The sequence below is a fragment of the Kitasatospora albolonga genome (genome assembly GCF_039535905.1).
GTDB lineage: Bacteria > Actinomycetota > Actinomycetes > Streptomycetales > Streptomycetaceae > Kitasatospora > Kitasatospora albolonga.
In genome coordinates this window covers 1-57,671 of record NZ_BAAAYB010000085.1, presented here as the reverse complement: position 1 = coordinate 57,671, position 57,671 = coordinate 1, and the positions used below count along the sequence as shown (strand labels likewise).

General features: G+C 72.5%; 38 protein-coding genes, 3 tRNA genes and 7 pseudogenes (1 of these 48 running past the window's edge). 30 read left to right on the top strand and 18 right to left on the bottom strand.

Translation table 11 applies throughout. The features are described from left to right. Window positions 1-502, bottom strand: the 5' portion of a protein-coding gene (locus ABD946_RS21070; protein ID WP_345285820.1) for a GNAT family N-acetyltransferase. It extends 326 nt beyond the left edge of the window; 502 of the gene's 828 nt are visible here — the first part of the coding sequence; it begins with the start codon at window positions 500-502; its stop codon lies beyond the left edge, outside the window. A gap of 1,003 nt (window positions 503-1,505) precedes the next feature. Between ABD946_RS21070 and ABD946_RS21065 the strand changes: the two are divergent. The 4 genes and pseudogenes from ABD946_RS21065 to ABD946_RS21050 form a co-directional block, all read left to right on the top strand. Beyond that, a pseudogene (locus ABD946_RS21065) lies at window positions 1,506-2,510 on the top strand (helix-turn-helix domain-containing protein); the annotation flags it as partial. Between the two features lie 560 nt (window positions 2,511-3,070). Continuing rightward, complete coding sequence (orn, locus tag ABD946_RS21060; RefSeq protein ID WP_345285818.1) at window positions 3,071-3,673, top strand: oligoribonuclease; 603 nt, start codon at window positions 3,071-3,073, stop codon at window positions 3,671-3,673. A gap of 162 nt (window positions 3,674-3,835) precedes the next feature. Further along, window positions 3,836-3,911: transfer RNA gene (locus ABD946_RS21055), tRNA-His, on the top strand. A 114-nt stretch (window positions 3,912-4,025) separates the two neighbouring features. Beyond that, complete coding sequence (locus ABD946_RS21050; RefSeq protein WP_380149304.1) at window positions 4,026-4,472, top strand: DUF4442 domain-containing protein; 447 nt, start codon at window positions 4,026-4,028, stop codon at window positions 4,470-4,472. A 196-nt stretch (window positions 4,473-4,668) separates the two neighbouring features. Here the strand turns inward: ABD946_RS21050 and ABD946_RS21045 are convergent, their stop codons facing one another. Next, window positions 4,669-5,739, bottom strand: coding sequence for a LacI family DNA-binding transcriptional regulator (locus ABD946_RS21045; protein WP_345285816.1), 1,071 nt, complete (start codon window positions 5,737-5,739; stop codon window positions 4,669-4,671). A 284-nt stretch (window positions 5,740-6,023) separates the two neighbouring features. Between ABD946_RS21045 and ABD946_RS21040 the strand changes: the two genes are divergently transcribed. The 5 genes from ABD946_RS21040 (at window position 6,024) to ABD946_RS21020 (ending at window position 11,776) form a co-directional block, all read left to right on the top strand. After that, window positions 6,024-7,328, top strand: coding sequence for an ABC transporter substrate-binding protein (locus ABD946_RS21040; RefSeq protein ID WP_345285814.1), 1,305 nt, complete (start codon window positions 6,024-6,026; stop codon window positions 7,326-7,328). Window positions 7,329-7,425: 97 nt separating this feature from the next. After that, complete coding sequence (locus ABD946_RS21035; protein ID WP_380149306.1) at window positions 7,426-8,421, top strand: carbohydrate ABC transporter permease; 996 nt, start codon at window positions 7,426-7,428, stop codon at window positions 8,419-8,421. A 3-nt stretch (window positions 8,422-8,424) separates the two neighbouring features. After that, the gene (locus tag ABD946_RS21030; RefSeq protein WP_345285812.1) at window positions 8,425-9,360 is read left to right on the top strand and encodes a carbohydrate ABC transporter permease; all 936 of its coding nucleotides are present in this window, start codon (window positions 8,425-8,427) and stop codon (window positions 9,358-9,360) included. A 38-nt stretch (window positions 9,361-9,398) separates the two neighbouring features. Further along, window positions 9,399-10,871, top strand: coding sequence for a GH1 family beta-glucosidase (locus ABD946_RS21025; RefSeq protein WP_345285810.1), 1,473 nt, complete (start codon window positions 9,399-9,401; stop codon window positions 10,869-10,871). A gap of 47 nt (window positions 10,872-10,918) precedes the next feature. Beyond that, a complete protein-coding gene (locus ABD946_RS21020; protein ID WP_345285808.1) occupies window positions 10,919-11,776 on the top strand; it encodes a hypothetical protein in 858 nt (285 codons plus the stop codon). Between the two features lie 74 nt (window positions 11,777-11,850). Here ABD946_RS21020 and ABD946_RS21015 read toward each other — a convergent pair whose 3' ends face one another. Beyond that, window positions 11,851-12,792, bottom strand: a complete 942-nt coding sequence (locus ABD946_RS21015; protein ID WP_380149309.1) for a spermidine synthase — start codon at window positions 12,790-12,792, stop codon at window positions 11,851-11,853. A gap of 244 nt (window positions 12,793-13,036) precedes the next feature. Continuing rightward, window positions 13,037-13,477, bottom strand: coding sequence for a hypothetical protein (locus ABD946_RS21010; RefSeq protein ID WP_345285804.1), 441 nt, complete (start codon window positions 13,475-13,477; stop codon window positions 13,037-13,039). 285 nt (window positions 13,478-13,762) lie between these two features. On the opposite strand from ABD946_RS21010, the gene ABD946_RS21005 reads away from it, so the two are divergent. Next, window positions 13,763-15,160 carry an NsdA family TPR-like regulatory protein gene (locus tag ABD946_RS21005; protein WP_345285802.1) on the top strand — a complete coding sequence of 466 codons (1,398 nt, stop codon included), beginning with the start codon at window positions 13,763-13,765 and terminating at the stop codon, window positions 15,158-15,160. Window positions 15,161-15,184: 24 nt separating this feature from the next. On the opposite strand, the gene ABD946_RS21000 is transcribed toward ABD946_RS21005, so the two are convergent. Both ABD946_RS21000 and ABD946_RS20995 read right to left on the bottom strand, forming a co-directional pair. Beyond that, the gene (locus ABD946_RS21000; RefSeq protein ID WP_345285800.1) at window positions 15,185-15,826 is read right to left on the bottom strand and encodes a histidine phosphatase family protein; all 642 of its coding nucleotides are present in this window, start codon (window positions 15,824-15,826) and stop codon (window positions 15,185-15,187) included. A gap of 137 nt (window positions 15,827-15,963) precedes the next feature. Further along, window positions 15,964-16,953 (bottom strand): SDR family NAD(P)-dependent oxidoreductase, encoded by a 990-nt coding sequence (locus ABD946_RS20995; protein ID WP_345285798.1) that lies wholly within the window; start codon window positions 16,951-16,953, stop codon window positions 15,964-15,966. Between the two features lie 132 nt (window positions 16,954-17,085). Here ABD946_RS20995 and ABD946_RS20990 point away from each other — a divergent pair, with 132 nt between their 5' ends. From ABD946_RS20990 to ABD946_RS20955, 8 genes are all read left to right on the top strand, one after another. After that, window positions 17,086-18,318 carry a sensor histidine kinase gene (locus ABD946_RS20990; protein WP_345285796.1) on the top strand — a complete coding sequence of 411 codons (1,233 nt, stop codon included), beginning with the start codon at window positions 17,086-17,088 and terminating at the stop codon, window positions 18,316-18,318. After that, window positions 18,315-19,043 carry a response regulator transcription factor gene (locus ABD946_RS20985; protein WP_345285794.1) on the top strand — a complete coding sequence of 243 codons (729 nt, stop codon included), beginning with the start codon at window positions 18,315-18,317 and terminating at the stop codon, window positions 19,041-19,043. The genes ABD946_RS20990 and ABD946_RS20985 overlap by 4 nt, the downstream gene beginning before the upstream one ends. Before the next feature lie 39 nt (window positions 19,044-19,082). After that, window positions 19,083-20,312, top strand: coding sequence for a hypothetical protein (locus ABD946_RS20980; protein WP_345285792.1), 1,230 nt, complete (start codon window positions 19,083-19,085; stop codon window positions 20,310-20,312). Further along, complete coding sequence (locus ABD946_RS20975; protein WP_345285790.1) at window positions 20,309-21,880, top strand: hypothetical protein; 1,572 nt, start codon at window positions 20,309-20,311, stop codon at window positions 21,878-21,880. The genes ABD946_RS20980 and ABD946_RS20975 overlap by 4 nt, the downstream gene beginning before the upstream one ends. An 8-nt stretch (window positions 21,881-21,888) precedes the next feature. Continuing rightward, a complete protein-coding gene (locus ABD946_RS20970) occupies window positions 21,889-23,286 on the top strand; it encodes an AAA domain-containing protein (protein ID WP_345285824.1) in 1,398 nt (465 codons plus the stop codon). A 152-nt stretch (window positions 23,287-23,438) separates the two neighbouring features. Further along, complete coding sequence (locus tag ABD946_RS20965) at window positions 23,439-23,843, top strand: hypothetical protein (RefSeq protein ID WP_345285788.1); 405 nt, start codon at window positions 23,439-23,441, stop codon at window positions 23,841-23,843. Between the two features lie 144 nt (window positions 23,844-23,987). Further along, on the top strand, window positions 23,988-24,500 hold the full coding sequence (locus ABD946_RS20960) for a bifunctional DNA primase/polymerase (protein ID WP_345285786.1): 513 nt from the start codon (window positions 23,988-23,990) through the stop codon (window positions 24,498-24,500). 52 nt (window positions 24,501-24,552) lie between these two features. Beyond that, window positions 24,553-24,626: transfer RNA gene (locus tag ABD946_RS20955), tRNA-Lys, on the top strand. Window positions 24,627-24,841: 215 nt separating this feature from the next. Here ABD946_RS20955 and pgi read toward each other — a convergent pair. Both pgi and ABD946_RS20945 read right to left on the bottom strand, forming a co-directional pair. Beyond that, window positions 24,842-26,494 (bottom strand): glucose-6-phosphate isomerase, encoded by a 1,653-nt coding sequence (gene pgi / locus ABD946_RS20950; RefSeq protein ID WP_345285783.1) that lies wholly within the window; start codon window positions 26,492-26,494, stop codon window positions 24,842-24,844. 193 nt (window positions 26,495-26,687) lie between these two features. Further along, window positions 26,688-28,250, bottom strand: a complete 1,563-nt coding sequence (locus tag ABD946_RS20945; RefSeq protein ID WP_345285782.1) for a Na+/H+ antiporter — start codon at window positions 28,248-28,250, stop codon at window positions 26,688-26,690. 158 nt (window positions 28,251-28,408) lie between these two features. On the opposite strand from ABD946_RS20945, the gene ABD946_RS20940 reads away from it, so the two are divergent. Both ABD946_RS20940 and ABD946_RS20935 read left to right on the top strand, forming a co-directional pair. Continuing rightward, window positions 28,409-29,323: an NADP-dependent oxidoreductase gene (locus ABD946_RS20940; RefSeq protein WP_345285780.1), complete on the top strand. Its 915-nt coding sequence runs from the start codon at window positions 28,409-28,411 to the stop codon at window positions 29,321-29,323. 47 nt (window positions 29,324-29,370) lie between these two features. After that, window positions 29,371-29,444, top strand: a tRNA-Lys gene (locus tag ABD946_RS20935). A 47-nt stretch (window positions 29,445-29,491) separates the two neighbouring features. Here ABD946_RS20935 and ABD946_RS20930 read toward each other — a convergent pair. Then, entirely contained in the window at window positions 29,492-31,168 is a 1,677-nt protein-coding gene (locus tag ABD946_RS20930; RefSeq protein WP_345285778.1) for a chitinase, read from the bottom strand. Between the two features lie 297 nt (window positions 31,169-31,465). On the opposite strand from ABD946_RS20930, the pseudogene ABD946_RS20925 reads away from it, so the two are divergent. Then, window positions 31,466-34,689: pseudogene (locus ABD946_RS20925) on the top strand (S41 family peptidase). 170 nt (window positions 34,690-34,859) lie between these two features. Here ABD946_RS20925 and ABD946_RS20920 read toward each other — a convergent pair. Next, a complete protein-coding gene (locus ABD946_RS20920; RefSeq protein ID WP_345285776.1) occupies window positions 34,860-35,057 on the bottom strand; it encodes a hypothetical protein in 198 nt (65 codons plus the stop codon). 466 nt (window positions 35,058-35,523) lie between these two features. On the opposite strand from ABD946_RS20920, the gene ABD946_RS20915 reads away from it, so the two are divergent. From ABD946_RS20915 to ABD946_RS20895, 6 genes and pseudogenes are all read left to right on the top strand, one after another. Continuing rightward, complete coding sequence (locus ABD946_RS20915; RefSeq protein WP_345285774.1) at window positions 35,524-35,694, top strand: hypothetical protein; 171 nt, start codon at window positions 35,524-35,526, stop codon at window positions 35,692-35,694. Continuing rightward, entirely contained in the window at window positions 35,685-36,620 is a 936-nt protein-coding gene (locus ABD946_RS20910; protein ID WP_345285772.1) for an aldehyde dehydrogenase family protein, read from the top strand. The genes ABD946_RS20915 and ABD946_RS20910 overlap by 10 nt, the downstream gene beginning before the upstream one ends. Continuing rightward, a complete protein-coding gene (locus ABD946_RS42835) occupies window positions 36,617-37,255 on the top strand; it encodes an iron-containing alcohol dehydrogenase (RefSeq protein WP_425558669.1) in 639 nt (212 codons plus the stop codon). Before ABD946_RS20910 ends, ABD946_RS42835 begins: the two co-directional genes overlap by 4 nt. A 24-nt stretch (window positions 37,256-37,279) precedes the next feature. Then, window positions 37,280-37,915: pseudogene (locus ABD946_RS42830) on the top strand (hypothetical protein). A gap of 2,913 nt (window positions 37,916-40,828) precedes the next feature. Continuing rightward, entirely contained in the window at window positions 40,829-41,605 is a 777-nt protein-coding gene (gene pflA / locus ABD946_RS20900; protein WP_425558667.1) for a pyruvate formate-lyase-activating protein, read from the top strand. Between the two features lie 479 nt (window positions 41,606-42,084). Further along, entirely contained in the window at window positions 42,085-42,444 is a 360-nt protein-coding gene (locus tag ABD946_RS20895) for a phosphoribosyl-dephospho-CoA transferase MdcG domain-containing protein (protein WP_425558671.1), read from the top strand. Between the two features lie 11 nt (window positions 42,445-42,455). Here the strand turns inward: ABD946_RS20895 and ABD946_RS20890 are convergent. The 4 genes and pseudogenes from ABD946_RS20890 to ABD946_RS20875 form a co-directional block, all read right to left on the bottom strand. Continuing rightward, window positions 42,456-44,461, bottom strand: a pseudogene (locus ABD946_RS20890) (dipeptide ABC transporter ATP-binding protein). Continuing rightward, window positions 44,458-45,351: an ABC transporter permease gene (locus tag ABD946_RS20885; RefSeq protein WP_345285753.1), complete on the bottom strand. Its 894-nt coding sequence runs from the start codon at window positions 45,349-45,351 to the stop codon at window positions 44,458-44,460. Before ABD946_RS20885 ends, ABD946_RS20890 begins: the two are co-directional and overlap by 4 nt. Further along, window positions 45,351-45,578 (bottom strand): ABC transporter permease subunit, encoded by a 228-nt coding sequence (locus tag ABD946_RS20880; RefSeq protein WP_345285770.1) that lies wholly within the window; start codon window positions 45,576-45,578, stop codon window positions 45,351-45,353. The genes ABD946_RS20885 and ABD946_RS20880 overlap by 1 nt, the downstream gene beginning before the upstream one ends. Window positions 45,579-45,874: 296 nt before the next feature. Then, window positions 45,875-46,336, bottom strand: a complete 462-nt coding sequence (locus ABD946_RS20875; RefSeq protein WP_345285768.1) for an ABC transporter permease family protein — start codon at window positions 46,334-46,336, stop codon at window positions 45,875-45,877. A gap of 821 nt (window positions 46,337-47,157) precedes the next feature. Between ABD946_RS20875 and ABD946_RS20870 the strand changes: the two are divergent. The 3 genes and pseudogenes from ABD946_RS20870 (at window position 47,158) to ABD946_RS20855 (ending at window position 51,030) form a co-directional block, all read left to right on the top strand. Next, window positions 47,158-48,137 (top strand): annotated as a pseudogene (locus ABD946_RS20870) (ABC transporter permease). Beyond that, on the top strand, window positions 48,137-49,030 hold the full coding sequence (locus tag ABD946_RS20860) for an ABC transporter permease (protein WP_345285753.1): 894 nt from the start codon (window positions 48,137-48,139) through the stop codon (window positions 49,028-49,030). Before ABD946_RS20870 ends, ABD946_RS20860 begins: the two are co-directional and overlap by 1 nt. Continuing rightward, the gene (locus ABD946_RS20855) at window positions 49,027-51,030 is read left to right on the top strand and encodes a dipeptide ABC transporter ATP-binding protein (protein ID WP_345285763.1); all 2,004 of its coding nucleotides are present in this window, start codon (window positions 49,027-49,029) and stop codon (window positions 51,028-51,030) included. The genes ABD946_RS20860 and ABD946_RS20855 overlap by 4 nt, the downstream gene beginning before the upstream one ends. An 11-nt stretch (window positions 51,031-51,041) precedes the next feature. Here the strand turns inward: ABD946_RS20855 and ABD946_RS20850 are convergent, their stop codons facing one another. The 4 genes and pseudogenes from ABD946_RS20850 to adhE all read right to left on the bottom strand — a co-directional run. Continuing rightward, on the bottom strand, window positions 51,042-51,851 hold the full coding sequence (locus tag ABD946_RS20850; RefSeq protein ID WP_345285761.1) for a phosphoribosyl-dephospho-CoA transferase MdcG domain-containing protein: 810 nt from the start codon (window positions 51,849-51,851) through the stop codon (window positions 51,042-51,044). 30 nt (window positions 51,852-51,881) lie between these two features. Then, entirely contained in the window at window positions 51,882-52,661 is a 780-nt protein-coding gene (gene pflA / locus ABD946_RS20845) for a pyruvate formate-lyase-activating protein (RefSeq protein WP_345285759.1), read from the bottom strand. A 15-nt stretch (window positions 52,662-52,676) separates the two neighbouring features. Next, window positions 52,677-54,945, bottom strand: a pseudogene (gene pflB / locus ABD946_RS20840) (formate C-acetyltransferase). Window positions 54,946-55,060: 115 nt separating this feature from the next. After that, a pseudogene (adhE, locus tag ABD946_RS20835) lies at window positions 55,061-57,671 on the bottom strand (bifunctional acetaldehyde-CoA/alcohol dehydrogenase); the annotation flags it as partial.

Here is a 57,671-nt window from a genome sequence, read left to right as displayed (position 1 = left end):
GGAAGCCGTCCACCACCACCCGCTCCAGTTCGGCGAGTTCGGCCACCGAGCCGATCTCCTCCACCGTCACTCCCGGACGCAGCCCTGCCGCGACGGCCGCCTCGGAGGCCTCCGTGGCGGCCGGGGCCTCGGAGGCCTCCGGCTCACGGACCATGACGTTCATCGGTCGGGTCGGCGTGCAGCCACCCGCAGCGAAGTCGAGCCCGCCGTACGGGTCCTCCACCACCATCCGCGTGGTGCCCCACTTCTCGAACAGCTCGGCCAGCTCCGCCTGCAGGGCCGCCGCCCCGGCGGACTGCCCGCCTGACTGCCCGTCAGCCGCCGTGTCCGCCCCGTACGGGCGGGTGACCACCACGCGGTGGGTGTCGGTCGCGTTCCTGGTGCACCGCACGGCGGCGAAGCCCTCCCGCCGCTCGGACTCCCAACCCTGGGCACGGGCCTGGGCCAGCCAGAAGCCGGCGGCGTTGTCGTTGGCCTGTTCGAGTCGACCGATCTTCGTCATGTTCCGACCATACGATCCCGGCCCGTCGCGCCGCGGCCCAAACGGAAACCCAGGTCACACCCCGCTCGGGGCCGGCTCGGGCGCCCTCCACCCCACCGACACGTCCGAGCCACCCAGCGCCCACCGGCGCACGATTCCCCGACGCGCGCCCCCTTCACGTACCGGCGGTTTTCAGTCAATCTCGTTACCGGCGCGCACCGTTCGGCAAAGCCGCAGACCAGGCCGCTCGACGCGGCACGTTCTCCGGCCTCACTGGGCGGTCGGTCGTGCGGCAACCAGCCATCGAACTCCCCGCCCTCTTCACAGGGGGGTCGACGCCTGCCACGCTTCGTGATCGAATGCATCACGCCAAATTGCCATGTCGACATAGCGTCGGATGGTGAACTTGTCACAACGGCGACGGTCCACCCAGTAGATTCGATCTTGGCGAGCAGGGCCAGCAGGGCGAGTAGTTGGGCACCACGGCACCACCACACCACACCACCGAGGGGGCTGGAGCGCCTTGAGCAGGGTGAGCAGGAGCGATACGGGTCCTGGCGGCGGCCAGCCGTCGGCCGGCTTCACGATCCGCTCGTCGAGAGAGACCGCGCCGCACCAGCCCAGCCCACCGCCCCCGGGTTCGCACCTCGGCCCGCACCCGCAGCACGCCCCGCAGCACGGCTCCCCGCTCGGAGCGCAGTTCGGGCATCCGCACGGACCGCAGTACGGCGCCCACCAGGGCCACTCCCCGGTCCCCCTCGCCGCCCCGAGCCAGTCGGCCCCGCCGTCGCAGCACACCAACTCCGCTGCCCGGCGCTCGCCTTCGCCCCTCGCGTCCCTGCCGGCCGGTCAGTCCCCGCAGGCAGCAGCACAACTGACGCACAACCAGTTCTTGCAGGCCGCCGCCTCCGGGAGTCACGGGGGCCGCGGCAGTCACTCCGGCCACGTCGGCCACAACACCCCGACCGGCGCCGCCGGAACCGCGGTCGCCGTCGAACCGCCCGTCACCGCGTCCGGCAACGGACTGCTCGGCCACAGCAGCGCCGCGCGCAAGCTCTCCGGCCGCCGACGGCGCGAGACGGTCGCCGTCCTGATCTTCGGCGGGGCCCCGATCTTCGAGAGCTCGATCCCGCTCTCGGTCTTCGGCGTGGACCGCCAGGACGCCGGAGTCCCCCGGTACCGCCTGCTGGTCTGCGCCGGTGAGGACGGACCGCTCGCCACCACCGGCGGGCTCACCCTCACCGCCCCGTACGGCCTGGAGGCGCTCGCCCGGGCCGGCACCATCGTCGTCCCGGCCTGGCGCTCGATCTCGCAGCCGCCCCCGCAGGAGGCGATCGCCGCCCTGCGCAAGGCCCACCACGAGGGTGCCCGGATCATCGGCCTCTGCACCGGCGCCTTCGTGCTGGCCGCCGCCGGTCTCCTGGACGGCCGCCCGGCCACCACCCACTGGATGTACGCGCCGACGCTGGCCAAGCGCTACCCGAAGGTCCACGTCGATCCGCGCGAGCTCTTCGTCGACGACGGCGACGTGCTCACCTCCGCCGGGACCGCCGCCGGGATAGACCTCTGCCTGCACGTGGTGCGCAGCGACCACGGCGCCGAGGCGGCCAACGCCCTGGCCCGCCGCCTGGTGGTGCCCAACCGCCGCAGCGGCGGAGGACAGGCCCAGTACATCGATCAGTCTTTACCTGAGGAGATCGGCAACGACCCGCTCGCCGAGGTCGTGACCTGGGCCCTGGAAAACCTCAACCAGCAGTTCGACGTCGAGGTCCTGGCCGCCCGCGCCTACATGAGCCGCCGCACCTTCGACCGGCGGTTCCGCACGCTCACCGGCAGCGCCCCGCTGCAGTGGCTGATCACCCAACGGGTGCTCCAGGCACAGCGGTTGCTGGAGGCGTCCGAGCTCTCGGTGGACGACGTCGCGCGCCGCTGCGGCTTCCGTTCCCCGGTCGCGCTGCGCGGGCACTTCCGTCGGCAGCTCGGGGTCTCCCCCGCCGCGTACCGGACCAGCTACCGGGCCAGGCGTCCGCTCCCGGCCGGGAGCTCCGTGAACGGGGCCTCCCTGGCCGGCGGGGCCGCACCCGGTTCCGCCGGCACCGCACCGGGTCAGACCGCCGTCGCGACGGTCCCCCCGCAGGCCCACCCGGCGGACCGTCCGGCCATGGCACCGCACGGCGCACCGCACCTGACGAACGGTCCGACGCGTCCGCTGGTCCCGTCCCAGGGCGGCCAGGCCCCCCAGCACGGCCACCAGCGCCCGGGCGGCGGTGCCGGCGCCCGGCAGCACGCACCGGCCGTCCCCGTCGGCGGTTCCGCACCGGGCGTCGAGCACGCCCACGCGGCCGCCACCGAGGAGGGCTACGGCCCCGGCCACGGTCAGGGCCCCGGCCAGCCGACGGCCCGTGACCTGGCGCAGGGTCACCGTCCGGACGGCGCACCGCCGTCCGCGCCGCGCTCCGACCGGACGTACCAGGAGCACCCCGAGCAGCACGGCCAACACGCCGAACGCCCCGCCACGGGCAACGGCACCGAACCCGCACCGGGGCGACAACTGTCCGGCTCGAGGGATCGCGCCGTAGGCTGAGGGGCGTGAATGACCGCCTGGTATGGATCGACTGTGAAATGACGGGGCTCGACCTCGACCGGGACGCCCTGGTCGAGGTCGCCGCGTTGGTGACCGACTCCGAACTCAACATCCTCGGCGAGGGCGTGGACGTCATCATCCGTCCGCCCGCCGCCGCGCTCGAGAACATGCCGGACGTGGTGCGCACCATGCACACCTCCTCCGGCCTGCTCGACGAGCTGGAGAACGGCGTGACCCTGGCCGAGGCCGAGGCCATGGTGCTCGCCTACGTCCGCGAGCACGCGCCCGAGGCCGGCAAGACCCCGCTCTGCGGCAACTCCGTGGCCACCGACCGGGGTTTCCTCTCCCGGGACATGCCCGCCCTGGAGGGCCACCTCCACTACCGGATCGTCGACGTGTCCTCGATCAAGGAGCTGGCACGCCGCTGGTTCCCGCGGGCCTACTACAACAGCCCGCAGAAGGGCGGCAACCACCGCGCCCTGGCGGACATCCGGGAGAGCATCGCCGAACTCCGCTACTACCGCGAGGCGGTGTTCGTCCCCCAGCCCGGTCCGGACACCGACGCCGCCCGGACCATCGCCGCCAAGTACCAGCTGCCGACGACCTGACGGACCGCCGGACACCGGCCGGCACCGCCACCGGGGCCCGGCCCGCCCCTCCGACGGGCTGACCAGCGGCCCTCGACCGCCCGTCACCGAAACCCTGGCGCGAGCACCCTCTCCGATCCTGTAGAGTTCTTCCTGTCGGAGCGGGAACGCCCCGGACAGATGGTGGGTGTAGCTCAGTTGGTAGAGCACCTGGTTGTGGTCCAGGTGGCCGCGGGTTCGAGTCCCGTCACTCACCCCATCGCCTTCAGGGCCTGGTCTCAACGGACCAGGCCCTGAAGGCTTTTCGCGCTCCCGCAGACGATCCTCGGGCAGGCACTACCCCCACTTCCTACCGGCTAGTAACATCGCGCCCATGACCATGACCCAGATCGGCCAGCTGCTCGACTCCACCGTCCCCATGGCCCACACCCTCGGCCTGGAGTACCTGGAGACCACCCCCGAGCGCGCCGTGCTCCGCTTCCCGGACCGGCCCGAGTACCGCAACCACGTCGGCGGCCCGCACGCCGGTGCGATGTTCACGCTGGCCGAGACCGCCAGCGGCTGCATCGTCCTGGCCGCCTTCGGCGACCAGCTGGGCCGGGCCGTGCCGCTGGTCGTGAAGACCGAGACCGCCTACCTCAAGCTGGCCAAGGGCCCGCTCACCGCCACCGCGACCCTCGGCCGCCCGGTCGCCGACGTGGTCGCCGAGCTGGACAAGGGCGAGCGCCCGGAGTTCGAGGTCACCGTGGACGTCACGCGCGAGGACGGCGACGTCACCAGCACCATGAAGATCTCCTGGACCCTGCGCCCGAACGCCTGACCGGAGCCTGACCCGACGTCAGCCCCGCCCTCGGCCCCGGCCCGGGTGAGCCGCATCACACTCACCCGGGCCTGACCCGAGAGCAAGGCACGGAGCCCGGGCCGGAGCACGGAGCCGAGGCCGGAGCAGGGAGCCAAGCCCCAGGCCGGGTCGAGCGCCCGGACCGGAACCGCCGCCGGAGCACCCCAGCGCCCCGTCAGGCCGAGTCCCGCACCACCAGCTCGGTCGCCAGCACCACCTGCCGCCGCGCCCGCCCCCGCTCCGCGATCTCGTCGAGCAGCAGCCGCGCCATCGTCCGCCCCATCTCCTCGATCGGCTGCCGCACGCTGGTCATGGCCGGCTCCGTGTGCCGGGCCACGATCGAGTCGTCGAAGCCGATCACCGCCACGTCGTCCGGCACCCGCCGCCCCGCGGCCCGGAGCACCTGCATCGCCCCCGCCGCCATCACGTCCGAGGCGCAGAACACCCCGTCCACCTCCGGACGGCGCGTCAGCAGCTCGCGCATCGCCAGCCGCCCGCCCTCCTCGGTGAAGTCGCCGAGCACCACCAGCTCCTCCCGGTACGGGCGCCCGGCCTCCTCCAGCGCCCCCCGGTACCCGGCCAGCCGGGCCCTGGCCACCTCCATGTCCATCGGACCGGTGATGGTGGCGACCTGCTCGCAGCCGCGCCGCAACAGGTGCCGGACGGCCATCCTGGCCCCGCCCGCGTTGTCGGCGTGGACGTAGCTGAGCGGCTCCAGGTCGCCCCGGCGCCCGGCGAGCACCGAGGGGATCTCCAGGCTCTCCAGCAGGGCCGGCAGCGGGTCGTCCTGATGCACCGACACCACCAGTACGCCGTCCACCCGTTGCGCGGTCAGATAGGCCGAAAGTCGTTCCCGCTCGCGCTGGTTGCGGACCAGGATCAGCAGCAGCTGCATGTCGGTCTCGGCGAGCTCCGCCGAGACCCCGCTGATGATGTCGGAGAAGTACGGCTCCGAGAACAGTCTGGTCTCCGCCTCCGGCACCACCAGGGCGATCGAGTCGGTGCGCGAGGTGACCAGGGTGCGGGCGGCCCGGTTGGGGACGTAACCGAGCTCGGCGATGGCGGCGTTGACGGCCTCGCGGGCCTTGTCGCTCACCCGCGGGGAGCCGTTGACCACCCGGGAGACGGTGCCCCGGCCGACGCCGGCGAGGGCCGCGACCTCCTCCAGGGTGGGGCGGGCCGTGGTCCGGCCGGCCCCCGGTTCCCCCCGGGGCCCCGTCGGGCGCTGTGCGGCGGTCTGGCTCATCGCTCACCTCGTGGGACGCGTACGTGATCGGGCACGTGATCGGGCTGTTCGCTGCTCATTGTGGCCGGTGCGAGCGCCGGCGCACCGACCCCGGACCCGACGGGCGGACACCGACCCACTCTCCGATCCACCGGCCGGTCGCCGGACCGGCCCGACGGTCGAACCGGAAACGATCCGGCAACTGCTCTTGACACCCACCCCCGCCAGCCAGCAACCTTCCGGCAGGCACCCATGGGAGCGCTCCCACACTCTCATACCTTCCCACCCGGACCAAGGAGAACGCCATGCGCCGCAGCACCGCCCTCCCCCACAGAGCCGCCGCCCTCGCCACCGCCGCCCTCGTACTGACGGGCTGCTCCAGCGCCGCCGGAGGCTCCGCGGGCGACTCCGCGGGCGGCAAGATCACCCTCACCGTCGGCGACTTCGGCACCTTCGGCTACCAGGAAGCAGGGCTCTACCAGGAGTACATGGCGGCCCACCCGAACATCACCGTCAAGTACGAGACCGCCCAGGACGGCCAGAAGTACTGGGACGCGCTCACCACCCGCCTCGCGGCCGGCAGCGGCCTGGCCGACGTGCAGGCCGTCGAGGTGGGCTACATCGCCCAGGCCACCGGCAAGTTGGCGGACAAGTTCGTCGACCTCGGCAAGACCGAGGGCGTCAGCGCCGGGGCCTGGCTGCCCTGGAAGTCGCAGCAGGCGACCACCGCGCAGGGCGCGCTGATCGGCCTCGGCACCGACATCGGCCCGATGGCGATCTGCTACCGCAAGGACCTGTTCCAGCAGGCCGGGCTGCCCACCGACCGGGAGGCGGTCGGCGCGCTCTGGGCCGGGGACTGGTCGAAGTTCGTCGACAAGGGCAAGGAGTACCAGGCCAAGGCCCCGGCCGGGACCTTCTTCACCGACTCGGCCAGCGGCCTGTTCAACGCGGTGATCTCCAGCGACGCCCAGCAGTACTCGGACGCCTCCGGGAAGCTGGACGTCAAGGGCAGCGCCAGCGTGCAGAAGGCCTGGTCCCTCTCGGTGGCCGCCTCGCAGGCGAAGATCAGCGCCGGGCTGCGGCAGTTCCAGAAGCCCTGGGAGTCCGCGTTCGCCAACGCCAAGTTCGCCACCGTGGTCTGCCCGTCCTGGATGACCGGCATCGTCAGCAAGCAGTCCGGCGAGGCCGGCAAGGGCAAGTGGGACATCGCTGCGGCACCGGTCGCCGCCAACTGGGGCGGGGCCTTCCTGACCGTGCCGAAGGCCGGCAAGCACACCAAGGAGGCCGCCGAGCTGGCCGCCTGGCTGACCGCGCCGGAGCAGCAGGCCAAGGTCTTCACCAAGGTCGGCAACCTGCCCTCGACCGCCGCCGGACTCAAGCTCCCGGCCGTGCAGTCGGCGACGCTGGACTACTTCGGCGACACCCCGACCGGCAAGATCTACGCCGCCGCGGCCGGTTCGATCCAGCCCGCGAAGATCGGCCCGGACGACGGCACCGCCAAGACCATCATCACCGACAACGGGATCCTCGACATCGAGGAGCACGGCACCGACCCGGCCAAGGCCTGGCAGAACGTGCTGAAGACGATCGACGACAAGATCACCAACTGACGCCCGACGCCCACCAGTTCCGAGCCGCCGCCCCGGCCGCGAGCCCCTGACGGCCCGTCGGCCGGGGTGGTGCCCCACCACCCCGGGAGGACGCCCCGTGGCCACCCCCGCCCCACCCCGCACCGAACGCGCCGAACGTCCCGAACGCACCGGCCACCGTCCGGCGGCACCGTCGAGCTGGCGCTCCCGCCTGTACCGGCTCGACCTCAAGGCCGCGCCCTACGCCTACGTCGCCCCGTTCTTCCTCTGCTTCGCCGCCTTCGGCCTCGTCCCGCTGATCTGGACCGGCTGGCTCTCCCTGCACCAGGTGGACCTGCTCACCCCGGACGTCATGGAGTGGCGCGGCCTCGGCAACTACACCCGGCTGTGGGGGAGCGAGCAGTTCTGGACGGCGCTGCGGAACACCTTCACCATCGGCGTCCTGTCCACCGTCCCGCAGCTGCTCATGGCCCTCGGCCTGGCGCACCTTCTCAACTACCGCCTGCGCGGCCGGGGTTTCCTCCGGGTGGCGGTGCTCGCCCCGTACGCGACCTCGATCGCGGCGGCCACCCTGGTCTTCGTCCAGCTGTTCAACCCGGACTACGGCATCGTCAACTGGGCGCTCTCCGCACTGGGTTTCGACCGCACCGACTGGTTCGCCGACACCTGGCCCTCGCAGATCGCCATCGCCACCATCGTGACCTGGCGCTGGACGGGCTACAACGCGCTGATCTACCTGGCCGCGATGCAGGCCGTGCCGAAGGACCTGTACGAGGCGGCCGCCCTCGACGGGGCGTCCCGTTGGCAGCAGTTCACCCGGATCACCATCCCCTCGATCCGGCCGACCATCCTTTTCACGGTGATCGTCTCGACCATCGGCGCCACCCAGCTGTTCGGCGAGCCGATGCTGTTCGGCGGCGGTGTCGGGGTGAGCGGCGGCTCCGCTCACCAGTTCCAGACCCTGAGCCTCTATCTGTACGAACTCGGCTGGCCCAACCGCCAGTTGGGCCGCGCCTCGGCGGTGGCCTGGACGATGCTGCTGATCCTGCTGCTGGTCGGTGCGGTCAACCTGCTGATCGCCCGGCGCCGCCGCCGCACCGAGCTGGGAGCCTGAGCGATGAGCACCCTGAGCACCCCCACCACGCCCTCAGGACCCACCACGACGCCCGGCCCCACCGCCGCCCGGCCGGCGCCCGCCACCAGGCGGCGGTTCCGGGCCGGGGCCGGCGACCAGGACAAGGCGGGCCCGGTCAGCTACCTGCTGCTCGGCCTGGCCGCCGTGGTCTCCCTCTTCCCGCTCTACTGGACCTTCGTGGCCGCCACCCACACCGGTGAGCGGGTCGCCCAGTCCCCGCCGCCGCTGCTGCCGGGCGGCTCGCTCTGGGCCAACGTCTCCACCGTCTGGGAGCAGGCCGCGATGGGGAAGGCGCTGCTCAACTCCACCATCGTGGCCGGCCTGGTCTCGCTCTCCACCGTGGCCTTCTCCACCCTGGCCGGCTTCGCCTTCGCCAAACTGCCGTTCCGGGGCCGCAACGCCCTGCTCACCGTGGTGGTGGCGACCATGACCATCCCGCCCCAGCTGAGCGTGATCCCGCTCTACCGGATCATCACCGACCTGGAGTGGGGCAACCAGCTGCAGTCGGTGGTCCTGCCCTCCCTGGTGGCCGCCTTCGGGGTCTTCTTCATGCGCCAGTTCCTGGCCGAGGCCCTGCCGGTGGAGCTGGTCGAGGCGGCCCGGATGGACGGTGCGCACAGCCTGCGGATCGTCTGGCACGTGGTCTTCCCGATCGCCCGGCCGGCCATGGCGGTGCTGGGCATGCTGGTGTTCGTGCAGTCCTGGAACGACTTCTTCTGGCCCTTCGTGGTGCTCACCCAGCAGAACCCGACGGTACAGGTCGCGCTCTCCGCGATCGGCGGCGGCAGCGCGTACGACATCAACCAGGCGGTCATCATGACCGGCGCCCTGGTCGGCACCCTGCCGCTGCTGCTGATCTTCGCCGTCCTGGGCAAGCACATCGTCGGCGGCATCACCGCCGGTGCCGTCAAGAGCTGACCGCGCGTCAGCCCCTCTACCTTGGGAGCGCTCCCGTTATGACCGTGACCGACCCCGGCCCGCTCGGCACCGAGGCGACCCTCCGCCCGGCCTTCCCGCCCGGCTTCGCCTGGGGCGCCGCCACCGCCGCGTACCAGATCGAGGGCGCCGCCGCCGAGGGCGGCCGCACCCCCTCGATCTGGGACACCTTCAGCCACACCCCGGGCAAGGTGGCCGGCGGGGACACCGGCGACACCGCCGTGGACCACTACCACCGCTTCCGCGAGGACGTCCGGCTGATGGCCGAACTCGGCCTCACCGCCTACCGGTTCTCGCTCTCCTGGCCCCGCATCCAGCCCACCGGCCGCGGCCCCGCCGTCGAGCACGGCCTGGACTTCTACCGCGCCCTGTGCGACGAACTGCTGGCCCACGGCATCGCCCCCGTCGCCACCCTCTACCACTGGGACCTCCCCCAGCACCTGGAGGACACCGGCGGCTGGCCCGCCCGGGAGACCGCGTACCGCTTCGCCGAGTACGCCGCCCTGGCGGCGGAGGCGCTCGGCGACCGGGTCTCCACCTGGACCACCCTCAACGAGCCCTGGTGCAGCGCCTTCCTCGGCTACGGCTCCGGCGTGCACGCCCCCGGCCGCACCGACCCGGCCGACGCCCTGCGCGCCGCCCACCACCTCAACCTCGGCCACGGCCTCGCCGTCGGCGCCCTGCGCGCCGCGCTCCCCCGCACCGCGCAGCTCGCCGTCTCCCTCAACCTGCACCAGGTCCGCCCGCTCACCGGGGACCCGGCCGACCTGGACGCGGCCCGCCGGATCGACGCCGTCGGCAACCGGATCTTCACCGGCCCGATGCTCGACGGCGCCTACCCCGCCGACCTGCTCGCCGACACCGCCCATCTGGTCGACTGGGACGCCCTGGTGCGGCCGGGGGACCTCGCCGAGACCTCCCGCCCGATCGACCTGCTGGGCATCAACTACTACACCCCGACCGTGGTTTCGAGCGCCGCCAGCGCCGCCCACCTGCCCCGCCACGACGGCCACGGCGCCAGTGCGCACTCCCCCTGGCCGGGCGCCGACGAGGTGGCCTTCCACCTCGCCCCCGGCGAGGTGACCGCGATGGGCTGGCCGATCGACCCGAGCGGCCTGACCGACCTGCTGCTCGCGGTCCACCGCGACCACCCCGGCCTGCCGATGCTGGTCACCGAGAACGGCGCCGCCTTCGAGGACCGGGTGGGCCCCGACGGCACGGTGGACGACCAGGACCGGATCGCCTACCTGCACGGCCACTTGGCCGCCCTGGCCCGGGCGGTGGAGCTCGGCGCCGACGTGCGCGGGTACTACCTCTGGTCCCTGCTGGACAACTTCGAGTGGGCGTACGGGTACGCGAAGCGCTTCGGCGCCGTGCACGTGGACTACGAGACGCTGGCCCGCACCCCGAAGGCCAGCGCGCACTGGTACGCCGAGGTGATCCGTACCGGAACGCTCCCCGCGCACGCCCCCCGCCGAACCGACGGGGCGTGACCTTCGCGGGTGGGGTTTCGTTCTCTGTTGACGTGCGAGCAAACCACGTGGCGCAGCCGCGAGTCGAGGGACCGGACGGCGAGTGTACGGACTCCGCGGCGGAGGCCGTAGCGGGTGCCGGGGCGAGTGTCGGGGCACGTGTCGGGGCGGGCGCCGTCCCGGTCACCGCCGCCGACGCCGGCGCGGATGCCGGCGCCGGGCGGGGGCGGCTGCCCCGGCCGCGCACCAGGACGCTGGCGGCCGGCGGGGCGGTGCTCGCCCACGTCTGGGGCCTCGGGCTCGGAGTGGGGGTCGCGTACGCCGCGGACGGTTCGGCGGTGGCCGGGCTGCTCGGGCCCGACCTGGTCCAACGGGCTGACTCCCCGGCCCTGTTGGGCCAGCTGACCGGGGTCGCGACCCCGGTGCTGGAGCAGCAGACCGCCTCGGTGGCCAAGGCCCTCCAGGAGCGGATCAAGACCGACGGGCTCCCGCTGCCCGGCCAGGCCACCACCGTGCCGGACGCCTTCGCCATCGCGGCGGTGCTGCTCCCCTCGGTGCCGCCGCAGCCGCGCGGCGACGGGCCGCGGGCCTCCCGCTCGACCCCCGAGGACGAGCCGGGGGTTCCCGGGCCCGGCGCCCGGCCGAGGATCGAACCCCCCGCCTCCGCACCGGCCCCCGCAGTCGGGCCGGCACGGATCCCCACCGACGGTGGCGGCCCGGCGGCAGCCGCTGTCCGGACCGCCACCGTGCAGCTGCCGCAGGGCACTTGGTCGCTCGCCGCACCGGAGGAGGACGTGGCACTGGCCGCCGCCAGCCCGGTGGAGATCGAGGGCGAGCTCACCGCCGTGCTGGTGCCGATCGCGGCCGGGATGCTGCTCACCGGGGCGGCGATGTACAAGCACAAGGGCCTGCCGCGCGGGCACTGAGCTCCGCGACCCGGCGGTCCCACGGCTCGGCGGTGTTACGGCTCAGCGGGCTTACGGCTCGGCGTTCCCACGGCTCAGCGGAAGACACCGGGCGGCGGGGTCGGGGACGGCGCCGCCGTGGCGTCGGTGGCCGGGAGCGCCCCGGCCGTGAAGTCGGCCAGCCCCCGTCCGTGCTCGATCCGGCCGAGGTAGGAGTCGGAGGCCACCCGGCGGCCCAACTCGTCGAGCGGGAGCGCCTGCTGAGCGGCCGCCAGGATCAGATTGCCGAAGCGCTTGCCGCGCAGCACCGCCGGATCGGCGATCAGGCAGACCTCGGGGAAGACCGCCAGAAGGGTGGCCACCTGGGAGCGGGCGAAGGGCAGGGCGCCGCCGTCGGCGATGTTCGCCGCGTACCGCCCGCCGGGGGCCAGCGCCCGGGCGGCCAGGGCGGCGAACTCCACGGTGGCGCAGTGCGCCGGGGTCCGGGCCCCGGAGAAGACGTCGGCGATCACCAGGTCCACCGATCCCTCCGGAGTGCGTTCCAGCACCGCACGGGCGTCCGCACCGCGCACCTTGATCTGCCATCCGCGCTCCAACGGCAGTTCGGCGCGCACCAGTTCGGTCAGCTCGGGGTCGATCTCGGCGACCTGCTGACGGGACCTCGGGCGGGTGGCGGCGGTGTAGCGGGCCAGGGTGAGCGCCCCGCCGCCGAGGTGGAGCACGGTGACCGGACGGCCGGGCGGGGCGGCCAGGTCGATCAGGTGACCCAGGCGGCGCTGGTACTCGAAGCCGAGGTGGGTCGGGTCCGCCAGGTCCACCAGGGACTGCGGGGCGCCGTCCAGCAGCAGCGTCCAGGCCCGGGCACGGTCCCGGTCGGGAACCAGCTCGGCCAGGCCGGAGGCGACCTTCCGGGCCAGCGGACCCTGGGCGTGGATACGGCCCTCGGCGCCGGTGGCGGACGCGGCAGAGGTGGCGGCTGCGGCGCCGGCGTCCGGCTCGGTCTCGGTGCGAGCCCGACCGGCCCGGTTGCGTCCCATGGCAGCCATTATCGCCGGACGGCAGCCCCGGGCACGGCACGGAGCCGCAGGTCAGCGGGGCGGGGCGGGGCACGACACGGAGCCACAGGCCGGGCCGGCGGACCGGGCCGGGCCGACCTCGGAACCGACGGGCCCTCAGCACGCGGAAGCGGGGCGGGCGGGGAGCGCGAGGCCGAGAGGACGGGCCGGAGAAGGCGGGGCGGCGAAGGCGGGCGGCGGCCGGGGCGGGAGGTGGCGGCTCGGCTCAGAACGGCCCGAGGCCCCCGGCGGCCAGGGTGCAGGCGGCCTCGCAGAGGCCGGAGCGGAGCACCCACGGGTCGGTCGGCCGGGCCAGCGCACCGGGGCCGGACGGCGGCATCACCCAGCGCGGGTCGGTGGCGGGGAGCAGCCGGGCCCCCGGCGTACAGGAGGTGCCGGGCAGGTGCCACTGCCCGGCCACCCCTGCGGGGACGAGGAACGCGATGGCGGTGCCGCCGTCGCTCTGCAGGACCGTGCCGCAGGCGCGGCGCAGGCGCAGGATGTCCACCGTCTCCAGGCCGTGCCGGACCGCCACCGTGACGGTGTCGAAGCCGGCCGGGGAGGAGGGCAGGACGGGCGCGAGCGGCGCCGCCGCGAGCAGGGGCCGGACGGGCCTGGGGGTGACCGGGACGGTGATGTGACGGTACTGCGGAAGTCCGGCGGCCATGGGCCCTCCTGTCTCCTCGTCAACTCGGCGGCCCGGCCGCTCGTCCGGGTGCGCCGGACGGCGTGGGGTCGGCCAGGGGCCGCCATGTATCAGGACAACGCGAAAGGGTGCCGAAAGGCCACGGGCTGACGTACAGCAACCCATGGCACTTCATGGCATTTCAGCGCAACTCTGTCCCTTTTATGGGCAATTGACCGTACATCAGCCCACAACCGGACGTGTCCGGTCCGTGACAGTCGGTACTCTCTGCGCTGGATCGAGACCCCCGACTCGGAGCGCAGCACCATGGCAGCCACGAGACCACCCGTCCCCAACGCCGCCATGCGAGCGCTCCGGGGTGACCTCTCCCCCGGCGAGTTCGCGCTCGCGATCCGACGCGCCGCCCGGGAGATCGGCGAGCACGTCTCCTGCGACGCGCGCTACGTCGGCCGGGTGGAGTCCGGCGAGATCCGCTGTCCCAACTACGCGTACGAGCGGGTGTTCCGGCACATGTGGCCCGACCGCTCGCCGGCCGAGCTCGGGTTCACCCCGCGTACGGCGGTCCGCCGCCGCGCGGCCGACCCGCCGTCAGTCCCGGGTCCGAGGCTTCGTCCCGGCGGGCTGCCGCCGCTCGACGCCCCGTACCTTCCCGACGAGGAGCACGACGACTTGCGTCGCCGAACCTTCCTGACCGGCGGACCGGCCACCGTGGTGGCCCCCACCTCGCTGGCCGCCGCCCTCGGCCTGGACCGTCCCGCCATGGCCGCTCCCCGCTCCACCGCCCCCGGGCACACCGTGCCGCCCCCGCGCCGGGTCGGCTCCGCCGAGGTGCGCGGCGTCGAACAGGCCGTCCGCGACATCCGCTTGCTGGACGACGTGCACGGCGCCGACACCCTGTTCGAGCTGGCCGGGCAGTCCCTGCGCAGTGCCTACGTGCTGCTCAACGACGGTGACTACGGCGCCGCGACCGAGCGCCGACTCCAGTCCGGCGCCGGCGAGTTGGCCATCTCGGTGGGCTGGCTGGCGCACGACTCGGACCGCACCGTGGAGGCCCGTTCCTTCTACGCCGAGGCGCTGGCCACCGCCCGGATGGCCAACGACCCGGCCCTGGAGGCGCACGTCTTCTGCAACAGCGCCTTCCTGGCCCGGGACACCGGCCGGGCCCGTGAGGCCCTGCGGGCCGCCCAGGCCGGGCAGTCCGCCGCCCGCCGGCTCGACTCCGCCCGGTTGCTCTCGCTGCTCGCCATGCGGGAGGCCGGGGCATGGGCGCTGCTGCGCGACCGGGGGGCGTGCGAGCGGGCGCTCGGGCGGGCGTACACGCTCTTCGACCAGGGCGAGGCGGAGGCCGACCCGGAGTGGATGACCTTCTTCGGCGAGGCCGAGATCGCCGGGCTGGAGTCCCAGTGCTGGTCCGCCCTGGAGGTCTGGGACCGGGCCGGGGTGCTGGCCCGCCAGGCGGTTGACCTCCAGGAGCCGCACTTCGTCCGCAACCGGGTGCTCTACACCGCCGAGTTGGCCCACGACCGGCTCGGGCTCGGGGACCTGGCCGGGGCCGCCGTGCTCGCCTCCGAGGCGACGGCGCTGCTGGGCGAGGTCCGTTCGGCCCGGATCCGGGCCATGCTCTCCGGGACGGCGCGGCAGCTGCGGGCGCACCGTGCCGTCCCGGAGGTGGCGGCCTTCCTGGCCGCGCACGAGGCCGCCTGAGCCCGGCGGCGGGGTCGGGTCCGGCTACTTGCCGAGGTGGGACTGGTCGTTCCAGAGTTCGACCGCCGGGGCCCCGTACTCCCAGGAGAGGACGGAGAGGGCGGCCGTGCCCAGCTTGAACCGCTGCGCGAACTCGGGCGGCAGGCCCAGCCAACGGGCCGTCAGGATGCGCAGCAGGTGCCCGTGGGCGAAGACCACCACGTCGTGGTCGGCGCAGTGCATGGTGGTGGTGTCCGGCTCCGGGGTGCCGTGCTCCTCGTGCAGGCCGGCCAGGAAGGCGTCCACCCGGGCCGCCACCTCGGAGAGCTCCTCGCCGCCGGGCACGCCGTCCCGCCAGATCAGCCAGCCGGGCTGGTCGGTGGCCCGGATGTCCGGACCGGTCCGGCCCTCGTACTGGCCGTAGTCCCACTCCAGCAACTCCTCGCGGTCCACCGCGCGGGCGCCGAAACCGGCCAGCTCACAGGTCTCCCGGGCCCGGGAGAGCGGGCTGGTGTACACGGTCGCCTCCGGCAGGCCGTGCCACGGCGCGCCGGCCAGCCGGACCCCGAGGGCACGGGCCATCTCGCGGCCCTCCTCGGTGAGCGGCACGTCGGTGCGGCCGGTGTGCTGGCCGGTGACGGACCAGGCGGTCTCACCGTGGCGGACGAGCACGATACGGGCGGGCATGAGCGGCTCCTCACAACTCGTTGGCAGTTCCTCCCCGGCCAAGACGGGCACCGGCCAGCCTCGCCATCGAGTCGCCGACACCCCCATGATCCCCCACCGCCGGAGCCGGCACGGCCGCCGGGCCCTCCACCACCCGCTCAGGCCCGGCCCGGCTGGACCATCTTCCGGCCGGCCGTGCTGCCGCCGTCCACCGCGACGGAGGCTCCCGTCATGTAGGGGAAGTCGTCGGAGGCGAGCCCGAGCACGGCGCGCGCGATCTCCTCGGCCTCGGCCATCCGCTCCAGTCCGTCGATGTTGAGCGGACCGAACGCCCGCTTGTACGCGGCCCACGCCTCGTCGGGGATGCCGGGCGGGCGGACGAAGGGGGTGTCGGTGGTGCCCGGCAGGAGCGCGTTGACCCGGATGCCCCGGGGACCGTAGGCGAGCGCGGCGGCCTTCACGATGCCCTGCACGGCCCGCTTGCTCGCGGTGTACGCGGCGCTGGTCGGCCGGGCCTGTTCGGCCGCCGAGGAGGAGGTGCAGATGATGACGCCGCGCCCGGCCGTGAGCATGTACGGGACCTCGTACTTGACGGCGAGGAAGACGCCCCTGGCGTTGGTGGCCTGGACGTCCTCCCACTCCTCGACGCTCAGCTCGTGCGGCGCCTTGGCACTGCCGATGCCCGCGTTGTTGAACGCCACGTCGATCCCGCCGTACCGGCTCGCGATCCGGTCCACGAACTCCTGCACCTGCCCGGCCTCCCGCACGTCGGCCCGCACGTACGTGGCCTCGCCGCCCGCGTCCCGGATCTCCCGCTCCACCTGGCGTCCCAACTCGGCCCGCCTGCCGCAGAATCCGACGTGGGCGCCGGCCGCCGCGAAGGCCCGGGCGGTGGCCCTGCCGATGCCCGAGGTACCGCCGGTGATGAGCACCGACCTGCCCTGGAACCGTCCTTCCCCGCCCCGCCGCCCCGCCGGGGCGGCGCTCGCCGTCCGGGCACCCGCGCCGAGCAGGGCGCCCGCCGCGCCGACGGCGGCCGCGCCACCGAGCAGGGCCCGCCGCCCCGGCCCGGCCGCCTTCGGGCCGCCGTTCGCGCAGTCGTCCACGTTGTCGTTCCCGTTCGTGTCGCCGTTCGCGTTCGTCTCCATGGCGACCACGCTCGCAGTCCGGGCCGGGGCTCCGGCTCGGCCGACGGGCCGGACCTCGCGGCCCGTGGGAGGAGGCGCCCTCCTCCCACGGCAGGACCCGGGGCGAGCGGACACCCGCCTATCGTGAGGCGCGTGAACCGATCAGGCATGGAGCTGGTGTTCGACCAACGGTTCGCCGCCCTGCGGACGGTGGCGCTGGTCGGCGTCCTGGTCGGTGACCTCCTCCTGGTGCACCGGCCCTCCGGTGTCCGGGACGTGGCCCTCGCGGCGGCCGGGACCGCCCTGTGCGCGATCGCGGCCAGGTGGACGTTCGGCGCGGTGCTGCTGCTGTCCGGCCTGCTCGTCGCCGCGCACGCGCTCGGCTCGGACATCGTCCCCGCGTTGAAGGTGCTCGCGGCCGTCACCGTCTTCGAGCTGGCCGTCCGGGAGCACGGCCGCCGTCCGGTGGCCGGCTCGGTGGTGCTGGCCCTGGCCGTCGCGGCGAACCGCCTCGCCGACCTCCCCGGCGAACTCCCCTCCGTGCTCTACAAGATGGGCATCGTGGCCGGGCTGCCGCTGCTCCTGGGCGCGTACCTGCGGACCACCCGCGACGCCGCCCGCGACGCCCGCGCGCACGCGGCCCGGGAGGCGGCCGGCGCCGGAGAGCGGGTGCTGGCCGCCCGCGCCGCCGAACGCACCGCCATCGCACGCGAGTTGCACGACCTGGTGGCCCATCACGTCTCGTCGATGGTGCTGCGCGTCGGCATCGCCCGGCACGTCCTCCCCGCCGCCACCGTCGACCCGCGGGTGACCGAGGTCTTCGACGACCTGCACTCCAGTGGCAGCGAGGCACTCGCCGACCTGCGCCGCCTGGTGGCCGTGCTGCGCGATCCGGACGGCGTCGCGGACCCTGGTGCGGCCTCCGCCCTGGTCACGCCCGGGGCACTGCCGGACGCTCTGGAGTCCGTCCTGGAGGGCGGCCGCCGCACCGGTCTGACGGTCACCGCCGTCGTGGACCCGGCCCTCGCGCACCTCGACGCGGTCCGCGGCCTCGCCGTGCTCCGCCTGGCCCAGGAGGGCCTCGCGAACACCGCCCGGCACGCCGGCAGCGGCACCCGGGCCGAGCTGACCGTCCGGATGGCCGAGGACGACACCGTGCACCTGACGCTCCGGGACGACGGCGCGGGCCACCCCGGCCGACCCGCCCCAGCCCCGGCCCCGTCCCCGGCCAGAGGCACGTCCGGGCACGGGCTGGTCGGCATGCGCGAACGCGTCGACCTGCTCGGCGGCCGCCTGGAGGCGGGCCCGACCCCGCGGGGCTGGTCGCTCACCGCCGAACTGCCCGCCTCTCCCGCACCCGTACGACTCCCGGAGCAGACACCGTGATCCACGTCCTGGTGGCCGACGACCAGCAGCTGGTCAGGATGGGCCTGCGCATGCTCTTCGAGCAGGCTCCCGACATCGAGGTGGTCGGCGAGGCGGAGAACGGCGCGGAGGCGGTGCGGCTGGCCCAACGCCTCCGTCCGGAGGTGGTCCTGATGGACCTTCGGATGCCCGTGCTGGACGGCGTCACCGCGACCCGCCGGATCCTGGCGGCCCGCCCCGCCACCCGCGTCGTCGCGCTCACCACCTTCGACGACGACGACCACCTCTACCCGGCGCTCGCCGCCGGGGCCTGCGGCTTCCTGGTGAAGGACACCCCACCGGCCGACCTGGTCGACGCCGTGCGCCGGGCCGCGGACGGCGAGGCCCCGTTCAGCCGGGCCGCTCTCGACCGGCTGGTCGGCCACGCCGTCGACGCCCGGGCCGCCAAGGCTCCCGACCCCGGCTCCGGCTCCGGCTCCGACCGCCCGGCGGTGCCCGACATCACCCCGCGCGAGCGGGAGGTGCTCGGCCTGGTCGGCGGAGGGCTGTCCAACCGGGAGATCGCCGACCGCCTGCACCTGGGCGTCACCACGGTCAAGACGCACGTCGCGAACCTGATGGCGAAGACCGGCCGGGACAACCGCATCCGCCTCGCCGTCCTCGCGGTCGCCACGGGCATCACCACCGACCAGGGGCCGCCGGCCGCGCCCGGGTCGCCCGGAGCGTCCCGGGTCGGGCCGTCCTGACCCGAAGTGTCGGTGGTGGGTGCGAGACTGGGCCGCACCATGAACGTCTCGATCCAAGGGCAGGCGGAGCCGGTCGCGCGGCGGCTCCGCGAACTGCGCGGCCCGGCGCCGCAGCGCAGCCTCGACGCCCGGGCGCTGGCCGCCCTCGCGGCCAATCCGGGGTGCCGGCGGCGGGCGGTGCTCGATGCGGCCGGGGTGGACAAGCGCGCGGTGGCGGAGCGACTGGGGCGGCCCGCGCCGTTCGGGCAGTCGCCGTTCGCGATCACCCGGGGGAACGTCTTCGAGGCCCGTCTCAAGGACGACAGCTACGCCGCCCTGCTGGCCCCGCTCCGGGCCAGGCTCGGACTCCCGCCCGAGGGAAGCCCCCTGACGGTCCCCGACCTGCTGCCGCGCTCCGCCCCGGCCACCCGGGCGGACCGGACCCGCCAGGTGCTGGCCGAGGCGGCGGCCGACCTCGACGGCTGGACGCTGCTGGACCACCCGATGCTCCGCCTCACGGTGGCTGGCACCCCCGCCTACCTGGAGCCGGACGCGGTGCTGGTGCACGGCGGCCGCTGCACGGTGGTGGAGATCAAGTCCTTCCCGGTGATCGACGGCTCCGCCGATCCCGCCAAGGTCGGCGCGGCCGCCCGGCAGGCGGCGGTGTACGTGCTGGCGCTCCAGCAGGCCGCCGCCGAGCTGGCGGGCGTGACGGTGGACCAGTCGCCGTACGGACAGCAGCAGTTGCCCGGCTCGCCCGAGCTGAGCGTGCTGCTGGTCTGCCCGAAGGACTTCTCCAACCGGCCGACCGCGAGCAGCGTGGACGTCCGCCGCGAGCTCTCGGTGACCAGGCGTCAGCTGGCCCGGCTGACCAGGATCGAGGAGCTGCTGGAGGCCCTGCCGTCCGGCACCAGCTTCGACCTGGCGCCGGACCAGGCGGGGGTGCCGACCAGGCCGGTGGCCGAGTTGGGCAGCGCGGTGGAGGCGGTGCCGGCCAGCTACGGCCCGGACTGCCTGGCCGCCTGCGAGTTGGGCTTCCTCTGCCGGTCACAGGCCCGCACCTCGGGTGCGGTGGAGCAGCTCGGCCGGGGCGTACGGGGCGAGTTGGGCACCCTGCGGACGGTGGAGGAGGCGCTGGCCGCCGCCGAGAAGGGCAGCCCGGACGGCACCGACGAGGCGGCCGTGCGGCTGGCCCACGCCGCCGCACTCCGCACCGAGGCGCTGTGCGCGGCAGGCTCCGCGGGCGCGGCCGGTGCGACCGGTACCGGCACCCGGGAGGCGGCCCGGTGAGCCTGCTGGACACGCTGGCCCGGCTGGAGGCCGTCCGCAGCGGGCACGCCGAGCCGCTCGCCACCGTCCGGCACCGGCACCTGTCGGAGCGTCCGATGGTGCTGGTGCCGCTGGCCGCCGCCGGCGAGGCGGGGGCCCCGCTGGCGGTGCTGCTGGGCACCGACCGGGAGCACCCCCGGCTGCTGCTGGTGCCGCAGCCGCTCAACCGGGACATGCGCTTCGGCTTTCTGGCCGAGTTCGCCGCCGAGCTGCTGCCGTACCTGGAGTCCTACGCCGGCGAGGTGGAGCTGGTCGAGCGGTCCGAGAAGGATCCGGAGACCGGCGAGAAGACCCAGACCTTCCGTGAACTCTGCGCCGACGCTCCGCAGTTGATCGTTCCGAACGCGGGCGCGGTGCAGCACCTGGCGCTGATCGGCCGCTCCACCCGGTTCCGCCGGACGGCCTCCGACCCCGACCCGGGGCCGTACCCGGCGCCGACCCAGGTGCCGCTGCTGGGCCGCTGGCTGACGCACTTCACCGAGCGGGCCCAGGTGCCCGGCTCCTCCCTGCTGCTGTCGGTGACCCAGCTGCTGGCCCGGCACTGGGCGACCGGCCAGAGCCTGCTGGAGGACCAGCACCTCGGCGCCCGGCTGGCCTGGCACCGGCCGCCGGCCGGGACGTCCGGCGCCGAGCTGGCCGAGCGGGTGGAGACCGAGCGGGACGCCCGGGGCGTGCCGGTGCACCCGCCGGCCGGGCCGGCCACCGATCCGGTCTTCGACGCCAAGGTGCTCGCTCCGGCGATCACCCGGCACGACCAGGCGCTCACCGCGCTGGCCCACCGGGGCGACCCCCAGGCGCGGTCGGCGGTGAAGCGCGCCGCCGAGGAGCTGCGCGCGGTGCTGCTCGGGGCCACCCTCCCCACCTGGCACGACGTCTGGCGCGGCCTGGACCTGCTGCGCGAGCTGCCGCCCGCCGCCCACCTGGCCGACCGCTGGGAGGGCGACCGCTGGTCCTTCACCAACCACCGGGACAGGCTGGCGGCCGGCGAGCCGCCGCAGCCGAAGCAGGACGACGCCGTGACCGCCGCGCGCAAGCTGGCCCAGCGCGAGCGCGAGCAGGCCAAGGTGGACGTGCAGGAGGCACTGGACGACCCGCTGGCGATGGCCGGGCACCGGCTCTCGGGCGAGGCGTTCAGCGGCGAGGTGGTGGAGGTGGTGCCGGAGTACGACACCACCGGCCGCTCCCCCAAGCCCCGCCCGCTGCTGGTGCTGCGCACCGCCGACCGCCCGCACGCCGACGCGGGCCGCGAGGTGCACCGGGCGAACGGGCCCTCGGCCCAGAAGGCGGAGATCGTGGTGGCGGCCGGGGGCACCGTCACCGTCCGGGTGCTGAACGGCATGGGCCGCAAGAAGGAGCCCGAGCCGGGCAGCCTGCCCGAGCCCGGCGAGCAGGTCACCTTCACGCTCTTCGAGCTGACCGCCCGTCAGTCCGCCCCGCTCCCCGAGCCGGAGGACACGCCGTGGACGCACGGCGGCCCGCCCGGCGGCAGCACCGATCCCTCGCCTACCGCAAGCGAAGAGTGGGAATGACCACCGGCATGACCATCGACCCTCCGGCCCCGGAGGCCCCCGCGGCTCCTGAGGCCCCCGAGGTGGCGAACCCGGGCGCCGCCGCCGACTCCGCCGTGGCCGCGATCCTGGCCGCCACCGTCAGCCCCGCCCCCGGGGGACCGCGGGGCGTGGTGGTCGACTCCCCGCCCGGCGCGGGGAAGTCGACGCTCGTGGTGCGGGCCGCCAAGGAGCTGGTCGCCGGCGGCGAGCGCCTGATGATCGTGGCCCAGACGAACGGTCAGGTGGACGACCTGGTCGGCCGGTTGGCCGAGAAGGGTCCGGAGCTGACGATCGGCCGGCTGCACGCGAGCGACGCCAAGCCGGGCCCGGAGCTGGCCGCGCTGGCGAACGTGACGGCCTCCTCCAAGGTGGCGGAGCTGCTGGAGCAGGACGTGGTCATCTCCACCGCCGCCAAGTGGCAGTGGGTGAAGGCCGAGCAGCCCTGGCGGCACGCGATCGTGGACGAGGCGTACCAGATGCGCTCGGACGCACTGCTGGCCGTCGCCGGGCTGTTCGAGCGGGCGCTGTTCGTCGGTGACCCGGGCCAGCTGGACCCGTTCACGGTGGTCGGCACCGACCAGTGGGCCGGCCTGTCGTACGACCCGTCGAGCAGTGCGGTGGTCACCCTGCTGGCGCACAACCCGGCGATCCGCCCGCACCGGCTGCCGGTCTCCTGGCGGCTGCCGTACTCGGCGGCTCCGCTGATCTCGCAGGCGTTCTACCCGTACACCCCGTTCCGCTCGGGCACCGGCCCGGACGACCGGCGGCTGACCGCCGCCACCGCCGGGGACGGCTCGGCACTGGACGCGGCCGTGGACGAGGCGGCGGAGCACGGCTGGGCGCTGCTGGAGCTGCCCGCCCGGCACACCGTGCGGACCGACCCGCAGGCGGTGCAGGCCACCGCCGCGGTGGTGCAGCGCCTGCTGGCCAGGGGCCTGACGGCGCACTCGGAGCAGGGTTCGGCCCCGCTCACCCCCGACCGGATCGCGGTCGGCACCGCGCACCGGGACCAGGCGGCGGCGGTGCGGGCCGCCCTGGTGAAGCTCGGCGTGCCGGTGGACCACACGGCCGGCCCGGCCGTCACCGTGGACACCGCCAACCGGCTGCAGGGCCGGGAGTACGACGTCACGGTGGTGCTGCACCCGCTCTCCGGCCGCCCGGACGCCACCGCCTTCCACCTGGAGACGGGCCGGCTCTGCGTGCTCGCCTCGCGGCACCGGCACGCCTGCATCGTGGTGGCCCGGGCCGGCATCCCGGAGCTTCTGGACGAGCACCCGTCCACCGAGCCGGTGCAGCTGGGCGTCACGATGAAGTTTCCGGACGGCTGGGAGGCCAACCACGCGGTGCTGGCCCTGCTGGGCGAGCACCGGGTCCGGCTGCGCTGAGCACGGCGGACGCGGCACGAACACCGGCGGAGGCAGCACCAAGGGGGCGCACGGGAGGGGAATAGCGACCGCACGCGCACCGTTCCGTTACCGGCCGTCCCCGCGCGACAATGGGACGGCAGCCACCCACCACACCCCGGAGGTGTCCCACCATGCCCGACGCCGGTGCTTCCCGCCCCGACGCTGCCGACCTCGTCGCACCGGACGCCCCGTCAGCCGTGCCCGCGCCCGCCCGCCGGCTGCGCCCGGCCCAGCTGCTCTTCGAGCCGCAGGCCGACGAGCCCGAGGCGGAACGGTTCTTCGACCTGGAGTCCATCGCCGACCCGGCCGAACTGCTGCGCCGCTCCACGGAGTTGACGCTGGCGTTCCGGGCCGCCGCCGAGCGGGCCGCCGACTTCCAGGCCATCGCCGCGGCCCAGCTGGCGGACACCCGCCGCTTCGACGCGCTCTCCCCCGCCGAGATCGCGGACCGGGCCGACTGGACCCCGGACTACGCGGCCAAGATGGTCGAGTACGGCGGTTCGCTGCTCCGCCGCCGGGCCTCCGGCGAGCACTGAGCCGAGCGGGGGCAGGCGGGGGCGCAGCCGGCCGGCAGGCCATTGGCATATGCGGCCGGGAAGGGTACGCCCCCACCCCACCCGCTGTCCGGCGAACGCCGCTTTCCCTGCGTGCGGCGCCCGCCCCGCGCCACCCTGCTGTGCGTGGACATCTGGACGTATCAATCCGTGGAGTACGTCACGGCCGCCGGCGAGGCCTGGCTGGCCACGGCGAGCGAGTACCCGCGCAGCATGCGTGCCCTGTGGGAGTCCCGCCCCTGGGCCCCGACGGTGCTGCCCTGCGGCCGCGCCTTCGACGTGATCAGCATGCCGGCCCTGTTCGGGCGGGCCGTGCTGGACGAACTCTGGGCCTCCGGGCCGGGCTGCGGCCCGGTGGCCTCGTACCGGGGCCGGACCCTGCTGTTCGTGCAGCCGGGCGCCGCGGCCCGGCTGCGCACCCTGCTGGCCTGGGAGGAGTGGGCCCGCGAGGTGCCGCCGCTGCTCTGCCACGGCCTGGGGGACGCGGTGACGGTGCCGCCGATCCAGCGGATGCTGGACGCCCCGGCCTCACCCGGACAGGGGTCGGGCCGGTGGATCGTGGCGCCGGACTCCCGGGAGCCGTGGCTGCCGGGGGCGGCCACCGTGCTCTGGGCCTGCGTCCGGGCGTCGCGGGGGTGAATTGGATTTTGGTTCCGCCCGAACACGCTGCTAAAGTCTTCCACGTCAGCAGGCGCCGCTAGCTCAGTTGGTTAGAGCAGCTGACTCTTAATCAGCGGGTCCGGGGTTCGAGTCCCTGGCGGCGCACAGACAGCAGAAGGCCTTCCATCTCCGGATGGGAGGCCTTCTTGCGTTGCCCGCACCGGATGGTGATCCCGGGGGCGCGGGGAACTGCGCGAACCGGAAGGCGGCTCACCTGCGACTGACCCACCGTCGGCCAGTTGCAGGTGCTGCCTTTCCAGCCCGCGCAGTTCCTCGCGCCCCTGGGGCCTTCGGCCCTCGGGGCGCTGCCCGGGCGAGCGTCAGCGGCCGCGCAGGGTGCGGTACTTGGTGACCAGGGCGGCGGTGGAGCTGTCCAGCTGGTCGGTGCCCTCGCCGGTCAGCAGGACCGGCTCGATCTTCTTGGCGAGCACCTTGCCGAGCTCGACGCCCCACTGGTCGAAGGAGTCGATGTTCCACACCGCGCCCTGGACGAACACCTTGTGCTCGTACAGCGCGACCAGCTGGCCGAGCACCGAGGGGGTCAGCTCGCCGGCCAGGAGGGTGGTGGTCGGGTGGTTGCCCCGGAAGGTCTTGTGCGGCACCAGCTCGGCGGGGACGCCCTCCGCGGCGACCTCCTCCGGGGTCTTGCCGAAGGCCAGCGCCTGGGTCTGGGCGAAGAAGTTGGCCATCAGCAGGTCGTGCTGGGCGGCCGTCGCGGCATCCAGCTCGGCGACCGGGCGGGCGAAGCCGATGAAGTCGGCCGGGATCACCTTGGTGCCCTGGTGCAGCAGCTGGTAGTAGGCGTGCTGGCCGTTGGTGCCGGGGGTGCCCCAGACCACCGGGCCGGTCTGCCAGTTCACCGGGTTGCCCTCGCGGTCCACCGACTTGCCGTTGGACTCCATGTCGAGCTGCTGGAGGTAGGCGGTGAAGCGGGAGAGGTAGTGCGAGTAGGGCAGCACCGCGTGCGCCTGGGCGTCGAAGAACGCGCCGTACCAGACGCCCAGCAGGCCGAGCAGCAGCGGGACGTTCTCGGCCGCGGGCGCGGTGCGGAAGTGCTCGTCGACCAGGTGGAAGCCGTCCAGCATCTGCCGGAAGTTCTCCGGGCCGATGGCGATCATCAGCGAGAGGCCGATGGCCGAGTCGTAGGAGTAGCGGCCGCCGACCCAGTCCCAGAACTCGAACATGTTCTCCACGTCGATGCCGAAGTCGGCGACGCCGGCGGCGTTGGTGGAGAGCGCCACGAAGTGCTTGGCCACGGCCTCCTGGCCGGCGCCGAGCTGCTCCAGCAGCCAGCCGCGGGCGGAGGTGGCGTTGGTGACGGTCTCGATCGTGGTGAAGGTCTTGGAGGCCACGATGAAGAGGGTCTCGGCGGCGTCCAGGTCGCGGACCGCCTCGTGCAGGTCCGCGCCGTCCACGTTGGAGACGAAACGGACCGTCAGGTCGCGCTGGGTGAACGGGCGGAGCACCTCGTACGCCATCGCCGGGCCGAGGTCGGAGCCGCCGATGCCGACGTTGACCACGTTCCTGATCCGCTTGCCGGTGTGGCCGGTCCACTCCCCGGAGCGGACCTTGTCGGAGAAGGCGGCCATCTTGTCGAGCACCGCGTGCACGGCCGGGACCACGTTCTCGCCGTCGACCAGGACCTCCGCGCCGCGCGGGGCCCGCAGCGCGGTGTGCAGGACGGCCCGGTCCTCGGTGGTGTTGATCTTCTCGCCGCGGAACATCGCGTCGCGCAGCTCGGCCACGCCGGTGGCCGCGGCCAGCTCCCGCAGCAGCTCCAGGGTCCGGTCGTTCACCAGCTGCTTCGAGTAGTCCACCAGCAGGTCGCCGACGGCCAGGGTGTAGCCCGAGCCGCGCTCCGGGTCGGCGGCGAACAGCTCGCGCAGGTGCGTCTGACCGAACTCCTCCCGGTGCTTGGCCAGCGCCGTCCACTGCGGCAGCCGGTCCAGGGGGGTGCGGTTCTGCGCCGTCATCGCTTTGCTCCTTGAGTATCCGGATTTCGGTTACCGGCAGGTCCCTGCGAGAGGGTGGCGCGAGGTCCGGCGGTAGCTCTGTGGTGCGCCGACTCCGTTGACGGCCTGCCCGGGTCAGCCTACTTCGCGCGACGGTCCGTCAGGTGACGCGCCACTGGCCACCGGGCGTACTCCGCCACCTCCTCCCGTGCACCTACTTCCGCCGGGAGCGCAGGTCCAGACGGCGCATCACCTGGTCGGCGATCTCCGGATCGCCTCCCGGCTCGCCGCGGGCGACCAGGACCTCGCGGCGGGAGGCGGCGATCATCTCCTGTTCGAGGTCGGCGGCGGAGCGCAGCTGCTCCCAGCGCTCGCGGGCCTCGACCGCCTCCTCCTCGGCGTAGCGCTCGGGGCAGAGCCGGGCCAGCCGGTCGTGCTGGCGCTCCCTGAGGACCTCGACCACCTCGGGCTGGAGGTCGCGCTCCTCCTCCAGCTCCCCGAGCCGGACCAGGCCGGCCTTGGCGGCCCGCCACCACATGTGCTTGACCGCCTCCTCGTGCTCGTCGGTGCCGCCGCCGAGGCCGAGCACCTTGACCACCAGAGGGAGCGTCAGACCCTGGACCAGCAGGGTGAAGAGGACCACCGCGAAGGCGCAGATGACGATCTCGTTGCGCCCGGGGAAGTCGCGCGGGATGGCGAGCGCGAGGGCCACGGTGGCCACCCCGCGCATCCCGGACCACCAGAGCACCACCGTCTCGCCGACGCTGACCGGGGTGTCCTCGTCGGCGTTGCTGACCCGCTTGGAGATCCAGGCGGCGGGCAGCAGCCAGGCCAGCCGGACCAGCACCACGGCGGCGATCACCCAGGCGGCGTCGCCGAGCATGCCACGCCAGGCGCCGCCGACCTCGTCCAGCAGCGGGGCCAGCTCCAGGCCGATCAGGCCGAAGGCCACACCGGTGACCAGGATCTCGACGATCTGCCAGAAGGCGTTGCCGACCAGCCGGTACGCCACGTCGTCGGCGTCCTGGGCGCGGTCGGCCAGGTAGAGGGCGCAGACCACCACGGAGAGCACGCCGGAGCCGTGCAGCTCCTCTGCCAGCACGTAGGCGGCGAACGGCACCAGCAGGTTGAGCGCGACCTGCTGGGTGGGGTCGTCGAGCATTCCGGCCAGCCTGGCGTTGAGCCAGCCGAGGCCCGCGCCGACCACCACCGCGACCACGGCCGAGAGCACGAACCGCAGGGCGATCCCCTCCGCGGACAGGTGCCCCTCGGTGACCGCCTCGATCGCCAGCGAGTAGATGACGATCGCGGTGACGTCGTTGAACAGGCCCTCGCTCTCCAGCACCGCGACCAGCCGCCGGGGCAGCCCGACGCTGCCGGCCACCGCGACCGCGGCCACCGGGTCGGGCGGGGAGACCAGCGCGCCGAGCGCGATGGCGGCGGCCACCGGGAGGGCGGGCAGCAGCCAGTGGAAGGTGCCGGCGACCACCGTGGTGGTGACCACCACCAGGCCGACCGCGAGCAGCAGGATGGAGCGGGCGTTGGCCTTGAAGTACCGGACCGAGGAGCGCCGGGCGACGGCGAAGATCAGCGGCGGCAGCACCAGCGGGAGGATCAGTTCGGGGTTGACCTCGATGTCCGGGACCTGCGGCACCAGGGCGAGCACCAGGCCGATGGCGGTCATCAGCACCGGCTGCGGCACCCGGGTGATCCGGGCGACCGGGATGGTCACCACCGAGGCGAGCAGCACCAGGAAGAGCAGGCTGAGCTGTCCCACGGGGGTCGGCGTCCTCTCGGTGGGCGACGGGTCGCCGATCAGCATAAATCTGACAGTGCGACAGACGCGCGCGGCGCGCTCCGGCCGGGCCTTGACTTCAAGCGCGCTTCATCTTCGAGAGTGGTGACGATCCGTCCGACCGAAGGGGAGACAGGCAGATGCTGGCGACGCTGTTCCGGGAGCCCGGTGGGCCCGAGGTGCTGGAAGTGACCGAGCTGCCGGTGCCGGAGCCCGGGCCGGGCGAGGTGCTGGTGCGGGTGATGGCCGCCGGCATCCAGCCGGCCGACACCGCGATCCGCTCCGGCTGGGCGCCGCGCGGCGTGACGGTGGAGTACCCGGCCACGCCGGGCAACGAGTTCGCGGGGGTCGTCGTCTCCCTCGGCGAGGGCGTCTCGGGCTGGGCACCCGGCGACGAGGTGCTGGGCTTCCGGCTGCTGGGCGCCCACGCCCGGTACGTGGCGGCACCGGCCGACCAGCTGGTGGCCAAGCCCGCCGGGATGGGCTGGGCCGAGGCCGGATCGCTCTCCGCCTCCGGCCAGACCGCGCACGTGGCGCTGTCCGGGCTCGGGGTCTCGGCGGGTGACACCGTCCTGGTCCACGCCGCGGCCGGCGGGGTCGGCACGGTCGCCGTCCAGCTGGCCCGGGCCTGGGGCGCCACGGTGATCGGCACCGCCAGCGAGGCCAACCACGACTACCTCCGCTCCCTCGGCGCGACCCCGGTCACCTACGGCGAGGGCCTGGCCGACCGGGTCCGCGCGCTCGCCCCCGACGGGGTGGACGCGGCCTTCGACGCAGCCGGGCGCGGCGCCCTGGAACCGTCCCTCGAACTGGTCGCCGACCGCTCCCGGATCGGCACCATCGCCGACCCGGCCGCCGAGGGCCTCGGCATCCGCTGGCTCTACGGCCCCCGCTCCGCCGCCCGCCTCGCCGAGCTCACCGCCCTCTGGGAGCAGGGCCGCCTGCGCCTCACCGTCTCCGCCTCCTTCCCCCTCTCCCGCGCGGCCGAGGCCCACCGCCTGGTGGAGTCCGGCCACGTCCGCGGCAAGGCCGTGATCCTCCCCTGGGAGGAGTGAATTTCCGATCCGGGCTGCTGACCGGGTAATGTTCTCTTCGTCAGCAGGCGCCGCTAGCTCAGTTGGTTAGAGCAGCTGACTCTTAATCAGCGGGTCCGGGGTTCGAGTCCCTGGCGGCGCACAGACAGCCGGAAGGCCCCTCACTCAGGTGAGGGGCCTTCCGTCGTTCTACGGCCAGTAGCTGTCGAAGTTCTTGGAGAACTCGCGGGTGCCGTTGTACTGGTCCCAGTTGATGGACCAGGTCATCAGGCCGCGCAGGTCGGGCTGGGGGCCGCTGCGGGGGAGGTAGGTGCCGCAGTTGGTGGCCTTGGTGAGGCAGTCGAGGGCCTTGTTGACCTCGGCCGGGGAGACGTAGCCGTTGCCGGCGTAGGTGGTGGCGGGCATGCCGATGGCGACCTGGGAGGGGGCCAGCGGCGGGAAGACGTTGTTGGTGTTGCCGGCCACCGGGAAGCCCTTGAGCAGCATGTCGGTCATCGCGACGTGGAAGTCGGCGCCGCCCATCGAGTGGTACTGGTTGTCCAGGCCCATGATCGAGCCCGAGTTGTAGTCCTGGACGTGCAGCAGGGTGAGGTCGTTCCGCATCGCGTGGATGACGGGGAGGTAGGCGCCGGCGCGCGGGTCCTGACCGCCCCAGGGGCCGGAGCCGTAGTACTGGTAGCCGAGCTGGACGAAGAAGGTCTCCGGGGCCATGGTCAGCACGAAGTCCTTGCCGTACTTGGCCTTGAGGGTCTTCAGCGCGGAGATCAGGTTCACCACGACCGGGGTGGTCGGGTTCTTGAAGTCGTTGTCGCCGGTGGCCAGCGAGAGCGAGTGGCCCTCGAAGTCGATGTCGAGGCCGTTCAGGCCCCACCTGTCGATGATGGCCGAGACCGAGTTGACGAAGGCGTCGCGGGCGGCGGTGGTGGTGAGCTGGACCTGGCCGTTCTGGCCGCCGATCGAGATCAGCACCTTCTTGCCCTTGGCCTGCTTGGCGGCGATGGCCGCCTTGAAGTCGGCGTCCGACTCGACCGACGGGCACTCGGTGACCGGGCAGCGGTTGAACCGGATGTCGCCGGAGGTCACCGAGGTGGGCTCGCCGAAGGACAGGTTGATGACGTCCCAGGAGTCCGGGATGTCGGCGACCTTGGTGTAGCCGGCGCCGTTGGCGAAGCTGGCGTGCAGGTAGCCGACCAGGGCGTGCTTGGGCAGGCCGCCGGGCGGCGGGGCGGTCGGCGAGGAGGAGGTGGACGGGGAGGGGGAGGGCGAGGTGCTGGTGGAGGGGGACGGCGACGGCGAGGCCGAGGTGCTGGTGGACGGCGAGGGCGAGACGGAGACGGAGGGGCTCGGGCTCGGGGCGCCGGGGCCGTCCAGCGAGAGGTCGTCCGCGTAGTAGGTGCCCTGGCCGTACCAGCCGTGGGTGTAGACGGTGGCGCTGGTCTGGCTCGCGCCGGTGGTGAAGCTCACCGAGAGCTTCTGGTAGGCGCCGCCGGTGCCCGGGGTCCAGGTGGAGGCGGTGCTGCCGCCCTCCACGCCGAGGTAGACGTAGGAGCCCTTGACCCAGCCGGAGAGCTGGTACGTGGTGTTCGGTGCGACCTGGACGGTCTGCACGCACTTGGCGATGTCACCGGCCGAGGCCGCGCCGGCCAGGGCCGAACTGCCGGTCCGGGCCTGGCTGCTGACGCTGCCGAGACCGCCCGAGCAGCTCCAGGGCGAGAGGCTGCCGGACTCGAAGCCGCCGTTCGCCAGGAACTCGCCCGCGCTCGCGGACGGTGCCAGGGAGAAGGTGAGGGCGACGGCACCGGCCGCCGCGGTGGCCCAGGCGGTCGCTCCGGCGACCAGCCTTCTGGTGGTACGGGGAGTGCGCATGTGGGGGACGCTCCTGCCTCGTTCTGTGGGGGTGTCCAACTCGGTGCAGGGGAGCCAAAATTGGACTGGACCACTGAAGCGTCTCGGGCCGTCGGGTGTCAATGGCTCCGGGAACGAGGTGATGTCTTTGGGGGCGCGGGGAACTGCGCGGAGCGGAAGGCGGCCCACCTGCGACTGAGGGCGCGTCAGCCAGTTGCACGTGCTGCCGTTCCCCGGCGCGCAGTTCCCCGCGCCCCTGGGCCGCTGCCCTGCCGAGCCTCCGATGCCAGGTTGCGGGCCCGTGGAAGCGCACGTTGCATGGAGGGCGTGACCGTCCCTGGCTACCTCCGGTTCCCGCACCTGCGCGGCGGGCTGCTCACGTTCACCGCCGAGGACGACGTCTGGGCCGCCCCGCTCGCCGCGGACGGCGGGGTCGGCCGGGCCTGGCGGGTCAGCTGCGACCGGACCAGGGTGAGCAACCCGCGGCTCTCGCCGGACGGCGGGACCGTCGCCTGGACCAGCTGGCTGACCCTCACTCCCGAGGTGTGGAGCGCCCCTTCGGCCGGCGGCGAGCCGGCCGTCCGGCTGACGCACTGGGCCAGTCAGGACACCCGGCTGCGCGGGTGGCTGCCGGACGGCGAACTGCTCGCGGTGACCTCGTACCACGAGCCCTTCGCGCACTACACCTGGGCGTGGGCGCTCCCGCCGGACGGCTCCCCCGGGCGCCGGATGCCCTGGGGTCCGGTCGGCGACGCGCAGCAGGACGGCGAGCACACCGTGCTGCTGACGGCCACCGCCCCGCACGAGCCGGCGGCGTGGAAGCGGTACCGGGGCGGCGCCACCGGGCGGCTCTGGCTGGGGAACCGTCAGCTGCTGCCCGAGCTCCCGGGCCACCTGGCCTCCCCGATGCCGATGGGCGACCGGATCGCCTTCCTCTCCGACCACGAGGGCGTGGGCAACCTCTACTCCTGCCGCACCGACGGCACCGACCTGCGCCGGCACACCGACCACGCCTGCTACTACGCCCGCGAGGCGGCCACCGACGGGACCAGGATCGTCTACCAGCACGCCGGTGACCTCTGGCTGTTGGAGGACCTGGAGGCGCCGCACCCGCGCCGGCTGGAGGTGCCGCTCGGCGGTTCGCGGACCGGCCGCCGCCCGTACCAGGTACCGACGGCGGGTCAGGTCAAGGACCTGGCCTGCGACGCCACCGGGCGGGCCGGCGTGCTCACGGTCCGGGGCAGCCTGTACTGGCTGGCGCACCGGGACGGCCCGGCCCGGGTGCTGGCCGACACCCCCGGCGTGCGGGCCCGGCTGCCGGTGGTGCTCGGTGCGGAGGGGCGGATCGCCTGGATCACCGACGCGGAGGGCGCCGACGCGGTGGAGATCGCCCCCGCGCCGGGCCGGGGCGGCGGGGAGGGCCCGAACCGGCGGCTGGCGGCGGGGCGGCTGGGCCGGGTGGTGGAGCTGACCGGTTCGCCGGACGGCCGCACCCTGGCGGTGGTCGCCACCGACGGGCGGCTGCTGCTGGTCTCGGTGGCGGACGGCACCGTCACCGAGGTGGCCGCCTCCCGGCACGGCCCGGTGGGCACGCCCACGTTCTCCCCCGACTCGCAGTGGCTGGCCTGGGCGCAGCCGGTGGCGGGCCGTTCGCTGCGCTCGATCCAGCTGGCCAGGGTGGCGGACCCCTCGCACACCGTGGACGTGACCGGCGGGCGGTTCGAGGACGAGCACCCGGTCTTCACCCGGGACGGCCGCTTCCTGGTCTTCCTCTCCTGGCGCGGCTTCGACCCGGTGCACGACGTGCACACCGGGGACCTCTCCTTCCCGCTCGGCTGCCGCCCGTACCTGGTGCCGCTGGCGGCGGACACCCCGTCACCCTTCGCCGCCCCGGCCGAGGGCCGCCCGCCGGTGGGGCTGGACCCGGAGCAGAGCAGCGGCGACGGCACGGTGACGGTGGACCGGGAGGGCCTGTCCACCCGGCTGGTGCCGTTCCCGGTGACGGCCTCCAAGTACTCCGCCACCGCCTCGGCCCGGGGCGGGGTGCTCTGGCTGCGCTGGCCGATCGCGGGGGCGCTGGGGCAGACCTTCGCCAATCCGGCCGACACCTCGGGCCGCCCGGTGCTGGAGTACTTCGACCTGGCGCACGGCACCCGGACCACGGTGGCCGAGCACGTCGAGGGGTACTCGGTCGCCGGGGACGGCCGGTCGGTGCTGGTGTTCTCCAACGCCACCCTGCGGCTGCTCCAACTCCCCTCCGGCAGCCAGCCCCTGACGGTCGACCTGCGCCGGATCACGCACACCGTGCACCCGGCCGAGGAGTGGCGTCAGTCCTTCCGGGAGGCGGCCCGGATCGTGCCGGACCAGTTCTGGGACGAGGGCATGTGCGGGCTCGACTGGCCCGGACTGGTCGAGCAGTACGCCCCGTTGGTGGAACGGGTGGCCTCCCCCGACGACTTCGCCGATCTGCTCAGGGAGCTGCTCGGCGAGCTCGGCACCTCGCACGCCTACGTCACCGCCGCCCGCCGCAGCGAGGGCGCCACCCTCGCCCAGCAGCCGATGGGCCTGCTCGGCGCGGACATCCGCCGGGCCGCGGACGGCCGCTGGCTGGTGCACCGGATCCTGCCCGGCGAGTCCTCCGACCCACGCGCCCGGGCCCCGCTGGCCGGCTACGGGCTGCGCGACGGCGACGAGTTCACCGCCGTCGGCGGCCGCCCGCCGGACCCGGTGCGCGGCCCCGCCCCACTGCTGGCCGGGGCCGGGAACACCACGGTGGAGCTGACCTTCCACGCCGCTTCCGACGGCTCCGAGCGCCGGATCGCGGTCACCCCGCTGACCGACGAGCGGCCGATCCGCTACCAGGACTGGGTGACCAAACGGCGCCAGCTGGTACGGGAGTTGAGCGACGGACGGTGCGGGTACCTGCACATCCCTGACCTCGGCGGGCTCCGGCTGGGCCCAGTTCAACCGCGACTGCGGCGCGAACTCGACCACCCCGCCCTGGTGTTGGACGTGCGGGGGAACGCCGGCGGGAACGTCTCGGAGCTGGTGCTGGAGAAGCTCAACCGCCGGGTGCTGGCCTGGGACCACGCCCCGGGGGCGGCTGCCGGTCCGCTACCCGCGGGACGCGCCGCGCGGGCCGCTGGTGGCGCTGGCCGACCACGCGACCAGCTCGGACGGGGACGTCATCATCGCCGCGATCCGGCTGCTGGGGCTCGGGCCGGTGGTCGGGACGAGGACCTGGGGCGGGGTGGTCGGCATGACCGGGCGTCACACGCTCGGGGACGGGACGCAGATCTCCGTGCCGAAGAACGCCTCGTGGTTCACGGGCAGCATCGGGTGGTCGGTGGAGAACCACGGGGTGGCGCCGGACGTCACGGTGGTGCGGGGGCCGCACGAGTGGGCGGCGCACCTGCACACGGAGCTGGAGACCGCCCGTCCGGCTGGCCCTGGACCTGCTGGCCGAACACCCGGCCGCCGCTCCCCCGCCCCCCGACACCCCCCGGCCCGACCTCCGCCGCCCGCCGCTGCCGCCCAGGTAACGCCGGGCGCACGAGGACGTACGTGGTTACACCGGGGCGCGAGGAACTGCGCGCTTCGGGAGGCGGCCCACCTGCAACTGATTCTCCGTCAGCCAGTTGCAGGTGCTGCCGTTCCCCTGCGCGCAGTTCCTCGCGCCCCTGAGCGCTTGCCCTGCCCGACCGTCAGCCCGCTAGTCCCAGGGGTCGCCTTCGGCGGTCATCTGGTCGGCGGCGCGGCGGTCGTCCTCGGTGGATTCGATCCGCTCCATCGCCGAGCGCTGCGGGGTGTCGGCGAACGCGTCGGCGGCCTCGTCGTGGGCGAGGCGCTGGCGTTCGTTCGGGTCCAGCGTCTCCTGGGCCTTGTGCCGGAACCTGTCCAAGATGCCCATGCCGTCCTCCTCGGTCGGTCCGCACTGCACTGCCACCGTACGCCGCCACCTGCCCGACGGCTCCCGGAGGTGGAGCCCTTGGGTCCCTCGGAAGTACGTGCCAAGGCCCGTAGCCGCCTGATCTCCGCAGACGGAGGGTGGAGCTGTCAGCCGCCCTCCGGCAGCGTCGCCGGGGCGCCACGCAGCACTCGTCCCCCGAGGTGAGCGAGATGGCCCGCCAGAAGTCCGCAGCCGCAGCGACCGAGACCCCTGCCCCGTCCGAGGCCGCGGCAGCGGTCGACATCCTGGTGACCCGTGGTCAGGAGGCCCTGCGGGGAGTACGCGGGCTTCACCCAGGAGCAGGTCGACCACATCGTCAAGAAGGCTTCGCTGGCCGCGCTGGCCGCGCACACCCGCTGGCGGTGATGGCGGTGGAGGAGACCGGGCGCGGGGTGTTCGAGGACAAGGCCGTGAAGAACATCTTCGCGTGCGAGCACGTCACCATTCGATGGCGGACATGAAGACCGTCGGGGTGGTGCGTCGGGACGAGATCGACGGGATCGTGGAGATCGCCGAGCCGGTCGGCGTGGTCGCCGGCGTCCACGCCCGTCACCAACCCGACCTCGACCACCCATCTTCAAGGCGCTGGTGGCGCTGAAGACCCGCAACCCGATCGTCTTCGGCTTCCACCCCTCGGCGCAGGGCTGTTCCGCCGAGGCGGCCCGGATCGTCCGGGACGCGGCGGTCGCGGCGGGGGCTCCGGCGCACTGCGTGCAGTGGATCGAGCAGCCCTCGATGGAGGCCACCGGCGCGCTGATGAACCAACCCGGGGTGGCGACCATCCTGGCCACCGGCGGGAACGCGATGGTGAAGGCGGCCTACTCCTGCGGCAAGCCGGCCCTCGGGGTCGGCGCCGGGAACGTGCCCGCGTACATCGAGAAGAGCGCGGACCTCAAGCGGGCCGTCAACGACGTGGTGGTCTCCAAGTCCTTCGACAACGGCATGATCTGCGCCTCGGAGCAGGCGGTGATCCTCGACCAGGAGGTCTACGGGCCGGCGATGGCCGAGTTCCGCAAGCTCAAGGCGCACGTGGCGACCGAGGCGGAGAAGGCGCTGCTGGAGAGCTACGTCTTCGGGGTCGGCGAGGACCGGAACTGCGCGGGGGCCAAGCTGAACGCGGCGGTGGTCGGCCGGTCCCCCGCAGCAGATCGCCGAGGCTGCGGGCTTCGAGGTGCCGGCGGAGACCTCGATCATCCTGGTCGAGGTGGGCTCGGTCGGGCCGCAGGAGCCGCTGACCCGGGAGAAGCTCTGCCCGGTGCTGGCGGTGCTGAGGGCGGAGAGCCGGGAGCAGGGGCTGAAGCTGGCCACCGAGATGGTGGAGTTCCATGGGCTGGGGCACTCGGCCGCGGTGCACACCGAGGACGAGGCCTTCGCCGAGGAGTTCGGACACGCCGTCAAGGCCTGCCGGGTGATCTGGAACGCGCCCAGTTCGCAGGGCGGCATCGGCGACGTCTACAACGCCTTCATGCCCTCGCTGACGCTGGCTGCGGCAGTACGGGGCCAACTCGGTCTCCGGGAACGTGACCGCGCTCAACCTCGTGAACATCAAGCGGATCGGGCGGCGCAACACCAACATGCAGTGGTTCAAGATCCCGCCGAAGGTCTTCTTCGAGCGCAACTCCATCAAGTACCTGGCCGACATGCGCGGTGCCCGCAAGGTGGTCATCGTGACCGACCGGACCATGGTGGAGATCGGGCACGTGGAGCGGGTGCGGAGCATCCTGGCCCGCCGCTCCGAGCCGGTCGAGGTGCGGGTGATCGACTTCGTCGAGCCCAACCCGAGCATCGACACGGTGGAGAAGGGCGCCGAGCTGATGCGCGGCTTCCGGCCGGACACCATCATCGCGCTGGGCGGCGGCTCGCCGATGGACGCGGCCAAGGTGATGTGGCTGATGTACGAGCACCCCGAGACGGTCTTCGCGGACCTGAAGGAGAAGTTCTTCGACATCCGCAAGCGCGCCTTCACCTTCCCCGACCTGGGTGAGAAGGCCAAGCTGGTCTGCATCCCGACCACCTCGGGCACCGGTTCGGAGGTCACCCCGTTCGCGGTGATCACCGACTCGGCCACCGGCCAGAAGTACCCGCTGGCGGACTACGCGCTGACCCCGAGCGTGGCGATCTGCGACCGGCGCTCACCACGAACCTGCCGAAGGACGTGACCGCCGACTCCCGGCTTCGACGCCCTGACGCACTGCATCGAGACCTACGTCTCGGTCTACGCCAACGACTTCACCGACGGGCTGGCCCTGCAGGCATCAAGCTGATCTTCGAGAACTGGAGCAGGCCGTCACCGACGGCCCGAACAGCCCGGTGGCCCGGGAGAGAAGATGCACAACGCCGGGACCATCGCCGGGATGGCCTTCGGCTCCGCCTTCCTCGGCGTGGTGCACGCGATGGCGCACACCCTGGGCGCCACCTTCCACGTCGCGCACGGCCGGACCAACGCGATCCTGCTGCCGCAGGTGATCCGCTACACACGGCGCGGCCCCGTCCAAGGTGACCAGCTGGCCCAAGTACCGGAGCTACGTGGCCCCGGAGCGGTTCCAGGCGATCGCGAAGATGCTCGGCTGCCGGCCGGGAGCCCGGAGCAGGGCGTGGAGTCGCTGGCGCGGGACGGTCGAGGAGCTGCGGGCCAAGGTCGGCATCCGGACTCCTTCAAGGCGGCGGGGTCGACGAGGCGTCCGTTCCTGGAGGCGCTGCCGCAGCAGGCGATGTACGCCTACGAGAGACACAGTGCCCCCGGCCAAAACCCGCGGTGCCGAATGATCGCAGACATGCAGCAGCTGAACGCGGCAGGCTACTACGGCGACCGGGTCTGAGACCGGCTGAGGCCCCAAAGTCCCTACGAATCAGGACCTTCCGAGCCATGTAACTTTGTGAATGGATGCAACAATGTACAAGTAGGGCTTCGGAAATCCAAGGAGCGGTGGCAAGCAGCAGACATGGAGCACCCAGTCACACGAGAAGACGGCCGCGGCGCCCGGGCGGGCTTCAAAGGGCGGGCTGTGGCGTGACGCCATCGACGTCGTGACTTCATCCAGCAGAAACCTACACCCCCTACCTGGGCGACAGCTCATTCCTGGCCGGGCCCACCGAGCGCACCACCGCGGGTGTGGAAGGCCACACGGACAATTCCCGAGGATGCGGCCAAGGGCGGGCGACGCCGTGCATCCGTTGCTGGTTTCGCGCGTAAATCGAATTCCGATGGTTTGCCCTAGAGATTGAGTGCGTTTGTGGGGATTGTTCTTTTTAGTTCTGTTTATTTACTATCACACACTAGTACATGGTTTCGAGCGTTGTCTACGACGTCGAGTACGACCCCAATAAACATCCTCCTCGACCAGGACCGTCGCATACGCCCCCGGATTACATTCCGTATTCGGGACAAGGACTGATCGTACGGACTGCAGAACCGGACGGCCCCGCCTGAAGCGGGGCGATCATATGCACCAACGGCGGGTTGGCGGAGGTTCGGCCGGGCCGCCCTGGAGACGTACGGCTACCGGTCGACCCCGGCTGGAGAAGCGTCTTCACCGGAGTACCCGCCAAGACCCACAACGCCGGGTCTTCGAGCGCCTTACATCCCCCGCCATACCGGGCCTGCCCGCAAGGACGGCCATTCGTCACCGGATACTCCCGGACGGCCTACGGCCGCTGGCCGGATCATGGCCGTACTCCCCCCCCCCCCCCCCCTCACCCCCCCTCTACCGCCGGGTCGCGGCTTCACGGGACGTCAAACCGGCTTGAATCGAGGACCAAGCGAAGGCCGAGGAAGTCCGAGCTGGACGCCGCCACGACGAGGCGGCGCTGCTGGGAGGAGACCATCCAGCGAGCCGCGAGGAGCTCTCGAGCAGATTCCGCTCGCTGGGCGGAGCTCAAGCAGGATGACGGACGGGCTACGCGGACTACGACATATCCGGCCCCGCACACCAGTGGAGCCGAGGCCATCTAGTGGCTGTACTTCGCCTACCGGGCGGCGGTTGAAGGAGCAGAACGGGCCGCACCGCGGCGATGGTCGCTGGGGAGCACGCTAGCCCACACTTCGTCGACGTCTACCTCAGCGGGACCATCGCCAACGGGTGCGCTGACGTCTGAGGAGCAGGCGCCAGGGAGCTGGTCGACAGACTTCATCGTCCAAAGCTGCGGATCGTCCCGCTTCCTCCCGCCACCATCCCCCGATGTCACGACGAGCCTGTTCTCCGGACGACCAGACCTGGGTGACCGAAAGTCGCATCTGGCGGCGTTCGGCGATGACGGCCGCTCCGATAGCGGTCGCACCAGGACCTCGTTCCGGTACACTGTCCCAGAACCTTCTCTACAAACCTCGGCCGGTCCCCGAGGCCGAACCATGACGGTCTCTTCTGATCTGTATACCCGCAACTCCCCCAGGGCTTCAAGGAGTTCTGCGCCCCGGTGTCACACGATCGACACCTTCGCACGACGTGGGCAGTCACGAGTCGGACCGAGATGATGCGCCCGCGCTTCGGCGAACACGACGAGCCAGCCAGTGTGCGACCTACGTGCGTTTCGGCCCATGGCGGGTCGGCAAGATCAGATGCAGTCTTCGAGCGCCCGGGTGAACCTCGCCAAGATCCCTGCTCTACGCGGTTCAACGGCGGCCAGGCGGGACGAGAGTACCGGCGCCCAGGTAGGCTCACCGGCCAGCGCGGTCGCGAGCATACCTTATCGTATGTTCTGGACTACGACGACGGTGATTGGCGCTGTTCTGCCCAGGAGATGGAGCGGCCTGGCCCGACCTTACGGTCCACGCCCCTTCAACGCTCATCACTTACAGCCCGACCGCTAGCGCCTTACTGAGCGGATCGAGATCTGGCGCTGCACGACCGCGCCGTCGCCGGCCGCACCATGGCCTGCGGCAGTCGCACGGCCTCCGAGTGGCCGCCTGACTCGCTCTCGGGCCATGAAGCACGCCTAAGGATCACCCCCGTGTTGCGGGGTGAAGGTAGCGGGCTCGGCTGGGTCACCTGACTACCTGATCGAGGGTCGAGTACCCGTGCCTACCTGGCAGACAACGACGACCTGTGACAGGTGGCTCCATCGCGGTCCGGCCTGGTGCGCGAGAGGGACTGTCACTGAAGAAGGTGCGCGAAGCACCGAGCTCTACGCAGCGCGAGCACACCGCAGTCATGGACTAGACGGAGAAGATATCCTCTCCACACCGTGGGTCGACGGGCGAAGAAGACCGGCTCCAACGCCCACTGACGGCGCCCGGGCCGCGCGAGCCGTGTCTCCCCCGAGGCGCCAACCCGATGAACGGCCGGTTAGCGCGCACAACGGATTACGTGGTCACAAGGCGCCACGTACTCCGTCCGTTTACGCTCACAAGGGTGCTTGCGCTATTGGAGCAGGGCGCAACGCCGAGGACCGCGGCATCTCGTGGACCAAACACCGTCACCCCCGACGCGCTCGTGCCGCACCCCCCCCAAGGGATGGGGTTGCGCAACCTCTGCGGCCACACGTCTAGCGGCTAGTACCATGGTACCACTCGGGCTTCACGATCATGAACGTCAATCCGTGCTTCAATACCGCGACCAGCTGCTCGGACGTACATGGAGCACCGGAGAGAACTACCCGCAGACTGAGCCATCTCGGAGAGGACTGCCAGCGGAATACGCGTGTGTCAACGTTCGTCCGGCTGACCCGCGAACTGCAGCTCGACGACTCAACCGCACCTTCCACGGCTCGCTCTACGGACAGGAGATTACCACGTCATGGCCGTCACCCTCGGAACCGAGATCCCGTCGGCGCGCTCACCGTGCGCTCACCGGCTCGGTGCACTCCTGGGACCTCTCCACCGGTGTGGACGGCCGGGCACCCGGTTCGTCACCTTCCTGGCCGGGTGCCCGCTGACCTGCCTCTACTGCCACAACCCCGACACCATGAAGATGCGCAACGGCAGGCGCACCACCGCCGACGCGGTGGTGGCCGAGGCCGCGAAGTACACCACCTTCATCCGCGCCTCCGGCGGCGGCGCCACCATCAGCGGCGGCGAGCCGCTGCTCCAACCGGCCTTCGCCGGCGAGCTGTTCCACCGCTACAAGCACGAACTCGGCCTGCACACCGCCCTGGACACCTCCGGCTTCCTCGGCGCCCGGGCCACCGACAAACTGCTGGCCGACGTCGACCTGGTCCTGCTGGACATCAAGTCCTGGGACCGCGAGCTCTACCGCAAGGTCACCGGACGGCCGTTGGAGCCCACCCTGGACTTCGCCCGGCGCCTCGCCGACCTCGGCAAGGAGGTCTGGGTCCGCTTCGTGCTGGTGCCCGGGCTGACCGACCCGGTCGACAACGTCGAAGGCGTGGCCGGCTTTCGCCGCCTCACTGGGCAACGTCACCCGGTGGACGTACTGCCCTTCCACAAGCTGGGGGCGGCCAAGTACGAGGCCCTGGGCCAGGACTTCGCGCTCGCCGACACCCCCTCGCCGACCCCCGAGCAGGTGGCCGCCGCCCGCGGCGTCTTCACCCGCCACGGCCTCAACGCCGTCTGACGGCACCACAATTCAAGAAGGAGAACCCCGATGACCACCGCAGTGCCGCGCCGCCGCCGCAGGGCCGACGACCCCGACGAGCACCCCGGCCGACCCCGCCGGGTGGTCGGGCCGGTCCCGGCGATGGACGGCCGGACGCCCACCGCGCACGACCTGCTGCTGCTGCACTGCCCCTCCTCCCTGCGGCGCACGGTCTCCGGCGGCGAGCCGCTGCCCACCTGGGCCCGCACCCTGCTGCGCGGCAACCCCTGGGTCACCGTCCGCCGTGCCCCGGCCATCGCCGGCCTCTCCCCCACCCGGGTGCACTGCACCCGGGACGGCTCGGCCACCGCCGAGAGCTGGATCCCGGTCGCCCTGCACGGCCCCCGGCCGGACCAGCGGTCGCCGCCTACGCCCCCCGCTCGGCCGTCGCCCTCACCCTCGCCCCCGAGCAACTCCCGGACCGTCTCGCGCAGTTGCCCGAGGACCGGCAACTCGGAGTGCCCGCCCTGGCGGCCCTCCCGGAGGCCGGCGCGGTGGTCGAGAGCTACAACCTCAGCTGGGGCCCGATCGGCGCCGTCGGCTGCGAGCTGGCCACCGGCGTCCCGGTCACCACCCTCGACAGCCCGCTGCGCCTGCTGCTGCGCAGCCCGCTCCCGTTCAGCCGCCGGGACGCCCTGCTGCTGCGCCGCAGGCTGCGCAAGCTCCCGGTCTGGGTCGAGGCCGAGCTGGAGACCCGGCACGGCTCCGTCTCGCTGGCCGAGTACTCCACCTCCCCGCAGTTCCTCACCCTGCACACCCCGGACGGCCCGAAGCTGGTCGGCGACCCCTGGTTCCCCCGGCAGCTGCGCAGCGCTTGACGGGCATGCGGTCAGGCGTGGTGGCAGGCGACTCCGTCGGTGAGCGGCGGGGTCGTCTGCTCGCACACCGGGTGCTTCTCCGGGGGGAGTTCGGCGTAGAGCGGGCAGCGGGTGCGGAAGGCGCAGCCGGTGTGGCGTTTCGGTCGGGGAGGGCGGGTCGCCGGGGAGCAGGGTGCGGGTACGGGCGCGTTCGGCGGCCGGGTCGGGGAGCGGGACGGCGGAGCGCAGGGCCCGGGTGTAGGGGTGGCGGGGGTGGTCGAGGACCTCGGCGACCGGACCCTCTTCGACGGTGCGGCCGAGGTACATCACGCTGACCCGGTCGCAGAGGTGGCGGATCACCGAGAGGTCGTGCGAGACGAACAGGTAGGCCAGGCCGAGTTCGGCCTTGAGCTGCTGGAGCAGGTTGAGCACGCCGGCCTGGACCGAGACGTCCAGGGCTGAGACCGGTTCGTCGAGGACCAGGAGCTTGGGCTCGACGGCCAGGGCCCGGGCGATGGAGATCCGCTGACGCTGGCCGCCGGAGAACTGGTGCGGATAGCGGCCGGCGTGGGCCGGATCCAGGCCGACCTGGCGGAGCAGCTGGGGGATCCGACGGTCGATCAACTCGCGCGGGGCGCGCTGGGCGAGCAGGGGTTCGGCGATGATGTCGCCGACCGGCTGGCGCGGGTCGAGGCTGGCCATCGGGTCCTGGAAGACGATCTGCACCTCGCCGCGCAGGCGGTGGGCGTCCGCCTTGGTGAGGGTGGCGGTGTCGTGGCCGAGCAGTTCGATCCGGCCGGCCTCGGGGGTGGTCAGGCCGAGCAGTTCGAACAGGGTGGTGGACTTGCCCGAGCCGGACTCCCCGACCAGGCCGAGGGTCTCCCCGCGCCGCAGGTCCAGCTCGACGCCGTCCACCGCGTGCACCGAGCCGACCCGGCGCTTGAAGACGGTGCCCTTGAGCACCGGGAAGGTCTTGGTCAGGCCGGTGACGGCGAGCACCTGCTCGCGCTCCTCACGGGGCGTCAGGTCGGGCTCGGGCAGCGGCGGGACGGGGTAGACCTCCTGCGGGGCCGGGCGGGTCCCGGCCAGGAAGTCGGCGCGCAGGCAGGCCGCGAGGTGGTCGCCGTCGCCGGTGAGCGCGGGCTCCTCGGTACGGCAGCGGTCCTCCACCAGCGGGCAGCGGTCGGCGAACGGGCAGCCGCCGCCGAGCGTCCCCGGGGCGGGTGGCTGGCCGGGGATCGGCACCAGGGCGCCGCGGGCGCCGTCCAGCCGGGGCACCGCGCCGATCAGGCCGAGGGTGTAGGGGTGGCGGGGGTGGGCGAAGAGCTCGTCCACCGGGGCGGTCTCCACCACCCGGCCCGCGTACATCACGGCGACCCGGTCGGCCATCCCGGCGATCACGCCGAGGTCGTGGCTGACCAGCACCAGGGCCGCGCCGGTCTCCCGCTGGGCGGTGCGCAGCACGTCCAGCACCTGGGCCTGGATGGTGACGTCCAGGGCGGTGGTGGGCTCGTCGGCGAGCAGGATGTCCGGGTCGTTGGCGATGGCCATGGCGATCATCGCGCGCTGGCGCATGCCGCCGGAGAACTCGTGCGGGAAGGAGTCCAGGGCCCGGCGGGGGGTCGGGGATGCCGACCAGGTCGAGGAGTTCGGCGGCCCTGGTACGGGCTGCCGCCCGGTCCAGCTTCTGGTGCACCCGGATCGCCTCGACGATCTGGTCGCCGATCCGGTAGACCGGGGTGAAGGCGGAGAGCGGGTCCTGGAAGACCATCGCCACCTTGTTGCCGCGCAGGCCCGCGAGTTCACGGCTGGGCAGTCCGACCAGTTCGCGGCCTTCGAGGCGTACGGAGCCCTTGACCCGTGCGGCACCCGGCAGCAGGCCGAGCACGGCCAGCGCGGTCACCGACTTGCCGGAGCCGGACTCGCCGACGATCCCGAGGGTCTCCCCGCGACGCAGCGTCAGGTCGACGCCCCGGACCGCCGGCTGAGAACCGAAGTCGACGGCGAGGTCGGCGACTTCGAGCAGAGGGGTGGTCACTGGGAACTCCGGGAGGTGGGGTCGAGGGCGTCGCGCAGGCCGTCGCCGATCAGGTTGACGGCGAGGACGAAGAGGACCAGCAGGGCGGCGGCGAAGTAGAACAGCCAGGGGAAGACCGGGGCCTGGTCGGTGCCGGCGGCGAGCAGGGTGCCGAGCGAGACGTCGGGGGCGCGGACGCCGAAGCCGAAGTAGGAGAGGGCGGCCTCGCTCATCACGGCGCCGCCGACGGTGATGGTGGCGTCGGTGATCAGGAAGGAGGCGACGTTCGGCAGGATGTGGCGCAGGATGATCCGCAGGGGGTGGACGCCCATGAAGCGGGCGGCCCGGACGAACTCGCGCTCGCGCAGCGAGCGGGTCATCGAGCGGACCACCCGGGCGGTGATCATCCAGTTGAAGACGGCCAGCAGGACGACGAAGGCGATCCAGCCGGAGCCCTTCAGCCGGGGCGAGATGATGGTGATGATCAGGAAGCTGGGGAAGACCAGCATCAGGTCGACCAGGAAGGTCAGGCAGCGGTCCGCCCAGCCGCCGAAGTATCCGGCGCAGGCGCCGACCAGGCCGGCCAGCACGGTGGAGAAGACCGCCACCAGCAGGCCGATCACCAGGGACTTCTGCAGGCCCCGGACGGTCTGCGCGAAGACGTCCTGGCCGAGCCCGTTGGTGCCGAACCAGTGCTGGCCGGACGGCGGCTGGCGCAGCGCGGTGTAGTCCGGAGCGGCGTAGTCCCAGGGCGTCAGGTACGGGCCGAGGAAGGCCAGCAGGAAGAGCAGCAGCACCGTGACGGCGCCGATCACGACCCCGCGGGCGGCCAGCAGGCGGCGCAGCACCAGGCGGGAGCGGCCTGCGGGGGCGGCCGGTTCGGCCGGGGCGAGCGGGAGCACGGCAGTCATCAGGACCTGACCCGGGGGTCGAGGGCGGCGGTGAGCAGGTCGGCCAGGAAGCCGGAGGCCAGCACCACCACCGCGGCGAACAGGTTGACCGCGACCACCGAGTTGATGTCCTGCTCGTTGATCGCCTGGATGAACCACTCCCCCATGCCGTGGCCAGCCGAAGATGGTCTCGGTGAAGGCGGCGCCGGTGAAGATGCCCAGGAGCTGTAGGCGAACATCGTGGTCATCGGATGATCGCGGGTCCGCAGCCCGTGCTTGAGCAGGGCCTGACGCCTGGGTCAGGCCCTTGGCCTCGGCGGTCCGCAGGTAGTCGGAGCCGAGCACGTCGAGCATGGTGGCGCGCTGGGTAGCGGCTGTAGACGGCCAGGCCGCCGAGGGCCAGCGAGAGGGTGGGCAGCAGCAGGTGCAGGCCCCAGTCGGCCAGGTGGGCGCCGATGCCGGCCGGTCAGGCCGGGGGTCTCGTAGCCGGTGAACGGGATCACCTCGTGGCCGGCCGCGTCCTTGGCGGCGATCGCGCCGTTCTTCAGCAGCAGGGCCAGCAGGAAGACCTGGGGTGGAGAGCAGGCACGAAGGAGGTGAGGGTCAACGCCCGTCGAGAAGCGGTACTGGCGCACCGCGCCCCAGACGCCGACCGCGACGCGAGCACCATGCCGAGCAGGCTGCCGACCAGCAGCAGCCGCAGCGAGACCCAGATCCGCCGGCCGAAGTCCTCGTTCACCGAGGTGTCGTGGATGGTGCGGCCGAGGTCGGCGTGGAACACCAGGCCCTCGGCCCAGGTGCCGAAGCGCTCCACCACGGGGGTGCGGTCGTTGATGTTCAGCTCGGTCAGCTGGCGGTCCACCGAGGCGGCGGAGGGGCGCGGCTGCTTGGCCTCGAAGTAGGCCCGGGGGCCGAGCGCGGCGCTGGCGAGCGCGTAGCGAGGAAGACGGGCGACGACCAGCAGGACGGGCGTGTAGCCGAGCCGCTTGGCTATGTAGCGGATCACCGCGCACCACCGGAGCCGGGTCTCGGCACCCTGGATGACATGACGAATTACCTTTGTTCTGAGGTGGGTTGGATCAGTGTTCCAGCGCACTACGAAGTGCACGTTGCCGCCGTATTGCGCCACGTGTCGGTCTGATCAGGTGTGGACACGAGACCCCCTGGTAGAAGCACTGATCCGCTGTTACGTTCTGCTGGCCGAACACCGCTTGGCTGCCCACGTTCAACTCCCGCCACACCTGGCGGCACCCAAAATCTCTATCTCCCGGGGGAACCCCATGGACTCCATCACCAGCACCCGCCTACGCCGTCTCGCCGTGCTCGCCGCCGCCGTGGCGCTCGCCGTCACCGGCTGCAGCTCGGCCGGCTCCGGCTCGGGTGGCGACGTATATCACACGTGAGTGATCTCTCTCACGAAAGAGAGAGATCACTCACGTGTATATACGTCGCCACCCGAGCCGGAGCCGGCCGAGCTGCAGCCGGTGACGGCGAGCGCCACGGCGGCGGCGAGCACGGCGAGACGGCGTAGGCGGGTGCTGGTGATGGAGTCCATGGGGTTCCCCCGGGAGATAGAGATTTTGGGTGCCGCCAGGTGTGGCGGGAGTTGAACGTGGGCAGCCAAGCGGTGTTCGGCCAGCAGAACGTAACAGCGGATCAGTGCTTCTACCAGGGGGTCTCGTCCACACCTGATCAGACCGACACGTGGCGCAATACGGCGGCAACGTGCACTTCGTAGTGCGCTGGAACACTGATCCAACCCACCTCAGAACAAAGGTAATTCGTCATGTCATCCAGGGTGCCGAGACCCGGCTCCGGTGGTGCGCGGTGATCCGCTACATAGCCAAGCGGCTCGGCTACCACGCCGTCCTGCTGGTCGTCGCCGTCTTCCTCGCCTACGCGCTCGCCAGCGCCGCGCTCGGCCCCCGGGCCTACTTCGAGGCCAAGCAGCCGCGCCCCTCCGCCGCCTCGGTGGACCGCCAGCTGACCGAGCTGAACATCAACGACCGCACCCCCGTGGTGGAGCGCTTCGGCACCTGGGCCGAGGGCCTGGTGTTCCACGCCGACCTCGGCCGCACCATCCACGACACCTCGGTGAACGAGGACTTCGGCCGGCGGATCTGGGTCTCGCTGCGGCTGCTGCTGGTCGGCAGCCTGCTCGGCATGGTGCTCGGCGTCGCGGTCGGCGTCTGGGGCGCGGTGCGCCAGTACCGCTTCTCCGACCGGGCGTTGACCCTCACCTCCTTCGTGCTGCTCTCCACCCCGGTCTTCCTGCTGGCCCTGCTGCTGAAGAACGGCGCGATCGCCGCCAAGGACGCGGCCGGCCACGAGGTGATCCCGTTCACCGGCTACGAGACCCCCGGCCTGACCGGCGGCATCGGCGCCCACCTGGCCGACTGGGCCTGCACCTGCTGCTGCCCACCCTCTCGCTGGCCCTCTGCGGCCTGGCCGTCTACAGCCGCTACCAGCGCGCCACCATGCTCGACGTGCTCGGCTCCGACTACCTGCGGACCGCCGAGGCCAAGGCCTGACCAGCGTCAGGCCCTGCTCAAGCACGGCTGCGGACCGCGATCATCCCGATGACCACGATGTTCGCCTACAGCTTCCTGGGCATCTTCACCGGCGCCGCCTTCACCGAGACCATCTTCGGCTGGCACGGCATGGGGGAGTGGTTCATCCAGGCGATCAACGAGCAGGACATCAACTCGGTGGTCGCGGTCAACCTGTTCGCCGCGGTGGTGGTGCTGGCCTCCGGCTTCCTGGCCGACCTGCTCACCGCCGCCCTCGACCCCCGGGTCAGGTCCTGATGACTGCCGTGCTCCCGCTCGCCCCGGCCGAACCGGCCGCCCCCGCAGGCCGCTCCCGCCTGGTGCTGCGCCGCCTGCTGGCCGCCCGCGGGGTCGTGATCGGCGCCGTCACGGTGCTGCTGCTCTTCCTGCTGGCCTTCCTCGGCCCGTACCTGACGCCCTGGGACTACGCCGCTCCGGACTACACCGCGCTGCGCCAGCCGCCGTCCGGCCAGCACTGGTTCGGCACCAACGGGCTCGGCCAGGACGTCTTCGCGCAGACCGTCCGGGGCCTGCAGAAGTCCCTGGTGATCGGCCTGCTGGTGGCGGTCTTCTCCACCGTGCTGGCCGGCCTGGTCGGCGCCTGCGCCGGATACTTCGGCGGCTGGGCGGACCGCTGCCTGACCTTCCTGGTCGACCTGATGCTGGTCTTCCCCAGCTTCCTGATCATCACCATCATCTCGCCCCGGCTGAAGGGCTCCGGCTGGATCGCCTTCGTCGTCCTGCTGGCCGTCTTCAACTGGATGATCACCGCCCGGGTGGTCCGCTCGATGACCCGCTCGCTGCGCGAGCGCGAGTTCGTCCGGGCCGCCCGCTTCATGGGCGTCCACCCCCTGCGGATCATCCTGCGCCACATCCTGCCGAACGTCGCCTCCTTCCTGATCACCGACGCCACCATCACCGTCGGCGGCGCCGTGATGAGCGAGGCCGCCCTCTCCTACTTCGGCTTCGGCGTCCGCGCCCCCGACGTCTCGCTCGGCACCCTGCTCGCCGCCGGCACCGACCAGGCCCCGGTCTTCCCCTGGCTGTTCTACTTCGCCGCCGCCCTGCTGGTCCTCTTCGTCCTCGCCGTCAACCTGATCGGCGACGGCCTGCGCGACGCCCTCGACCCCACCTCCCGGAGTTCCCAGTGACCACCCCTCTGCTCGAAGTCGCCGACCTCGCCGTCGACTTCGGTTCTCAGCCGGCGGTCCGGGGCGTCGACCTGACGCTGCGTCGCGGGGAGACCCTCGGGATCGTCGGCGAGTCCGGCTCCGGCAAGTCGGTGACCGCGCTGGCCGTGCTCGGCCTGCTGCCGGGTGCCGCACGGGTCAAGGGCTCCGTACGCCTCGAAGGCCGCGAACTGGTCGGACTGCCCAGCCGTGAACTCGCGGGCCTGCGCGGCAACAAGGTGGCGATGGTCTTCCAGGACCCGCTCTCCGCCTTCACCCCGGTCTACCGGATCGGCGACCAGATCGTCGAGGCGATCCGGGTGCACCAGAAGCTGGACCGGGCGGCAGCCCGTACCAGGGCCGCCGAACTCCTCGACCTGGTCGGCATCCCCGACCCCCGCCGGGCCCTGGACTCCTTCCCGCACGAGTTCTCCGGCGGCATGCGCCAGCGCGCGATGATCGCCATGGCCATCGCCAACGACCCGGACATCCTGCTCGCCGACGAGCCCACCACCGCCCTGGACGTCACCATCCAGGCCCAGGTGCTGGACGTGCTGCGCACCGCCCAGCGGGAGACCGGCGCGGCCCTGGTGCTGGTCAGCCACGACCTCGGCGTGATCGCCGGGATGGCCGACCGGGTCGCCGTGATGTACGCGGGCCGGGTGGTGGAGACCGCCCCGGTGGACGAGCTCTTCGCCCACCCCCGCCACCCCTACACCCTCGGCCTGATCGGCGCGGTGCCCCGGCTGGACGGCGCCCGCGGCGCCCTGGTGCCGATCCCCGGCCAGCCACCCGCCCCGGGGACGCTCGGCGGCGGCTGCCCGTTCGCCGACCGCTGCCCGCTGGTGGAGGACCGCTGCCGTACCGAGGAGCCCGCGCTCACCGGCGACGGCGACCACCTCGCGGCCTGCCTGCGCGCCGACTTCCTGGCCGGGACCCGCCCGGCCCCGCAGGAGGTCTACCCCGTCCCGCCGCTGCCCGAGCCCGACCTGACGCCCCGTGAGGAGCGCGAGCAGGTGCTCGCCGTCACCGGCCTGACCAAGACCTTCCCGGTGCTCAAGGGCACCGTCTTCAAGCGCCGGGTCGGCTCGGTGCACGCGGTGGACGGCGTCGAGCTGGACCTGCGGCGCGGGGAGACCCTCGGCCTGGTCGGGGAGTCCGGCTCGGGCAAGTCCACCACCCTGTTCGAACTGCTCGGCCTGACCACCCCCGAGGCCGGCCGGATCGAACTGCTCGGCCACGACACCGCCACCCTCACCAAGGCGGACGCCCACCGCCTGCGCGGCGAGGTGCAGATCGTCTTCCAGGACCCGATGGCCAGCCTCGACCCGCGCCAGCCGGTCGGCGACATCATCGCCGAACCCCTGCTCGCCCAGCGCGCCCCGCGCGAGTTGATCGACCGTCGGATCCCCCAGCTGCTCCGCCAGGTCGGCCTGGATCCGGCCCACGCCGGCCGCTATCCGCACCAGTTCTCCGGCGGCCAGCGTCAGCGGATCTCCATCGCCCGGGCCCTGGCCGTCGAGCCCAAGCTCCTGGTCCTCGACGAACCGGTCTCAGCCCTGGACGTCTCGGTCCAGGCCGGCGTGCTCAACCTGCTCCAGCAGCTCAAGGCCGAACTCGGCCTGGCCTACCTGTTCGTCTCGCACGACCTCTCGGTGATCCGCCACCTCTGCGACCGGGTCAGCGTGATGTACCTCGGCCGCACCGTCGAAGAGGGTCCGGTCGCCGAGGTCCTCGACCACCCCCGCCACCCCTACACCCGGGCCCTGCGCTCCGCCGTCCCGCTCCCCGACCCGGCCGCCGAACGCGCCCGTACCCGCACCCTGCTCCCCGGCGACCCGCCCTCCCCGACCGAACGCCACACCGGCTGCGCCTTCCGCACCCGCTGCCCGCTCTACGCCGAACTCCCCCCGGAGAAGCACCCGGTGTGCGAGCAGACGACCCCGCCGCTCACCGACGGAGTCGCCTGCCACCACGCCTGACCGCATGCCCGTCAAGCGCTGCGCAGCTGCCGGGGGAACCAGGGGTCGCCGACCAGCTTCGGGCCGTCCGGGGTGTGCAGGGTGAGGAACTGCGGGGAGGTGGAGTACTCGGCCAGCGAGACGGAGCCGTGCCGGGTCTCCAGCTCGGCCTCGACCCAGACCGGGAGCTTGCGCAGCCTGCGGCGCAGCAGCAGGGCGTCCCGGCGGCTGAACGGGAGCGGGCTGCGCAGCAGCAGGCGCAGCGGGCTGTCGAGGGTGGTGACCGGGACGCCGGTGGCCAGCTCGCAGCCGACGGCGCCGATCGGGCCCCAGCTGAGGTTGTAGCTCTCGACCACCGCGCCGGCCTCCGGGAGGGCCGCCAGGGCGGGCACTCCGAGTTGCCGGTCCTCGGGCAACTGCGCGAGACGGTCCGGGAGTTGCTCGGGGGCGAGGGTGAGGGCGACGGCCGAGCGGGGGGCGTAGGCGGCGACCCGCTGGTCCGGCCGGGGGCCGTGCAGGGCGACCGGGATCCAGCTCTCGGCGGTGGCCGAGCCGTCCCGGGTGCAGTGCACCCGGGTGGGGGAGAGGCCGGCGATGGCCGGGGCACGGCGGACGGTGACCCAGGGGTTGCCGCGCAGCAGGGTGCGGGCCCAGGTGGGCAGCGGCTCGCCGCCGGAGACCGTGCGCCGCAGGGAGGAGGGGCAGTGCAGCAGCAGCAGGTCGTGCGCGGTGGGCGTCCGGCCGTCCATCGCCGGGACCGGCCCGACCACCCGGCGGGGTCGGCCGGGGTGCTCGTCGGGGTCGTCGGCCCTGCGGCGGCGGCGCGGCACTGCGGTGGTCATCGGGGTTCTCCTTCTTGAATTGTGGTGCCGTCAGACGGCGTTGAGGCCGTGGCGGGTGAAGACGCCGCGGGCGGCGGCCACCTGCTCGGGGGTCGGCGAGGGGGTGTCGGCGAGCGCGAAGTCCTGGCCCAGGGCCTCGTACTTGGCCGCCCCCAGCTTGTGGAAGGGCAGTACGTCCACCCGGGTGACGTTGCCCAGTGAGGCGGCGAAGCCGGCCACGCCTTCGACGTTGTCGACCGGGTCGGTCAGCCCGGGCACCAGCACGAAGCGGACCCAGACCTCCTTGCCGAGGTCGGCGAGGCGCCGGGCGAAGTCCAGGGTGGGCTCCAACGGCCGTCCGGTGACCTTGCGGTAGAGCTCGCGGTCCCAGGACTTGATGTCCAGCAGGACCAGGTCGACGTCGGCCAGCAGTTTGTCGGTGGCCCGGGCGCCGAGGAAGCCGGAGGTGTCCAGGGCGGTGTGCAGGCCGAGTTCGTGCTTGTAGCGGTGGAACAGCTCGCCGGCGAAGGCCGGTTGGAGCAGCGGCTCGCCGCCGCTGATGGTGGCGCCGCCGCCGGAGGCGCGGATGAAGGTGGTGTACTTCGCGGCCTCGGCCACCACCGCGTCGGCGGTGGTGCGCCTGCCGTTGCGCATCTTCATGGTGTCGGGGTTGTGGCAGTAGAGGCAGGTCAGCGGGCACCCGGCCAGGAAGGTGACGAACCGGGTGCCCGGGCCGTCCACACCGGTGGAGAGGTCCCAGGAGTGCACCGAGCCGGTGAGCGCACCGGTGAGCGCGCCGACGGGGATCTCGGTTCCGAGGGTGACGGCCATGACGGGATCTCCTGCCTAGAGCGAGCCGTGGAAGGTGCGGTTGAGTACGTCGAGCTGCTGTTCGCGGGTCAGCCGGACGAAGTTGACGGCGTATCCGCTCACCCGGATGGTCAGCTGCGGGTAGTTCTCCGGGTGCTCCATGGCGTCCAGCAGCGTGTCGCGGTTGAGCACGTTGACGTTCATGTGGAAGCCGTTGGAGGCCATGTAGCCGTCGAGGACGCCCGCGAGGTTGCGCACCCGCTCCTGGGGGGTGCGGCCGAGCGCGTCGGGGGTGACGGTGTTGGTCAGCGAGATGCCGTCCTCGGCGTGCTCGTAGGGCAGCTTGGCGACGGAGAGGGCGCTGGCCACGTAGCCGTGCGCGTCCCGGCCGTTCATCGGGTTGGCGCCCGGGGAGAACGGCTCGCCGGCCCGGCGGCCGTCGGGGGTGTTGCCGGTCTTCTTGCCGTAGACCACGTTGGAGGTGATGGTCAGCACCGACTGGGTGTGCTCGGCGCTGCGGTAGGTCGGGTGCTTGCGCACCTTCTTCATGAACTCCTCGACCAGCCAGACCGCGATGGAGTCCACCCGGTCGTCGTTGTTGCCGTAGGCCGGGTACTCGCCCTCGATCAGGTAGTCGGTGACCAGGCCGCTCTCGTCCCGCACCGGGGGTGACCTTGGCGTGCTTGATGGCCGAGAGCGAGTCGGCGGCCACCGAGAGGCCGGCGATGCCGCAGGCCATGGTGCGGCGGACGGCGCGGTCGTGCAGCGCCATCTCGATCCGCTCGTAGGCGTAGCGGTCGTGCATGTAGTGGATGACGTTGAGGGCGTGGACGTAGGTCTCGGCCAGCCACTCCATCTGCTGGTCGAAGCGGGCCATCACCTCGTCGTAGTCCAGGACCTCGGAGGTGATCGGACCGCTGGCCGGGCCGACCTGGGCGCCGGACTTCTCGTCCCGGCCGCCGTTGACCGCGTAGAGCAGGGTCTTGGCGAGGTTCACCCGGGCGCCGAAGAACTGCATCTGCTTGCCGACCGCCATGGCCGAGACGCAGCAGGCGATGGCGGTGTCGTCGCCGAAGCGCGGGCGCATCAGCTCGTCCGACTCGTACTGCACGCTGGAGGTGTCGATCGACACCTGGGCGCAGAACTCCTTGAAGCCCTGGGGGAGTTGCGGGGACCAGAAGACCGTCATGTTCGGCTCGGGGGCCGGGCCGAGGTTGTAGAGGGTCTGCAGGTAGCGGAACGAGGTCCTGGTCACCAGCGGGCGGCCGTCCTCGCCGACGCCGCCGATCGACTCGGTCACCCAGGTCGGGTCGCCGGAGAACAGCTCGTCGTACTCGGGGGTGCGCAGGAAGCGGACGATCCGCAGCTTGACGATGAAGTCGTCGACCAGCTCCTGGGCCTGCTCCTCCGTCAGCACCCCGTTGGCGATGTCCCGCTGGAGGTAGACGTCGACGAAGGTGGAGGTGCGCCCCAGCGACATCGCCGCGCCGTTCTGCTCCTTCACCGCCGCCAGGTAGGCGAAGTACAGCCACTGGATGGCCTCGCGTCCGCTGGTGGCGGGGCCGGAGATGTCGTAGCCGTAGCCCGCCGCCATCTGCTTGAGCTCGCCCAGCGAGCGGATCTGCTCGGAGAGCTCCTCGCGCTCGCGGATGGTCTCCTCCAGCAGCGCCGCCTCGGTCGGGGCGGCGTCCAGCTCGGCCTTCTCGGCCAGCTTGGCCTCGATCAGCCGGTTGACGCCGTAGAGCGCGACCCGGCGGTAGTCGCCGATGATCCGGCCGCGGCCGTAGGCGTCGGGGAGTCCGGTGACGATGCCGGCCTTGCGGGCGGCCCGGATGGCGGGGGTGTAGGCGTCGAAGACCCCGGCGTTGTGGGTCTTGCGGTACTCGGTGAAGACCTTCTCCAGCCCGGGGTCGACCGGGTAGCCGTACGTCTCCAGGGCGCCGGCCACCATCCGCCAGCCGCCGTTGGGCATGATCGCCCGCTTCAGCGGGGCGTCGGTCTGCAGGCCGACGATCAGGTCCTTGTCCCGGTCGATGTAGCCGGGGGCGTGCGCGGTGATGGTCGAGGGGATGTCGTACGCGACGTCGTAGACGCCCTTGGCGCGCTCCTCGGGGAACTTGTCCGTGATGGCCTTCCACACCGCGGTGGTGCGCTCGGTGGGCCCGGCCAGGAAGGAGCTGTCGCCCAGGTAGGGGGTGTAGTTCTGCTGGATGAAGTCACGGACGTCGATGGCGTCACGCCACAGCCCGCCCTTGAAGCCCGCCCAGGCGCCGGCGGCCGTCTTCTCGATGTGCTGGGTGCTCATGTCTGCTGCTCCCGCTCTTGGATTCCGAGCCCTACGTGTACATTGTGAATCCATTCACAAAGTCACATGGGCTCGGAAGGTCCTGATTCGTAGGGACTTTGGGCCTCAGCCGGTCTCAGACCCGGTCGCCGTAGTAGGCCTGCCGCATCAGCTGCTGCATGTCGGCGATCATCGGCATCCGCGGGTTGGCCGGGGCGCACTGGTCCTCGTAGGCGTACATCGCCTGCTGCGGCAGCGCCTCCAGGAACGACGCCTCGTCGACCCCCGCCGCCTTGAAGGAGTCCGGGATGCCGACCTTGGCCCGCAGCTCCTCGACCGCCCGCGCCAGCGACTCCACGCCCTGCTCCGGGCTCCCGGCCGGCAGGCCGAGCATCTTCGCGATCGCCTGGAACCGCTCCGGGGCCACGTAGCTCCGGTACTTGGGCCAGCTGGTCACCTTGGACGGGGCCGCGCCGTTGTAGCGGATCACCTGCGGCAGCAGGATCGCGTTGGTCCGGCCGTGCGCGACGTGGAAGGTGGCGCCCAGGGTGTGCGCCATCGCGTGCACCACGCCGAGGAAGGCGGAGCCGAAGGCCATCCCGGCGATGGTCCCGGCGTTGTGCATCTTCTCCCGGGCCACCGGGCTGTTCGGGCCGTCGGTGACGGCCCTGCTCCAGGTTCTCGAAGATCAGCTTGATGCCCTGCAGGGCCAGCCCGTCGGTGAAGTCGTTGGCGTAGACCGAGACGTAGGTCTCGATGCAGTGCGTCAGCGCGTCGAAGCCGGAGTCGGCGGTCACGTCCTTCGGCAGGTTCGTGGTGAGCGCCGGGTCGCAGATGGCCACGCTCGGGGTCAGCGCGTAGTCCGCCAGCGGGTACTTCTGGCCGGTGGCCGAGTCGGTGATCACCGCGAACGGGGTGACCTCCGAACCGGTGCCCGAGGTGGTCGGGATGCAGACCAGCTTGGCCCTCTCACCCAGGTCGGGGAAGGTGAAGGCGCGCTTGCGGATGTCGAAGAACTTCTCCTTCAGGTCCGCGAAGACCGTCTCGGGGTGCTCGTACATCAGCCACATCACCTTGGCCGCGTCCATCGGCGAGCCGCCGCCCAGCGCGATGATGGTGTCCGGCCGGAAGCCGCGCATCAGCTCGGCGCCCTTCTCCACCGTGTCGATGCTCGGGTTCGGCTCGACGAAGTCGATCACCCGCACCTCGACCGGCTCGGAGCGGCGGGCCAGGACGCTCCGCACCCGCTCCACGTGCCCGATCTCCACCATGGTCCGGTCGGTCACGATGACCACCTTGCGGGCACCGCGCATGTCGGCCAGGTACTTGACGGAGTTGCGCTCGAAGAAGACCTTCGGCGGGATCTTGAACCACTGCATGTTGGTGTTGCGCCGCCCGATCCGCTTGATGTTCACGAGGTTCAGCGCGGTCACGTTCCCGGAGACCGAGTTGGCCCCGTAACTGCCGCAGCCCAGGGTCAGCGAGGGCATGAAGGCGTTGTAGACGTCGCCGATCCCGCCCTGCGAACTGGGCGCGTTCCAGATCACCCGGCAGGCCTTGACGGCGTGTCCGAACTCCTCGGCGAAGGCCTCGTCCTCGGTGTGCACGGCCGCCGAGTGGCCCAGCCCGTGGAACTCCACCATGGCAACGGCGAGTTCGACCCCACGTGAACGCGAATCGGCGGTGAGCACCGCGAGCACCGGGCAGAGCTTCTCGCGCGTCAACGGCTCGTCCGGCCCGACGTGTTCCGCTTCCACCAGGATGACGGAGGTGTCGGCGGGAACCGAGAACCCGGCTGCATCGGCGATCTGCGCGGCGGAGCGACCCACCACTGCGGCGTTCAGCTTGGCCCCCGCGCAGTTGCGGTCCTCACCGACGCCGAACAGGTGCCGCTCCAGCAGGATCTTCTCCTCACCAGTGGCGAGATGGGCCTTCAGTCTGCGGAACTCCTGGATCGCAGCGTCACGGATCTCGACATCCAGGATCACCGCCTGCTCGGAGGCGCAGATCATGCCGTTGTCGAAGGACTTGGAGACCACCACGTCGTTGACGGCCCGCTTGAGGTCCGCGCTCCTCTCGATGTACGCGGGCACGTTCCCCGGCGCCGACCCCGAGGGCCGGCTTGCCGCAGGAGTAGGCCGCCTTCACCATCGCGTTCCCGCCGGTGGCCAGGATGGTCGCCACCCCCGGGTGGTTCATCAGCGCGCCGGTGGCCTCCATCGAGGGCTGCTCGATCCACTGCACGCAGTGCGCCGGAGCCCCCGCCGCGACCGCCGCGTCCCGGACGATCCGGGCCGCCTCGGCGGAACAGCCCTGCGCCGAGGGGTGGAAGCCGAAGACGATCGGGTTGCGGGTCTTCAGCGCCACCAGCGCCTTGAAGATGGTGGTCGAGGTCGGGTTGGTGACGGGCGTGACGCCGGCGACCACGCCGACCGGCTCGGCGATCTCCACGATCCCGTCGATCTCGTCCCGACGCACCACCCCGACGGTCTTCATGTCCGCCATCGAATGGGTGACGTGCTCGCACGCGAAGATGTTCTTCACGGCCTTGTCCTCGAACACCCCGCGCCCGGTCTCCTCCACCGCCATCACCGCCAGCCGGGTGTGCGCGGCCAGCGCGGCCAGCGAAGCCTTCTTGACGATGTGGTCGACCTGCTCCTGGGTGAAGCCCGCGTACTCCCGCAGGGCCTCCTGACCACGGGTCACCAGGATGTCGACCGCTGCCGCGGCCTCGGACGGGGCAGGGG

Excerpts from the sequence above, each read along its gene's own strand:
- ABD946_RS21025 (WP_345285810.1), top strand. The coding sequence starts at position 9,399 with ATGACCGTGACCGACCCCGGCCCGCTCGGCACCGAGGCGACCCTCCGC.
- ABD946_RS21015 (WP_380149309.1), bottom strand. The coding sequence starts at position 12,792 with ATGGGACGCAACCGGGCCGGTCGGGCTCGCACCGAGACCGAGCCGGAC.
- pflA (WP_345285759.1), bottom strand. The coding sequence starts at position 52,661 with ATGGCCGTCACCCTCGGAACCGAGATCCCCGTCGGCGCGCTCACCGGT.
- ABD946_RS21010 (WP_345285804.1), bottom strand. The coding sequence starts at position 13,477 with ATGGCCGCCGGACTTCCGCAGTACCGTCACATCACCGTCCCGGTCACC.
- ABD946_RS20970 (WP_345285824.1), top strand. The coding sequence starts at position 21,889 with ATGACCATCGACCCTCCGGCCCCGGAGGCCCCCGCGGCTCCTGAGGCC.
- ABD946_RS20995 (WP_345285798.1), bottom strand. The coding sequence starts at position 16,953 with ATGGAGACGAACGCGAACGGCGACACGAACGGGAACGACAACGTGGAC.
- ABD946_RS20980 (WP_345285792.1), top strand. The coding sequence starts at position 19,083 with ATGAACGTCTCGATCCAAGGGCAGGCGGAGCCGGTCGCGCGGCGGCTC.
- ABD946_RS21000 (WP_345285800.1), bottom strand. The coding sequence starts at position 15,826 with ATGCCCGCCCGTATCGTGCTCGTCCGCCACGGTGAGACCGCCTGGTCC.
- pgi (WP_345285783.1), bottom strand. The coding sequence starts at position 26,494 with ATGACGGCGCAGAACCGCACCCCCCTGGACCGGCTGCCGCAGTGGACG.
- ABD946_RS21040 (WP_345285814.1), top strand. The coding sequence starts at position 6,024 with ATGCGCCGCAGCACCGCCCTCCCCCACAGAGCCGCCGCCCTCGCCACC.
- ABD946_RS21005 (WP_345285802.1), top strand. The coding sequence starts at position 13,763 with ATGGCAGCCACGAGACCACCCGTCCCCAACGCCGCCATGCGAGCGCTC.
- pflA (WP_425558667.1), top strand. The coding sequence starts at position 40,829 with ATGGCCGTCACCCTCGGAACCGAGATCCCGTCGGCGCGCTCACCGTGC.
- ABD946_RS20860 (WP_345285753.1), top strand. The coding sequence starts at position 48,137 with ATGACTGCCGTGCTCCCGCTCGCCCCGGCCGAACCGGCCGCCCCCGCA.
- ABD946_RS20940 (WP_345285780.1), top strand. The coding sequence starts at position 28,409 with ATGCTGGCGACGCTGTTCCGGGAGCCCGGTGGGCCCGAGGTGCTGGAA.
- ABD946_RS20920 (WP_345285776.1), bottom strand. The coding sequence starts at position 35,057 with ATGGGCATCTTGGACAGGTTCCGGCACAAGGCCCAGGAGACGCTGGAC.
- ABD946_RS21030 (WP_345285812.1), top strand. The coding sequence starts at position 8,425 with ATGAGCACCCTGAGCACCCCCACCACGCCCTCAGGACCCACCACGACG.
- ABD946_RS20880 (WP_345285770.1), bottom strand. The coding sequence starts at position 45,578 with ATGACCACGATGTTCGCCTACAGCTCCTGGGCATCTTCACCGGCGCCG.
- ABD946_RS21045 (WP_345285816.1), bottom strand. The coding sequence starts at position 5,739 with ATGAGCCAGACCGCCGCACAGCGCCCGACGGGGCCCCGGGGGGAACCG.
- ABD946_RS20850 (WP_345285761.1), bottom strand. The coding sequence starts at position 51,851 with ATGACCACCGCAGTGCCGCGCCGCCGCCGCAGGGCCGACGACCCCGAC.
- ABD946_RS21050 (WP_380149304.1), top strand. The coding sequence starts at position 4,026 with ATGACCATGACCCAGATCGGCCAGCTGCTCGACTCCACCGTCCCCATG.
- ABD946_RS20885 (WP_345285753.1), bottom strand. The coding sequence starts at position 45,351 with ATGACTGCCGTGCTCCCGCTCGCCCCGGCCGAACCGGCCGCCCCCGCA.
- ABD946_RS20930 (WP_345285778.1), bottom strand. The coding sequence starts at position 31,168 with ATGCGCACTCCCCGTACCACCAGAAGGCTGGTCGCCGGAGCGACCGCC.
- ABD946_RS20965 (WP_345285788.1), top strand. The coding sequence starts at position 23,439 with ATGCCCGACGCCGGTGCTTCCCGCCCCGACGCTGCCGACCTCGTCGCA.